The following is a 54993-nucleotide window of genomic DNA, read 5'->3' as shown; positions in this document are numbered from 1 at the left end:
GTTCTCCAGATCATAGGGTGCAAAGCCGGACATCGCGCCCATGTCGACGGGCGATCCCGGATAGGCCCCGCCCTGATAGCGCAACTCGGCGAACCCGGCGGTGATCTTGCCGACTTTGGTCATGCCGATTTTCACATCAATCGAGGTCGAAGACGTCGGCCCGGTAGCGCGCAGCACTTCGGAGCGACTCATCACCATCTTGACCGGACGGCCCGATTTCTTGGCCAGCATCAGCGCTACCGGCTCCAGAAACACCACCGTCTTGCCGCCGAACCCACCACCGATTTCCGATGCGGTGACGCGCAGCTGCCCCTGCTCCATCCCGAGGATCGCGGCACAGGTGTTGCGCACCATGTAGTGCCCTTGGGTGCAAACCCACAGATCGGCCTTGCCGTCCGGCCCCATGGTGGCAAGACACGCATGCGGCTCGATATAGCCCTGATGGGTGGCCGCCGTCCGGTAGGTGCGCTTGACCACGCGGTCGGCCTGTTTCAGCCCCGCCTCGATATCGCCATGCCCGAATTCCGAGCGCGCGATCACGTTGGCGGACATGCCCCCGGGCACGGTTTCCTGCTGCCGCCCCTCGTGCAGCACAGGCGCGTCGGGCTTGATCGCCTCGTCCACGTCCGTGACGTGCGGCAGCACCTCGTATTCCACCTCGATCAATTTCAGCGCCTTGCGCGCCACCGCCGGGCTGCTTGCCGCCACGGCGGCCACAGCGTGGCCGTCATAGAGAGCCTTGTCGCCCGCCATGCAATTATCCATGACGTCGGCCACGTCCGCGGGCACCTCGCCGAAATCGGCACGGGTGACCACGGCCTTGACGCCTGAGAGCGCTTCGGCCTTCGACGTGTCGATCCGCTTGATCCGCGCATGGGCATGCGGGCTTCGCAGAATGCGCCCCGTCAGCATGCCCGGCAGGACCATGTCGGCGCCGAACCGCGCGCGCCCCGTCACCTTGTCGATCCCGTCGGGGCGGTCGGGGCGCGTGCCCACGACCTTGAAGTCCCGGGTTTTCTTGGTGTCATCCAGTGCCATTACGACGCCCTCCGCATGTCCGCTGCCGTTTCCATCACGGCGCGGATGATCTTGTCATAGCCGGTGCAGCGGCACAGGTTGCCCGCCAGCCAATAGCGCACCTCCTCCTCGCTCGGGTCGGGGTTGCGCTCCAAGAGCGACTGCGCCGCCACGAGGATTCCCGGCGTGCAGATGCCGCATTGCAGCGCGGCCATCTCGATGAATTTACGCTGCAACGGGTGCAACTGATCGCCCTTGGCCATACCCTCGATGGTGGCGACCTCGCGCCCCTCGGCCTCGGCCCCCAGCATCAGGCAAGAGCAGACGAGACGGCCATCCACGGCCACCGAACAGGCCCCGCAATCGCCGGTGCCGCAGCCCTCCTTGGTGCCGGTCAGCCCCAGCCGGTCGCGCAGCACGTCGAGCAGCGTGTCCTCGGGTTCGCAGAGGAACTCGGTCTCATCGCCGTTGATCTTTGTGGTGACGTGTATCTGGCTCATGCCGTATCTCCTTTCGCGCGGTTTGCCGCGATCACCGCCGCGCGTCGGGCCAGTACACCCGCCACGTGCCTGCGGAAATCCACCGTGCCGCGCTTGTCGTCTATGGGTGTTGCCGCCTTCGAGCAGGCCGCCGCCAGGTCATCCAGCGCCGCCTCGTCGAGCACGCGGCGCTTGATCGCCTCTGCCGCTTTCTCGACCAGCATCACCTTGGGACCGACCGCGCCAAGCGAGACCCGCGCCGCTGTTACCCGATCCTCCTCGTCAAGGCTAAGCGAGATGCCGCAACCCACCACCGCGATATCCATCTCCGTGCGTGGGATGAAGCGCAGATAGGCATCGCCCGACCGCTGCCCGCGCGCGGGCAGCAGGATCGACGCGATGAACTCGCCCGGCTCCAGCGCCGTCTTGCCCGGCCCCTGCGGCACGTCGATCACGGCCAGGTCGCGTGTGCCGTTCGGCCCGACGATCCGCGCCACCGCCCCGGCGGCCACCATCGCCGGCACCGAATCGGCAGCCGGCGAGGCATTGCACAGGTTGCCCGCCAGCGTCGCGCGCCCCTGCACCTGCGTCGAGCCGATGAGTCCTGCTGCCTCGACCACGCCGGGCCAGTCGGCGACAAGCGCCTCGTGCTCGGACATCTCGGCCCCCGATACGGCCGCCCCGATACGCCAGCCGCCCTCTTCGGCGCGGATGTCCTTCATGCCGTCGATGCGCTTGATATCGACGATCATCTCCGGCTCGATCATCTCCGAGCGCAGCTTCACCAGCAGGTCGGTGCCGCCCGCCAGAACATGCGCGCCCGACTGCCCGGCAAGGGCAGCGACCGCGTCCTCCACGCTCAAAGGCGCCTCGTATCGCATGGCTTCATCCTTTCGCTCTGCTTTCCGCGCGGCGACTCCGCACAGACGATTTCGTCCGCGACTATCCCGCAAATGCGGACCGGGTGCAAACCGGTTCACGCCACGATCCTGCCCGCAAACGGCAACGGAAAATCCATCTTTCCGCGGTATCACCCCACCGACAAAGCACCGGAGACTGCATTTGCCAGGACCGCCCGCCAGCCAGGTCACACCCCGGCGCCACGCGCGCCTGTTCGAGCTGTTGCGCCAGCAGGAGCAGGCCCGCGCCGTCGCTGCCCGCCTCGCCGCGCGCCCGACGGCAAATGACGCGGCGATCACCCCCCTCGCCCGGTTGAACGGCCACAGCCTCATGGGCAGCGCGGCTCCGCATGGCTGAGGCGGTCTGGGGCAAGACCTGCGCGACTAGCCCGGAGTTGCCATTCGGTTCTTGGACCCGGCGCGGAATTCGACGGCGAAGCCCGCCCCCGCGATCCCGCCGGTTCTCTGCGCCCCTCAGCCGCGAAACCCGGTCGCGACCACGAATTTCTCGGAACTGTCGGCGCGCGAGGCGGGGGGCTTGACGTTCGCGACCTTGGTGAATCGCTGCTTGAGCACCTTCTGAAGATCGCCCTCGGCCCCGCCCGCCAGTACCTTCGACACGAACGTGCCGCCCTCCGCCAACACGTCGAAGGCCAGATAGGCCGCCGCCTCGCACAGCGCGATGATACGCAGATGGTCGGTCTGCTTGTGCCCCGAGCTTGACGCCGCCATGTCCGACATCACCACGTCGGCGCCCCCCCCGAGCCACGCCTTCACCTGCGCGTCGGCGCCCTCCTCCATGAAATCGAGCTGATGAATCTCGGCGCCGGGGATCGCCTCCACCTCCTGAAGGTCGATGCCGATGATCCGGCCCTGCCGCTTGCCAGACCGGTCGCCCAGCGCGTTGATGCGCGGCACCGCCACCTGCAACCAGCCGCCCGGCGCGCAGCCCAGATCGACCACCCGCGCGCCCGGCACGAGAAAGCGAAACTTGTCATCGAGCTCCATGATCTTGTAGGCCGCGCGGCCCCGGTAACCCTCGGCCTGCGCGCGCTTTACGTAGGGGTCGTTGAGCTGCCGCTGCAGCCACCGCGTCGAGGACGAGCGCCGCCCCCTCGCGGTCTTGACCTTCACGGTCAGGTCGCGCTGCCCGCGCCCCGATGTGTTCTTGCCGTCCGGCCCTTTCGCCATCAGTCGTCTCCGTCCTCGAGCACGCCATCGGCGGCCATTTGCGCATAAAGCATCCCCTCGCGCAGCCCCCGGTCGGCCACGCTGAGCCGGTCCGTTGGCCAGCACCGCAGCAACGCCTGAAGGATCGCCGCGCCCGACATGATGAGCGTCTGCCGGTCCTGCCCGATACGCGGGTCGCGCCGCCGTCCGGCGGGGCCGAGCGCGAGGTAGGAGCGGATCACGCGGTCGATCTCGTCGCTGGTCATGGTGAGCCCGTCCACCTTGTTGCGGTCATAGCGGCGTAGGCCCAGGTGACTCGCCGCCACCGTGGTGATGGTGCCGCTCGTCCCCACGATCTGGAATCCGTCCCGGCTCTGCTCGTCCTTGTAAGGGGCGAACTCGGCGAGGTTCTCCTCGAAATACCAGCTCATCAGCGCGAACCGCGCGGCATCGTCCTCGACATCGCGGAACTGCTCGCGCAGCGTGGCCACCCCGAGCGGCACGCTGATCCAGTCCACCACCCGCGCGGCGGGTCCCTCGCCGCTGTGCTGGAATCCCATATGCATCCGCATGATGGCACGCTTGCGCTCGGGCTCGGGCACGCCGCGCAGGTCGATCCAGACAAGCTCGGTCGAGCCGCCGCCGATATCCACCACCAGAAGCTGCTCGGTGCGCGCGCTCACCAGCGGCGCGCAGGAAATCACCGCCAGCCGCGCCTCTTCCTCGGTCGGGATCACGTCGAGCGTCAGGCCCGTCTCGCGCTCCACCCGGGCCATGAATTCGGCGCCGTTCACCGCGCGGCGGCACGCCTCCGTCGCCACCAGCCGCATCCTCGTGACCTTGTGGCGGCGCAGCTTCTGCCGGCACACGCGCAGCGCCTGTATCGTGCGGTAGATCGCGGCGCGCGACAAACGTCCCGACCGCTCCAGCCCGGCCCCGAGCTGAACCGATTTCGAGAAACTGTCGACCACGCGAAACGTCCTGCCCTCGGGGCGGGCGATCAGCATGCGACAACTGTTGGTGCCAAGATCGAGCGCCGCGTAGAGCGGCGTCCGATCCGGCAGGCTCGGCGCGGGGCTCTCGACCGGTTCCGGGATAGCGCCCGCACCAATCGGACGCTTGGGCGCCATGACAACACGCCCTCCATTTCAAGTTACCCCGAGAGTAGGCGCATCCGCGCCCCCGCGCAAGGGCTCGCGCCGCAGTGCCGCACCCGGCGGTCAGCGAAAAATCCGCTCGCCCTGCTCGTCGATGACCTGTTTCGCCTTGCGCAGCGATACCGCCGCCGCCTCGTCGCGATCGCGCAGCACATCGGCGCGCAGGAAATGATGCACCTTCACCTCACCGTCCAGCTCCTTCTCGATCCGCGCCCCCACACGATAGCCGTCGCTTTCTTCCTGCGGGGCGGGCGTGATGAGATATCCGTGGTAGTCTTCGACAGGAGCCTCGGCCGCTTCGCGCTTTGCGCCACCGCCTCCGCCGCCGAACAGTCTTGACAGGATGGACATCAGAGCCTCCTTTCGATCCGGGCATAGGGTGGGTGAAACCCGCCACAAGCGCAAACGGAATTTCCTCAAGGTGGGGTGGCGCCCACCCTGCGCTGGCTGGAATCATGCCAAGATCACCGGGGGAGAGTAGCTCAGTATTCCACTACTTCCCCGTTTTGCTCGTCTTGGAAACCGGTTTCTTGTCCACCCTACTGATCCAGGAAACTCCGCAGCTTCCTTGACCGCGACGGATGCTTCAGCTTCCTGAGCGCCTTGGCCTCGATCTGCCGGATCCGCTCGCGCGTTACCGAGAACTGTTGCCCCACCTCTTCCAGCGTGTGATCCGTGTTCATCCCGATGCCGAAGCGCATGCGCAGCACGCGCTCCTCGCGCGGGGTGAGCGAGGCCAGCACCCGCGTCGTCGTCTCGCGCAGGTTGTCCTGAATCGCCGAATCCAGCGGCAGGATCACGTTCTTGTCCTCGATGAAATCGCCAAGCTGGCTGTCTTCCTCGTCACCGATGGGCGTCTCGAGGGAAATCGGCTCCTTGGCGATCTTCATCACCTTACGGACCTTCTCCAGCGGCATCTGCAGCTTCTCGGCCAGCTCCTCCGGGGTCGGCTCGCGGCCGATCTCGTGGAGCATCTGGCGCCCCGTGCGCACCAGCTTGTTGATCGTCTCTATCATGTGCACGGGGATGCGGATGGTGCGCGCCTGGTCGGCGATGCTGCGGGTGATCGCCTGCCGGATCCACCATGTCGCGTAGGTCGAGAACTTGTAGCCGCGGCGATACTCGAACTTGTCCACCGCCTTCATCAGGCCGATATTGCCTTCCTGAATGAGATCAAGGAACTGCAACCCGCGGTTGGTGTATTTCTTGGCAATCGAGATCACCAGACGCAGGTTGGCCTCGACCATCTCCTTCTTGGCCTGGCGCGCCTCCTTCTCGCCCTTCTGGACCTGTCCGACGATGCGGCGGAACTCGCTGATGTCGAGGCCCACATACTGGCCCACCTGCGCCATGTCGGCGCGCTGTTCTGCGACCTTGTCGGCAAAGCGCTCGATGAACATCTGCCAGCCGCGCCCGGGCTTTTGCGCCATGTCTTCGAGCCACACGGGATCAAGCTCGCGCCCGCGGTATTCCTCGATGAACTCGCGGCGGTTGATGCGCGCCTGGTCGGCCAGCTTCACCATCGCGCCGTCGATCTGCATGATCCGGCGGTTGATGCCGTAAAGCTGGTCGATCAGCGCCTCGATGCGGTTGTTGTGCAGGTGGAGCGAGTTGACCAGCTCGACGATCTCGGCGCGCAGCTTCTGGTATTTCGCCTCCTGCGCCTCGGAGAAAGAGCTGTCCTCGTTGAGCGTGGCAGAGATGCGGTTGTCCTGCATCTCGCTTAGTTGCGTGAAATCCTCGGCGATGCGGTCGAGCGTCTCGAGCACCCGCGGCTTGAGCGCGGCCTCCATCGCGGCGAGGCTCATGTTGGCCTGCTCGTCCTCCTCCTCGTCGTCCTCGGTATTGCGGATCGGGTTGCCGTCGGCGTCGAGCTCCTCGCCCTTGTCCTCGCGCGTCCCCTTGTCCTCGCGCGTCTCCTGCCCCGGCGGGGTGGGCACGTTGGCGGCGACCACGGGCTCCTCGCCCTCCTCGCCCGGCTGGTTGCCGAACGTGGTCTCGAGGTCGATCACGTCCCGCAGGAGGATGTCCTCACCCAAAAGCTCGTCGCGCCAGATGGTGATCGCCTGGAACGTCAGCGGGCTCTCGCACAGCCCGGCGATCATCGTGTTGCGGCCCGCCTCGATGCGCTTGGCGATGGCAATCTCGCCCTCGCGGCTCAAAAGCTCGACCGAGCCCATCTCGCGCAGGTACATGCGCACCGGATCGTCGGTGCGGTCGAGCTTTTCCTCCTTGCCCGACCCGAGGGTGATCTCGCCCTTCTTGCCGATCTCGGCGACGGCGGTGGTCTTGCCGTCGTCTTCCTCGCCCTCTTCTTCCTCGATGATGTTGATGCCCATTTCCGACAGCATCGACATGACGTCCTCGATCTGTTCGGACGACACTTGGTCGGGCGGCAGCACCTGGTTGAGCTGGTCGTAGGTGATGAAGCCCTTCTCGCGGGCCGCCGATATCATTCGCTTCACCGCGGCCTGCGACATGTCGAGCGAAACTTCCTGCTCCTGCTCCTCGGGCTTCTGCTCGTCGGTGTCCTTGGCGGCCATGCGCATCTCCTCGGCGGTTTCGGGCATGTGATTCGTTGACCCGAATCAATAGCGCGATCATCTGATTCGCACACCCGTTTACTGTTTATTTCTTGCCTCTTCCGCATCGAATTGCGATTCGGTCACGGTTCGGCTCCCTAATGCCCCGGCTTGGGGCGGTCCAGTTGCCTGAGCAGCTTCGCAAATGCCTCGCGCTCCTCGCGGTCGAGGCGCAGGCCATTCTCGCCCAGGTCATAAACGGTGCGGTCCTCCTGTTCGCTGCGCTGCGCGCGGTTGCGCGCCTCCGCAGCCTGCGCCACGCGCCATGTCAGCGTCTCGTCGGCCAGGCCGCCGATATCCTCGACCGCCTCGCGCAATTCCGCCTCCATGCCGGCACGCGCCGCCAGCTTGGCGAATTCCTCGCGCAGGGTGAGCGTCGCGCGCTCGCGATCACCCGCGTGGCGTACCGACGGGGCGATCGCGACATGGGGCAGCGCCAGAAGCTTTTCAAGGGTATCCGCGCCAATCTGCGCGCGCAGCGTCTCGGCCCCTGCCCCTGCATGGCGCAGGATCGCCGCACGCAGCCCGGCAAGATCGGGGTCGCGACAGCGCAGCCGCTCGATCTCGGCCTCGAACTCCTCGGCTACCTCCGGGCAACAGACCAGCGTCGCGAGGATCACCTCCTCGCGCAGGCGGACCGCCTGTTCGGCGTTTCCCGACACCAGGGCAGAGTTGCGCGTCTCCGCGCGCGCAGTTTCGGGCGGCGGGGTCCACTTTCCCTTGCCGCTACCACCGCGTCCGCGCGCGGCCTGCGGGGCCTGCCTACGCGGATTGAAGAGCTGCCAGCGCAGGTCTTTCAACTCGCGTTCGTAATAGCCGCGCAGCGACGGGTCACGGATCAGCGCGGCCTTTTCGCGGCAGGTGCGCTCCAGCGCCGCCTTGCGTTCGGGCGTGTCGAAATCGCGCCCCTCTGTCTCGCGCTGCCACATCAGCCGCACCAAGGGCAGCGCCGCGTCGATCCGCGCCTGCACAGCACCCGGGCCTTCGGCGCGCAGCAGGTCGTCGGGGTCCTTGCCCTCGGGCATGAGGGCAAAGCGCAGCGTGCGCCCCGCCTCCAGCAGCGGCAGTGCCATGTCGATCACCCGGTAGGCCGCGCCCAGCCCGGCGCGGTCGCCGTCGAGCATGATGATCGGCTCGTCCGCCATCCGCCACAAGAGCTGCAACTGATGCTCGGTCACCGCCGTGCCCAGCGGGGCCACCGCCGCCTCGAATCCGGCGGACACCAGCGCGATCACATCCATATAGCCTTCGGCAACGATCAGCGGGTGGCCTTTTCCAGTGGCCTCGCGCGCGGGGCCGTGATGGTAGAGCGTACGCGACTTGTCGAATATCTCGGTCTCGGGAGAGTTGAGATACTTGGCGTTGTCGTTCGGGTCCATCGCCCGCCCGCCAAAGGCGATGCAGCGCCCGCGCGCTTCGCGGATCGGGAACATGATGCGGTTGCGGAACACGTCGTAGGGCCGTCCGCCCTTGTCGCTCTCGCGCGCCAGCCCGCAGGCGAGGATCATCTCGGGGGCCACGCCCTTGCCAGTCAGGTGATCCCACAACCCCTGCCAGCCCTCGGGGGCAAAGCCGATCCCGAAACGGTCCTGAACCTGCAGGTTCAGGCCGCGAGCCGTGAGGTAGTCGCGCGCCGCGGCACCGGCCCCGCTGCGCAACTGCATCCCGAAGAAGCGCGCCGCCTGCTCCATCACCTCGGTCAGTTGCCCGCGCCGGTCGGCCTTTTCCTGCGCCTGCGGGTCGCGCTCGGGCATCTGCATCCCGGCCTCGGCGGCGAGGATGCGCACCGCCTCGATGAAATCGACGTTCTCGGTCTCGCGGACAAAGCTGATCGCGTCTCCCTTGGCGTGACAGCCGAAGCAGTAGTAGAATCCCTTGCGGTCATCGACGTGAAACGACGCGGTCTTTTCCTGGTGGAACGGGCACGGGGCCCACATGTCGCCCTTGGCCTGGTTGGATTTGCGGTTGTCCCACATCACCTTGCGGCCCACGACCTGTGACAGCGACAGGTGCGAGCGTAATTCATCTAGAAATCCCGGGGGCAGGCTCATGCCCCATATATCGGGCCGGTCGGGCCGTCTGTCCAGAGGCTCACTGTGTCTTGCACTGCGTGACCCATGCCCCGGCCACGTCCTTTTGCAGGTCTTGCTCGGGCAGGTCGTAGACCCAATCGACCAGGAGTTGCACAGCGGGCGCATACCCCTCCTGCGACGCATCCAGCCCGTTGCTGATCCCCGACTTCGCCGCCTCGGCCGACTGTCCATCCCGCCGCGCCTCCACCGCCGCGGCGACGATCTCGCCGGTGGGTTCGCAGATCGAGTTCTGCGCGGTGGCGGCAAACGGCAACAGCGCACACAGCGTCACAAGGCCCAAGGATATCATCCGCATCGGTCCGGTCTCCCTTCACAAACGGGGCGCAGGCTAGGCGATTCCAACGCGCTACGCCAGCAGGTTACAACACACCGCTTGGCGCACGCGGCAGGCGGTCGGACACGGCTGGGCCGGCCCATCAGGCATTGCCCGCCTCATGTCCCGCGCCGGTCGGGCGGCATGCCCGCCCGCACCGCCGCCTCGCAGGCGGCGGCCAGCGCCTTGCGCCCCCCGGCCCCGTCGAGTGGGATCGGCGCATGGCACACCACGCGCACCCGTCCCTGCCGCACAGCCCCCAGAACCGCCAGCAGGTGGCCAGCGAACTCCATGTCGCCCCACCAGCCGTAGAGCCGCGGATCAGCACCCTCGGGGGCCTCGTAGACCAGCGTCACCGGCTGCACTCGCGCGCCCTCCAGCCCGGCGCCGGGCTCGCAGAGCGCCTCGAACAGGGTCGATTTGAACGGGCGCACACGCTTCCCGTCGGTGCTCGTGCCCTCGGGAAAGAAAAGCAGCCGCTGCCCGGCGGCCAGCCGGTCCCGCAAGAGCGCCGTATGCGCCCGCGCCGCGCGCGGGTCGCGCGATATGAAAACAGTGCCGACAAGCCGCGCCAGAAAGCCGATGCCGGGCCAGCCAGCCACTTCGGACTTGGACACGAAATACACACGCTTGCGCGCGTTGAGCGCGAAGATGTCGAGCCACGAGACATGGTTGGCCACCACCGCACCGGGGCCCGGCATGGGCGTGCCCTCCACCACATGCACGATCCCGAGGATCGCGAGGGTCCGGCGGCATACCCAGATGGTGATCGGCTGCGTCCACGGCCGCGCCACCCCGTGCAATAGCCGCTCTGCCAGCCGCAGCAGCAGCGTGGCCAATACGCCCGCCCCGATCACCAGCGCGATGCGCCCGCCGCGCCAGATCACCCGCCGCCAGTGGCCCGGCGCGCGCCCGATGTCGGGCGGTGGCGTGGGCGATTGCCAGGTGACGCTCATCCGGTGCCTCCGCGGGTGTAGATCGCGCGCTGCCGTTCACTCAGAAGTGCCGTATCCATCACCAGGCACACATCTGTCGTGTTGAAGGCGTGATCGACATAGGCCCCCTCACCCACGCAGCCGCCCAGCCGCAGATATGCCTTGATGAGCGCTGGCACCGCGCGCATCGCGCCGGTGCGGTCGATCTCCGCCTCCGGCACCAGATCCATCGGCTGAAAGCACTCGGGCCGCGCCCGCACCCGCAACGCGGGCGGCGCGAGATGCCGATGATGCAACAGCGACAACGGCTGCGCCAGTGCCTCGACGTCGGTGCCATGAAAGCTCGCCACGCCGAACAGCACCTCGATCCCGTGGCGTTCGACATAGTGCGCCAGCCCTTGCCACAGGTGGTAGAGCGCCTCGCCGCCGCGATAGGGCCGTGCCACGCAGGAGCGGCCCAGCTCCAGCAACCGCCGGCCGCTCGCGCGTAACGGCGCAAGGTCGTATTCGTCTTCGGAATAGAACTGCCCGGCGCGCGCCGCCCCCTCTTTGCGCAGCAGCCGGTAGACGCCCACCACCTCGCCGCCCCGGCGCAGGTCGCGCAAAAGCATGTGATCGAAGACCGGATCGAAACGGTCGCGCTCCAGCCGCGCGGCGTGATCGACCAGCGGGCCGTCGCCGCCGAGTTCCTCGACAAAGACCTCGTAGCGCAGCCGCTGTGCGGCCTCGATACCGGCGGCGTCATGCGCAAGCTCGACACGGAATCGGGGGGCGGGTGTGGTCATCGGCCTCGTCTCTGCTGCGACTGCAAGGCTTCTACGCAGCCGCGCCTTCGGTTGCAACGTGACGCTGGCCCGCGCCCGGCGACCATGCTACCAAAGGTTGTTAACCCTTTGCTAACCGCAATCAGTGATCAAGGACCGGCAGCAGCGTCACGCGGTTGCCGTCGATCACAACCTTGCCCTCCTCGCGAAAGTTCACCGTGATGCGCCCGCCGATATTGGATTGCACCTGCCCCACTCCCCAATCGGGGCGCGCGGGGTTCTCCACCAGCATTCCCGGCTCCAGCAGCGCGTTCAGTTCTGTCATTTCCTGCCCCGATCCCGGCTGCCGCCATGCCACAGGATGATCCCGACTTCGCGGCCCTGACAGGCTCGCGCATCTGTCACGATCTCGCAAGCCCCGTCGGCGCGGCGCTCACCGGACTGGAGTTCCTGTCAGGCGCCTCGGGTGGGGCAAACCCGGACGAGATGGCGCTCTTGCGAGACAGCCTGACAGGCGCGCGCGCCACGCTTGAGATGCTGCGCCTCGCCTTCGGACACGCGGGCACGGGCGCGGGACTCGACGCCGCCACGCTCGGCACCACGGTGCGCGGCCACCTTGCCACGCGACCGCGACTGCGGCTCGACTGGGCGCTCGACGGCCCGCTCGGGCGGACGGCGGCACAGCACGTGGCGCTGGCGATCTTGTGCGCGGTCCACGCGCTGCCGCGCGGTGGCACACTGACGGCGGCACTCGCCGGTGCGGGCAGCTTTGGCATCACCGCGACCGGCGAGGGCGATATCGCCGCCGAGTCCGCGCTCTGGGACGGGCTGGCGGGGCGCGCGACACTGCCCGCCCCCGATCCGCGACGGGTCGAATTCCACCTGCTGGCCGCCCGGATCGCGCGCGGCGATGCCCGGATCGACGTCACCCACGCCGCGCAAAGTGTCATGATCGTGCTCTTCCAGCCCGCGCTAGATTGATCTTCCCCGGTTTTTCCCGGTATTGAGGGGAAACCGCGAGATCATTCGAAAAGCGAGCGCCCGCCGACGTGACCAATCCCCGCCCCATCCGGACCGAGACGCAGGATTTCCAGCGTATCCGAACCGCCGCGCAACTCATCATGGCGTTTGCCGTGGTGCTGTTTCTGCTGGTGCAGGCTCGGTTCCTGCTGATCTCGCTCGCCACCGCGATCATCCTGTTCAGCATCACCTCCGACGCGATCAACTCCATCGCGCGCATGCGCATCGGCCCGGCGCGCATCCCCAACTGGCTGGCAAGCATCACGGCGCTGGTGCTGATCTCCTCGGCGCTGCTAAGCCTGTCTGCAATCATCCTGTCGCAGGCCAACACGGTGCTCTCCACCACCATCGCCTATGCCGACCGCGCGCCCGAGGCGATTGCCGCCGCGGTGGCGTGGCTCGGGCCGCAGGCGGAAACGGCGGTGCGGCAGGCGGTGGCCACGTTCGACGTCGCGGGCTATCTGCGGACCATCGCGGGCCAGGCGGGCAGCCTGATGCAGGGCACGGTGCTTGTGATCCTCTTCGTGGGCTTCCTCTTCGCCGAGCGGGTGTGGTTCGATACCAAGCTCGAAAGCCTCCTGGGCGACAAGGCGCAGGCGGAGCGCACCGGGCGGATCATCGGCTCGATCATCCACCGGGTGAACCACTACCTGCTGGTCAAGACGCTGGTGAGCGCGGTGACCGGGCTGATGGCCTACGGTGTGGCGCGCTTTTTCGAGCTCGATCTCGCGGGGGCGCTCGGCATCCTGACCTTCGTGCTCAACTACATCCCCGCCATCGGCTCGATCGTGGCCACGGTGCTGGTGGCGCTGGTGGCCTTCGTGCAGTTGGGTGATGGCACCACGACGCTGGGCATATTCGCCATTATCGGCGCGATCCAGTTCCTCAACGGCAACGTGATCGACCCGATGCTGATGGGCCGCGCGCTCAGGGTGTCATCCTTTGGCATCATCATCAGCCTCGCCTTCTGGGGGGCGGTCTGGGGGATTCCGGGGATGTTCCTCGCGGTGCCGATCATGGTGGGCGCGATGATCGTGTTCAGCCACGTGCCGGGGCTGCGCCCGATCGCGGTGCTTTTGTCGCGCGAGGGCCTGCCCGAGACCGAGGAAGAGCTCGACACCACCCGTCCCGCCGCCTGAGCGGGGGGCCTGACGCAAGCTTTCGGAGTTTGCTCCCGGCGCGGATCCAAGGGCGAAGCCTGCCGTGCCTCACCCGTCGAGGTGCAGGTAGACCCGCCGGTTCTGGCGGCCCTTCTTCTCGATCTTGCCCAGCCGCAGCGCCCCGATCTCGCCGGTGCGGGCCACGTGGGTGCCGCCGCAGGGCTGCAGATCGACCCGGTCCTCGCCCACGCCAATCCCGATCAGCCGCACACGCCCGGCCCCGCGCGGCGGCGCGGCGGACATGGTCTTTACCAGGCCGGGGTTGGCGTCGAGTTCGGCATCGGTGATCCAGTCCTCGGTCACCGCCAGATCGCGATCCACCAGCATCGCCAGGTGCGCCTCCAGCGTCTCGCGGTCCTGCGGAGCCTCGGGCATATCGAAATCGAGCCGCGAGCGCGTCTCGCCCACCTGCCCGCCGGTCACCGGCAGCGGGATCACCACCGACAGCAAGTGCAGGGCAGTGTGCATCCGCATGTGCCGGTGCCGCCGCTCCCAATCGAGCACCTGCGACACCTGCGCACCCACCGGCGGCAGCGGCTGCGGCGCGCCGGGCACCAGCGCGATCACGTCCCCATCGGCCTTGACGGTCGTGGCCACCGGCAGGCTGCCGCCGTCCCAGTCGAGCCGCCCGCTGTCGCCGGGCTGTCCGCCGCCCGCAGGGTAGAACACCGTTTGGTCGAGCACCACGCCCCCCTCCGGCGTGTGCGCCACCACCCGCGCGACCGCCTCGGTCGCATAGGGATCGGTTCGAAACAGCATCCCGGTCATCGCCCGCCTCCGTCGCCGTCACCGCCCTCGAAATCGGCCTCGGTCAACTGCACCGGCGCGCTGCTCGGCGGCTGGGACGCGGCGGCCTCAGGCTCGCCCCCTGCCCCGCCCGCGGGCATGCCGTTGCGAAACCACACATCCTGCTGCGGGAAGGGAATCTCGATCCCCGCCTCGACAAAGCGCCGCGCGATCTCGTGGTTCATGTCGGAATGCACATTCATCACCCAGTTCACATCGCGCAAGATGGCGCGGATCTCGAAATCGAGCGAGCTCGCCCCGAAGCCGCGGAACACGATATTCGGCGCCGGGTTCATCAGCACCATGGGGTGATCTTCGGCCACCTCCTGCAGGATCTTCTCGACCTTGCGGGTATCGGAGCCATAGGCCACGCCCACCGGCACGATCACCCGGCCCACGGTGTTGCCGCGGGTATAGTTGGTGACCGTGCCGCTGACGAAATCGGCATTGGGCACGATCACGTCGGTGCGGTCGAAGGTCTCGATCCGGGTGGAGCGCACCGAGATCGATTTGACATAGCCGTGCTTACCGCCCACCTCGATCCAGTCACCCTCGGAAATCGGCCGCTCGATCAGCAGGATGATCCCGGAGACGAAATTCGACACGATATTCTGAAGGCCGAAACCGATCCCCACCGACAGCGCCCCGGCGACGATGGCGAGCGAGCTGAGGTCGATCCCCGCGCTGGTGATCGCGATCACCGCGGCGAGGAAAATCCCGACATAGCCCACCCCCGACACGATCGCGTTGCGCCCGCCGGTATCGAGCTTGGTCTTGGGCAAGATCGTGTTCCTGAGCGCCCCCTGCAACAGCCGCGTTACCACGTATCCCACCGCGAAGACGGCGGCGAAGGTCAGAAAAACCGTTGGCGATATCTGCACGCCGCCCAGGCTCATCCCCTGCGTGAACCGCGTCCAGAACTCCATGAGCTGCGCCGTGCGCGCGCCCCAGATCAGCGCGAATCCCGGCACCGAGACGATCACCAGCGCAAAACCCGCCAGCACCGGCACCAGCGAGTCGGCAGCGCCGTCGCGATTGCCCGTCACCATCACGTAAAGCTCGGTCAAGAGCCGCTGCACGATCACCAGAGCCGCCAACAGCAGGAGCGACAGCGCCGTTGGCAACATCAGCGCCTGCGCCGCCTTGACATAGCCCACCGTCGCCAGCAGCGGCCCAATCACCGCCACCGCCAGCAGTACGCGGCCAATGAGCCGCGTCACCCGGCCAGAGAACCCGGCCTCGCCGTCGTTCTCGTCGGCACAGGCGCGGCTGTGTAGAGCCAGCAACGCGGCCAGCCGCCACAGCAGGAGCCCGGTCAGCACCTGTACCGGGAAGATCACCACATTGGTGGCCGCCTCGCTCCAGTCAGCGCCCTCGGCCACCGTCTGCAAAAAGTAGAAGGCCGCCACCACCAGCCCCAGCATCGCCCCATAGAGCCGCCCCGAATAGCGGCAACGGTCGTCGAGCTGCAGCACCGGGCCGCGTGGTTCGTGGCGCGGGAACACCCGCTGTGCCAGCCAGCGCGCCAGCAGCAGGATCAAGGCTGCGGGCAAGAGTGCGTCGAGCAGCATTTCGCCGCGTACGCCCACCATCCCCGAGACCAAAGCCGCACGCACCAGCGCGTAAACGCCGGCATAAGGCAGCAACCACTCGCCCAGCGACGCGCCGAAACTCGCAATCCAGTGCCCCGCGCTGGGGTTCTCGCCCACCAGTCGCTGCATCAACCGCACGGACCAGCGCCGCCCCCGCGCCAACAGCACCAACCCGGCCAGCACGAGAACAAGGATTATCGGCAGGTTGTCCTTGAGGATCGTGCGCTCGATCGGGCTCCGCCACGAACGGAGCACCTCGCCGCTCACGTCGCCCGCCAGCCGGTAGAGCGCGCGCAGCGCATCGGGCCAGTGCAGCGGGTTCACGGGCATCGGCCCGATACGCAACAATTCCGCCGTCTCGCGCTCGCGGATGGTCTGGTCAATCCCGGTGATGAGCCCGTCGGCCCGGCTTCGGGCCAGTTCTGCCGTGCGTACCGGCGCCTCGAGCCGCGCCAAGCGCCGATCCAGTTCTTCGCGCTGCGCGGCGATCTCGTTGGGCTCGTCGCCGTCCTCGGGCGGCGGTCCGAGCGCATCGAGCTGGTCGCGCACGGTCTTGATCGCGGTGGCGTTGGCGTCCTGCGCCTCGGTGAATTGCTGGCGAAAATCGGCGACCTGCGCGCGCAAATCCTCCAGCACGGGGGTGGCCACCTCGCCGCCGTCGAGCGCCTCTTCGACCCGCGCGGCAAGCTCCTCCCATGCCGCGAAATCCGGCCCGCTCAACACCTGCTGTGCCTGCGCAGTGGCGGCCAGCGGCGCTGGCCCCGAAAGACCCATCAGCGCCGTGCCCAGCGCCACCCAGAGCGCGACGAGAAGCGTCCTCATTCGACGAACACACCCGGGATCGAGCGCGGTGCCTCGGTCAGCCAGCCGGGCACCGGCAGGCCCTTGCCGCGCAGGAACTCGGGGTTGTAGAGCTTGGATTGATAGCGGTTGCCGAAGTCGCACAACACGGTGACGATGGTATGCCCCGGCCCCATCTCGCGCGCCATGTGCATGGCCCCGGCGATGTTCACGCCGGTCGAGCCGCCCATGCACAGCCCCTCCTCCGCCAGCAGGTCAAAGACGATGGGCAGCGCCTCGGCGTCCGGAACCCGGCAGGTGAAATCGGGGGTAAATCCTTCGAGGTTGGCGGTGATCCGCCCTTGTCCGATCCCCTCGGTGATCGAGTCGCCGGGGTTCTCCTCGCCGGTGTAGATCTTGTAGAGGCCCGCGCCCTCCGGGTCGGCGAGGCCGATCTTGACGCCCTTGCCCTGCAGCGCCTCGGCCACCCCCGCCAGCGTGCCACCCGAGCCCACCGCGCAGATGAAGCCATCGACGCGGCCGCCGGTCTGCTCCCATATCTCGGGGCCGGTAGTCTCGGCATGCGCCTGCCGGTTGGCCACGTTGTCGAACTGGTTGGCCCAGACCGCGCCTTTGGCCTCGGTTTGCGCAAGTTCCTCGGCCAGACGGCCCGAATAGCGCACGTAGTTGTTGGGGTTCTTGTAGGGGGCGGCGGGCACCTGCACCAGCTCGGCCCCGGCAAGGCGCAGCATGTCCTTCTTTTCCTGACTCTGCGTCTCTGGGATCACGATGACGGTGCGAAACCCCATCGACGCGCCAACCAGCGCGAGGCCGATGCCGGTATTGCCCGCCGTGCCCTCGACGATGGTGCCGCCCGGCGCGAGCGCGCCGCGCGCCACCGCGTCGCGGATGATGTAGAGCGCGGCGCGATCCTTGACCGATTGTCCGGGATTGAGAAATTCGCACTTGCCCCAGATCTCGCACCCGGTCTCTTCGCTCGCGCGCCTGAGCCGGATGAGAGGGGTATTGCCGACCGCCTCGGCGAGGTTGCGTGCCATGCGCATCCCGATCGCTCCTGTCCTGATGTCCCGCGTCTCAGGTGTAGGGCCTGCGCGGGGGGAACTCAACCCGCCGCCCGCAGGCGTGCACGCTCCCGCTCAAGCCACAGAAGGCTCAAGACCAGCGGCCCGTTATTGGCCTCGCCGCTCTCCACCAGACCCATCGCGCGGTCGAATCCGATGACGTGGGTGCGGATGTCCTCGTTCTCTGTGGCCAGCCCGCCGCGCCCCTGCCGCGCCTCGGGCAGATCGCAAAGGCCGACGAAAAGGTGAAAGAATTCCGTGGAATATCCGGGGGTGCAGTAATGGCTGGAAATTCGCTCCAGCCCGCGCAGCTCCAGTCCTGCCTCCTCGATGCATTCGCGCCGGGCGGTCTCTTCGGGGGTTTCGCCGCCATCCACGCGGCCCGCCACCGGCTCGAGCATCCACGGCAGCGGATCGCCGCGCCCGTAAGGGCCCATGCGGAACTGCTCGACCAACAGCACCCGGTCGCGCGCCGGATCGTAGGGCAGCACCAGCGCCGCGTCGGTCGCCACGAAAACGTCGCGCGACACCTGCGGGCTCTGGCCTCCGTCAAAACGCGGATGCCGCAGGCCGTAACGGCGGGTAAGAAAGAACCCGTCATGCGTGGTCTCGACGCTTTCCTCCGCGACAGCATCGCGCGGCATGTCGCTGCGCAGACCCGCTGGCGCAGGGGCCGCCCGCGCCGCCATCCGCGCCCAGGCCCGCGAGAGGATCATCGCGCGGCGCGCGGCCATCTCTTCTGCCGGGACACCGCGATCGTGACCGCGCTTCACCTCCGGCTCGGCCTCGTGCCGCAGCGCCGAAGGCACGTCCGGGCCCAGCACCGCCGCGATATACCCTTCCCGCGTCTGCGTATCGCTCACGCCCACCGCCGCTCGGCCCATTCCGCGATGGCCCCGGTAAGGAACCCGCCCGCGAGAAGCACGCCGATCAGCGTGCCGTCGAGCATCACCAGCCCGTATTCCGTGGCAAGCTCGAACATCTCGGTGAGCCCATTCATGAACCCTGTAATGCGCCCGTCGAGCGCAAGCCGCAGCATCTCGTTGAAACTTTGGACAAACAACGCCCAGAACACCAGGGCGGCCATGCCCGTTAGCCCGGCGCTGATGCCGGTAGCATAGCCGAATCCCAGTCGCCGCCCGGTCACCCGCCAACCGCAGAGAAGGCCAAGCACCACGTTGACATAATTGAACCAGCCGAAATCGGTGCCCTCTTCCATCAGCGGGCGAAACAGCTCGGACCCGATCCAGCCCAGCGCCCCCAGCCCGAACGCGGCCATCAGCTTGCCAGAGGTGGGCATGGTGTCGGTAACGGGCATTCAGCCGGGCCTTGCGAGGGTTATCTGCGTAACATCGCAACTACCGCCTTTGAACGCGGCCGCGCAAGAGGCAAGGTAGAACTCCCACATCCGACGGAACCGCGCGTCAAAGCCCTGCGCCGCGATCTCTGGCCAGTGCGCGTCGAACCGCGCGTGCCAGCGCCGGAGCGTCTCGGAGTAGCTCTGGCCAAACTCGCGCGATCCCAGCACTCTGAGCCCCGCGCGCCGAACCTGCTCGCGCAGCACCGCGGGCCCCGGTAGCATCCCGCCGGGAAAGATATACTTCTGGATGAAATCCACCTCGCGGCGATAGCTTTCAAAGCGGCGGTCCTCGACGGTGATGATCTGGAGCGCGGCGCGCGCGCGCGGCTTGAGCCGGTCGCGCAGGGTGTCGAAGAACACCGGCCAGTAGCGCTCGCCCACCGCCTCGAACATCTCGATGCTGGCGACACCGTCAAAGCGGCCCCGCTCGTCGCGATAGTCCTGGAGCTTCAGCTCCACCCGGTCCGCGAGCCCCGCCCGCGCCATCCGCTCGCGCGCATGGGCAAGCTGCGCCGGGCTGATCGTCAGCCCGGTCACCCGCAGCCCCCGCTCTGCGGCGGCATATTCGGCGAATCCCCCCCAGCCGCAGCCGATCTCCAGCACGTGATCGCCGGGCTTCACGCCCATTGCATCGACGAGCGCGCGATACTTGGCGGTCTGCGCCCCCTCCAGGCTGTCGGCGCCGGTCTCGAACAGCGCGCTCGAATAGGTCATCGTCCCGTCGAGCCACTGCGCGTAGAACTCATTGCCCAAATCGTAGTGATACTCGATGTTGCGCCGCGCCTGGCTCTTCGAATTGCGTTTGAACCAGAAGCGGATGCGCTCGTAGATCTGCGCAAGCTTCTGCCCCGGATAGCCGTCGTAGATGCCGTCATTGTCGTCGTTGAGCAGATCAAGAAAGGCCTGCAGGTCCGGCGTCGACCACGCGCCGTCGAGATAGGCCTCGCAAAAGCCCAGATAACCCTCGCGCACCAGACGCGCGAACACCTCGCGGTCGTGGATGTCGATGCGCGCCTCGATGCCCGGCTCCGCGCCCTCGGCGCGAAACAGCCGCCCGTCGGGCAGGCCGATATCCAGCCGCCCGGCGCGCATTCCCTGTGCCACGCCGAAACAGCGCGCGAAATAGCGCGGTAGCCGCATTTCGCCCGCGGTCGTGCGGCGCGGCGTGTCGTCCGGCACTAGCCTTGCTTCGTTCGCCATGTCCCTCATCATTAAAACTCCCTTGCCTCGTAGGCCGCAAGCGCCGATTTGCGCCCCTCGGCCAGACCGATCAGCGGGGCGGGGTATGGATCACCGGGGGCGAGCCCCCAGCGTCGTGGAATCGCGTCGAAATAGCTCAACGCCGTGGTCGGCGGCCGTGCCTGCCCCTCGGCGATCCAGGCCCGGGCATAGCCGCCCTCGGGGTCGAATTTCGCCAGTTGCGTCTCGGGGTTGAAGATGCGGAAATAGGGCGCGGCGTCCGGCCCGCAACCGGCAGTCCATTGCCAGCCCATCGCGTTCGACGCCGGGTCCCAGTCCGTCAGGCACTCGGCGAACCAGTCCATCCCCACCCGCCAGTGCACCATCATGTGCTTGGTCAGATACGAAGCCACGTTCATCCGCGCGCGGTTGTGCATCCGGCCCGTCACATACATCTCGCGCATAGCCGCATCGACAAAGGGGATGCCGGTGCGCCCCTGCTTCCAGCGCAGCACGTCCGCCGCGCGCCCCTCGGTCCACGGAAACGCGTCCCAGCCCTCGCGCCAGTTGCGGCTCAGGATCTGCGGCGTGTGATACATCAGGTGATAGGCAAACTCGCGCCAGACCAGCTCCTTTAGCCAGTGCTCGGCCCCGCGCTTGCCCTCGTGCAGCGCCCGCAGCCCGGCGTGCCAGCACTGCCGGGGCGAGATTTCGCCATAGGTCAGGTTCTCCGACAGGTTCGAGGTACCAGAAACGGCGGGGTTGTTGCGCGTGTCCTTGTAGGGGCCGATGACCTCGGCCACGAAGCCACCGAGACGCCCCTGCGCCGCCTGCTCGCCCACGCATTGATGGGGCAGGCAGACCTCCGCGCCACGATCCATCGCGGCCCCCATCCGCCAGTCCGCCAGCGCATCGCTTGCGGGCCACGCCGCGGGCGCGGGAATGCGCGCGGGCGCAGGTGCAGGCTCGGGCACCTCGCGATCCTTCACCGCGCGCCACATCGGGCTGTAGACCTTGTAGAAACCGCCGGTGCCTGTCTCGACCGTCCACGGCTCGAACAGCAGGTGGGAATTGTGGCTCTGCGCGTCGATGCCGCGCGCCTTCAGCATCGCCTTGATCGCGCCGTCGCGCGCGATGGAAACGGGATCGTAGAGCCGCGACCAGTGCACCGCACCCGCCCCGGTCTCCGCCACCAGCGCGACGATCACCTCGGCTGCATCGCCGCGCCGCAGGATCAGCCGGCTGCCGCGCGCCTCCAGGTCGCGCGCCAGCGATGCCACCGACAGGCCCAACCGCCATTTCGGCGCGGCCCCCAATGAGGCCACGCTGTCGTCATGGATGAAAACGGGTATCACCGGCCCGCCAGCCGCGCAGGCGGCGCGCAGCGCGGGATTGTCCGAAAGCCGCAGATCGCGCCGCAGCCACACTATTACCGGTCTTTGATCGGACATCCCCTGCCTCGTGTTTTCGTTATGTTACGCAACGAGCTGGGGAGCGGATCAAAGAATGTCGTCGAGCGCGGTCATCAGCCGCTCCACCTCGTCGCCGCTCGTGTAATGCACGAAACTCAGCCGGAGGACGCCGTGGGCGGGGTCGATGCCCATCGCCTCGAGCGGGCGATGCGCGTAGAAATCCCCACCCCCCGCCATGATGCCACGTTGGGCCAGATCGGCGGCGGCCTCGGCGCCGGGCCGTTCGAGCGCCAGCGCCACCGTCGGCGCGCGCGCGGTGGCGTCGGAGGGGCCGATCAGGCGCACGCGGTTGCGGTCCTTCAGGTGATCCAGCAGCGGCTGCAACAGCGTGGTCTCGTGGGTGCGCATCGCCTGGTGTACACCCGCGTTGCGCGCCGCCGGATCGCCCGCGATGCCGTGATGGGTGGCCAGCGAGTCGATATAGTCCGCGATGCCCGCACAGGCCGCCACCTGCGCGTGGTCGGGGCCCGCCGGCGTAAACCGTTTGTAGAGCGTGTCGGCGTTGAAATGATGCGCCTGGTTGGGCAGCATCCGCGCCAGCTCTTGGCGAATGACCATGATACCCTGGTGCGGCCCGTAGGTCTTGTAGGCCGAGAAGAGATAGATATCGGGGCCCAACCGTCCCACTTCGGGCAGGCCATGAGGTGCATAGCTCACGCCGTCCACGCAAACGAACGCGCCCGCCGCATGCGCCAGCGCGGTGATCTCCACCACCGGGTTCACTGCGCCCACCACGTTCGAGCAATGCGGGAAACACACCAGCCGCACGCGCTCGTCCAGCAGCGCATCGAGATCGGCGGGGTCGAGCAGCCCGGTGCCGGGGTCGATCTTCCACTCGCGAACCTCGATCCCCTCGTCGGCCAGCCGCCGCCAGGGGCCGGAATTGGCCTCGTGGTCCTGATCGGTAACGACGATCGCCTCGCCGGGGCGCATCCACTGCCGGAACGCCTGCGCGAGGACATAGGTGTTCTGCGTGGTCGAGGGACCGAAACTCACCTCGTCCGTGGCCACACCCATCATCGCGGCCAGCCTCTGCCTCGCCTCGTCCATTTCCTCACCGGCCAGACGGCTCGCCTCGTAGGGGCCGTAGGGCTGGACCTTGCGTTGCCGGTAATAGCGCTCCAGCCGCGCGATGACCGGCGCGCAGGTATAGGAACCGCCCGCGTTCTCGAAAAACGCCTGCCCGGCCAGCGTCGGTTCGGCAAAGGCCGGGAACTGCGCGCGCACGAAATCGTTGTCCAGTATCACTGGCCATCTCCCCCTTGGTTTTTCCCATCATTTGCGGGCACCAAACAGCAAAGCCCCCCGGCGCGCAAGCACCGGGGGGCCTCTGGTTTTAAGATCCGGGTCGCGCTCAGCGCTTCTCGGCGGCAAGCCCTTTCCAGATCATCACGCAAATTGCGAGCAGAATGATCGTGAACGGCAGGCCTGTGGATATCACCATCGCCTGCAGCGATGTCAAACCACCGCCGAGCAGCAGCGCAATCGCCACCAGCCCTTCGAAAGTGCACCAGAACACACGCTGTGACACCGGCGCGTCGACCTTGCCGCCCGCCGTGATCGTGTCGATCACGAGCGAGCCACTATCCGACGAGGTGACGAAGAACACGATCACCAGTACGATGCCGATGGTCGAGGTGATCGCCGCCAGCGGCAGCGACTCGAGCATGGCAAAGAGTGACAGCGGCGGGTTGTAGCTGTCAATCACCTGTGCCTTGACGGCACTGGTTTCGGGGTTGGCGATGATGTCGTTGATCGCGGCCCCGCCGAACACGGCCATCCAGAACACGCAAACCACCGAAGGGATGATGAGCACGCAGGTGATGAACTCGCGCACCGTGCGACCACGGCTAACGCGCGCGATGAACATGCCGACGAAGGGCGACCAGGAAATCCACCACGCCCAGTAGAACGCGGTCCAGCCCTGCATGTAGCCAGTGTCCTCGCGCCCGAACGGGTTCGAAAGCGGGATGACCTCCTTGAAATAGGCGCCGATACCCTTGAAGAACTCGGTCATGATGCTGGCCGCACCGGCGGCGAACACCACGAAGACCAGCAGTGCCAGGGCGATCACCATGTTGATTTCCGACAGCACCTTGACGCCGCCGTCGAGCCCGCGCAGCACCGAGATGAGCGCGATCGCCGTGATGCCGATGATCAGGATCACCTGCGTCGTCACCCCTTCGGGGATGCCATAGACATAGTTTAGCCCGGCATTGGCCTGCTGCGCGCCCAGACCCAGCGATGTGGCAAGGCCAAAGAGCGTGGCAAACACCGCCAGCGTGTCGATGATGTGGCCGGTCCAGCCCCAGACCCGGTCGCCCAGGATCGGGTAGAAGGCCGAGCGGATGGTGAGCGGCAGGCCCTTGTTATAGCTGAACAGCGCCAGCGCCAGCGCCACCACGGCATAGATCGCCCAAGGGTGCAGCGCCCAGTGATAGGAGGTGGCGGCCAGCGCCATGCGCCGCGCCTCGGCGATGTTCTCCTCGATGAGCACGCCGTCCTCGGTGAATGGCCGCACCGCGCCCAGCGGCTCGTCGCCCCAGGGCGTGCCGAAGTAATAGGCGGGTTCCAGAACGCCGAAGAACATCAGCCCGATGCCCATACCGGCGGCAAACAGCATCGCGAACCAGCCCAGATAGCCGTAATCCGGCGTCGCCTCTGTGCCGCCGAGACGGACCGAGCCATAGGGCGTCACGATCAGCAGCAGGCAGAAGATGACGAAGATATTGGCCGCCGACAGGAAGAACCAGTCGAAGGTCGTGGTCAGCGCCGGGCGCAGCCAGCCAAAGAAATCCGCCGCTTGCTGCGGCGCGATCAGCGCGTAGGCGACGAAGGCGATGACAACCAGCCCGGAGATCACGAAGACCGGATTGTGAATGTCCAGGCCGAATGGCCCGATCTTCGTCTGAATGTTGTCCTGACCGATCTTGTAATCGGTATCGATGATATCCGATGCGCCCTCCGGCGCGGGTATACCCTGAATATCGGAGTCGTCTGACATCCGTGTCCCTCCTGTTTTGCCGACGGCATTCGGGGCACCTTTGCGGGGCCTCACCCTTGCCCGGTGCCGCCGGGTTTTCCCTGTTCCAGCGGCAACGAGACTGCCGCCGCCGGACATTTCCGCCGCCCGAAAAGACGGTCCACGCGTGGCATCAGGGTAACGCGGCATTTACGCGGCCTTCAACCGGGTGCGGTGAGAATCATTCCGAAAACGACATGCGCGCTCAGCGATGACGGTTTTGAACCGCCTCTGCCCGCGCCCTGAAATGCGCCAGCACGTGCAGCCGGATCGCCGAGGCAAGCCCGGTTCCGGGGTCGCGGGCGGCGTCTATCTCGGCTGCGAGCGCGTTGAGCGCGCGGCCCTCGGCGCGCGCGATCTCGCGGAACGCCTGCCAGAATGGCTCTTCCAGCGACACGCTCGTGCGGTGCCCCTGGAGCGTGAGCGATCGCTTGACGGGGCGCGCGCTCATCGGGCGTGGGGGATAGGGGCGCCGCCCCCGTCGCGCCTCCGCGCGACTCCCCCAGGATATTTGAGCCAGGATGAAGCGCGCATCACTCTTCCTCGCGCCTGTGCAGGTCCAGCACGTGGCGGGCCTTCTCGGCCTCGGCCTCTTCGCGCGCCTTCTGCGCCTTGGTGCGCCCGAAACGCGCCGCGTTCTCGTCGGCACGGGCCTTTTTCGCCGCCCGCGCCTTATGCTTGCGTATCCGGTTGAGGTTGACCGGGGTGTCGCTCATCTCGGGCCGATCATGTCCTCGGGGCGCACCACGCGGTCGAAGGTCTCGCCATCGACGAAGCCAAGATTGATCGCCTCTTCCCTGAGCGTCGTGCCGTTGCGGTGCGCGGTCTTGGCCACCTTGGTGGCGTTGTCATAGCCGATGGTGGGTGCCAGTGCCGTGACCAGCATGAGCGATTCCTTCATCAGCTTCTCGATGCGGTCCTCGTTGGCCGCGATGCCGGTGAGCATCCGCTCGGTGAAGCTCGCCGTGGCGTCACCCAGAAGCTGGATGGACTGCAACAGGTTGTAGGCCATCATCGGGTTGTAGACGTTCAATTCGAAATGGCCCTGCGATCCGGCGAACTTGATCGCCGCGTCGTTGCCCATCACGTGTGCCGCCACCTGCGTCAGTGCCTCTGCCTGCGTCGGGTTGACCTTGCCGGGCATGATGCTGCTGCCCGGCTCGTTCTCCGGCAGGATCAATTCGCCCAGACCCGAGCGCGGGCCGCTCCCGAGAAAACGGATATCGTTCGCGATCTTGTAGCACGACCCCGCCACCGTCGTGAGCGCGCCCGACAGGAACACCATCGCGTCATGGGCCGCCAGAGCCTCGAACTTGTTGGGCGCGGTGACGAAAGGCAGGCCGGTGATCTCCGCCATGTTGGCCGCAACCGTCTCGCCCCAGCCGGGCGCGGTGTTGAGCCCGGTGCCCACGGCGGTGCCGCCCTGCGCCAGCTCGTATATGCCGGGAAGGCAGGCCTTGACGCGAGAGATGCCCATCCGGACCTGATGCGCGTAGCCCGAGAATTCCTGCCCCAGCGTCAGCGGCGTGGCGTCCTGCGTATGGGTGCGGCCGATCTTGATGATGTCGCGGAACTCGTGGGATTTCGCCTCGAGCCCCGCCGCCAGCGCCTCCAGCCCCGGCAACGCGACGTCGCGCACGCTCATCGCGGCGGCGATATGCATGGCCGTGGGAAAGGTGTCGTTGGAGGACTGCCCCATGTTGCAGTGATCGTTGGGGTGCACCGGGTCCTTCGATCCGATCTCGCCGCCGAGAATCTCGATGGCGCGGTTGGCGATCACCTCGTTTGCGTTCATGTTGGATTGCGTGCCAGAGCCGGTCTGCCAGACGACCAGCGGGAAATGATCGTCGAGATCGCCCGAGATCACCTCGCCCGCCGCCGCGATGATCGCGTCGGCGATCCGCGGGTCGAGCTTGCCGGATGCCTTGTTGGCCTGTGCGCAGGCTTTCTTGATGACGCCCAGCGCGCGCACGATGGCCACCGGCTGCCGCTCCCAGCCGATCGGGAAATTCATCAGGCTGCGCTGCGTCTGCGCGCCCCAATACTTGTCGGTGGGCACCTCAAGCGGGCCGAAACTGTCGGATTCGGTGCGGGTGGCGGTCATGGCGGGCCTCCTTGGCGGTTTCTCCCGTTCATACCGCAGGTGCCGGAAAGATCAATGCTGTATACGACGGGATACCAAGGCCCGCCCCGCTCGTGACCCGCTACTTGCGGAACTTGTCGAGGCTCACGACCTCGCCGGTCTCCTCCTGCGCGCCGCCCGCACCGTCCATCTCTTCGAAGGGGGCGCCGTCGTCCTCGTCCTCGTCATCGTCGCTGTCCTGCGTCTCGAACCGCAGGCCGAACTCGACCGACGGGTCAACGAAGGTGCGGATCGCCTCGTAAGGCACATAAAGCCGCTCGGGCGCTTCGCCGAAATTGAGCGTCACGCCGAAGCCGTCGTCGCTGACCTCGAGCGCCTCGAACCAGTGCTGCATGACCACCGTCATCTCTGACGGGTAGCGCTCGCGCAGCCAGTCGGCCAGCTCGGCATCGGGATGTGTGGTGTCGAAGGTGATGAAGAAATGGTGCGCCCCCGGCAGCCCATTCTCGGCCACGTCCGTCAGAACCTCCTGGATGAGGCCACGCATCGCGCGATGCATCAGGGTTCCATAATCGATGGAGCGGGTCATTCCTTACCTCGAACAAGATCGACACCGTCAGCATAGGGGATTCGGATCGAAACGAAAGAGCCTGCGAGCAAGCCTCAGATCAAAACATGTCCCGCCGCCGCGAGCGCCGCCATCAGCGCCAGGACGCGGCCCATCGGCACCCGCACCCACAGAAGCAGCACCGCCGCCAGTACCGTCAGCCCCAAGCCAGTCCAGGACACGGTCCCCCAGACCGGCACCGGACCGACCGGGCTCTCTCGCAATTTCCCGAACACCACGTGCAATGCGAACCACAGCGACAGGTTGAGGATCACCCCAACCACGGCCGCCGATATTCCCGCCAGCGCCCCTTTGAGCCGGGGCCGCGCGAGGATCGCCTCGACATAAGGCGCACCGGTGAAAATCCACAGGAAACAGGGCACGAAGGTCACCCACAGGGTGAGCAGCGCGGCCACCAGCGCGAGCCCTGCCCCCCCGGCCTGCCAGCCTGCCAGAAGGCCCACGAACTCGGTCACCAGGATCAGCGGGCCGGGCGTGGTCTCGGCGAGGCCAAGCGCGTCGATCATCTGCGCGGCGGTGATCCAGCCCTTGGCGCTCACCACCGTGTCGGCCATGTAAGCCAGCACCGCGTAGGCCCCGCCGAAGGTGACCACCGCCAGTTTCGAGAAGAACAGCGCCAGATCGATGAGGAACGCAGCCCCCGCGCCCCAGGCCACCAGCACCGGCGCCGCCCAGAGCGCGCCCCATATGAGCGCCGTGCACAGCGTGTCTGCGGGCCGCACCGCCGTCCCCACGGGCGCGGGCGCGGGCGGCGTGTTGCGGCTCTGCCAATACCCCCAGAGCGCCGCCGCCGCGATGATCGCCGGGAACGGCACGCCAAGCGTGAACATCGCGACGAATGCCAGCCCCGCCACAACCCAGTGGCCGGGCGTGGCCAGCGCCTTGCGCGCGATCCGTAAGAGCGCCTGCACCACGATCGCCACCACCGCCGCCTTGACGCCGAGGAAGGCCGCCTGCACCAGCGGCACGCCACCCCAGATGGCATAGCCATAGCCGAGACCAAGAATTACCGCCGCGCCGGGCAGCACGAAGAGCAGCCCGGCGATCAGCCCGCCCGGCACGCCCCTCTGTCGCCAGCCCGCATAGGTGGCAAGTTGCATCGCCTCGGGCCCCGGCAACAGCATGCAAAAGGACAGCGCGCCGAGAAACTGGTTTTCCGACATCCAGCCGCGCCGCGTCACCAACTCGTCATGCATCACCGAGATCTGCGCCGCCGGCCCGCCGAAACTCAGCAGGCCGATCCGCGCGAAGCTGCGAAACAGATCGGGAAAGGTTGGCGCGCCCATGCGTCCTTGTGGCGCGCGACGCGCATCGGGACAAGCGACATTTGAATGAAAGTGCAGGCTTTCGCCTCATTCGGAGTTTCTGGCGGAAGATCAGAGACATGCGTTTTTCAGCGATGGCCGGAACATCTGCAAACATGCTGAGAACGAACGGGCATCTTGTAAAGCGCATTATCGCCTTGCTGAACAGGAGCGCGCGGCATGAGAACAAGATCGACCATCACCAGAGCACCCTTAACTGAAAACGCGCCGTTCGTTCTTAGTGAGCTGCAGTCCAATGTGATGTCTTATCGGCTGGATCATCCGCCAGAATTGGAGGCGGCGGCTTATGAGGCGGCAAGAGTGGTCGAGTCTTTTGCGCGGGTTGCCTTGTTGCGCCAACTCATAAGGATCATGGTTATCGACCCCGTACTGAGCTCAACCACCCTTCTGCCGATAGGCCCTGTTTCGCAAGATGAGGTGCCAGTCGTGAGTTTCGACGGAGAGCGTTACTCGGATTTCGATTTTAGGGGCGGTGACCGTCCCTACATCGTTTGGCGAGGTGACTTTTCGGAAATGTCCGCGAGTCGCATGATGATTACATACAAGGCTGGGTTCGGGGAAACCGCATACGATATACCGCCAGACCTCGCGCGCGCGGTGATTGACGAGACGGCGCTAATTCTCGCTCAACAGCGTTTCGGGGACAGCCACGGCAAAGTGGCTTCTTCATACACGCCTCGTATCGGTGCCAGGTGCCGTGACGGGCAGATATGAAAGATCCGTTCGATGAGGTGAAGCCGCTGGAGGTCAAACCAAAGCGCCTTTCGGCCATTGCTGAGAAGTTCCTGTCACGCATCGAATTCGCCAATGAGGTGCGGCCGGTAATTGAGCGCGATTACTGCATAAAGGGGTGGATTGATCGTGGCACGATCTCCAGCGTCTACGGGGATGCAAACGTGGGCAAGACATTCTGGGTAATCGACCTGGCCAAGCACGTTCACCAGGGGCTGCCCTGGAACGGGGCGCGAGTCCGGCCTGGTAATGTGCTGTACCTCGCAGCCGAGGGCGGCGCCATGTTCGACAATCGACTTTCCGCGGCGAACGCCAGTTTCATGGTCATGAAGGGTGCCATCACCCTTGCAGGCCGCAACCACGATGCAAGCCCAATCTGTGAGGTGCTGAGCCACCTTTCCCGGGCTCAGGGCGTGCCATTTTCCCTCGTCGTGATTGATACGCTGGCTCGGGCAATGGGTGGGGCCGATGAGAATGCCGCATCCGATATCAACTCACTCATCCGAAGCGCGGAGATGATCCGAGATGCTACCGGCGCGCACATCATGTTCATTCACCACTCCGGCAAAGATGTAGCACGTGGCGCGCGCGGGCATTCCAGCCTGCGCGCGGCCGTCGATACCGAGATCGAGCTCACCCAGGACGAGGATGGCGTTCGCCTGGCGCGCACCACCAAGCAGCGCGACATGCCCGGTGGCCGGGAGCACAGGTTCACCCTGGAGCAAGTCGACCTGGGGCGGGATAGCGACGGCGACACCGTGACGTCCTGCATTGTCAAAACCAAGGGAGGTAAGGATCAGGCAAGTCTAGGTCTTTAAACGAATATCCCGGTCGCGCGGCCCGCGCCGCCCACCTGTATGCCCACCGCAAGACATGCTCTGCCGTTGGGACGATCTTCGTGCAGAGACCTTCGAGGGAACGAACATGCCACGGGAAGCGATGGCCACGCGATCCCACGAGCAACGCAGATTCTGCGAACGGTCCCGGTATGCCTGAGCAAATTTTTGCGATGAAATCATCGGAAATCACCTCGAACAAAGGCCCCAACGGTCCAGACAGGGAACCCCCCTAAAGGGGGTTTCCCTGACCTGTGGAGAGGCCGTTGGCCTAACGTGCAATCTAAGCGAAGAAAGGAAGTATCTTGAGAAAGCAGAACGCCCCCCTAAATCCAGGTCGGTTCGATGCCCTGGTTGAAGGCTCGGAGAAACTTTGGGGCCTCACCACCATCGCCGCTGTTCTTGGCGTTTCGGTCGACAAGGCGCGCAGGCTCGCAAAGATTGAGTCGACCCCGATCTATCGGCCTGATGGGCGAAGCTATTTCGCCTTTCGGTCAGAGCTCCGGGATTGGTTGAGAAGTAAATGAGTTGCGCGATGCGTACGATCTGGCGGGTCGCGTGTTGAATGTTGCCGGGGGGGGTGGTCCTGAACTTTCCGCCCTTACTGGGGACCGGCGCGCGGAGGCTCGCGCAACATTTGCCGAAAATGGTGTTTGGGGCTTACGAAAACCCATGAAAACCAATGTTATACCGCGTCACGCTATCTTCCGGGTGCTGCAAATAGAGGCCAGTCTGATGGCATGTGGCCGTTTAACAAAACCAAGACCGTCGAGGTCGAGCAAAAGAGCACCCTTTCCGACCCGGAAAGCTGGTTGCTGGAAATGTTCGGCAGCACGCCAACGCAGGCGGGCGTGAGTGTCAGCCCCGTCACGGCGCTCCGCGTGCCCGCCGTGTCAAGCGCGATCCGGGTGATTTCCGAAGCGGCGATGACGCTGACGCCGCAGATCAAGACGATCAACCCTGACGGCACCGAAACAATCGACACCTCGCATCCGGCCTTGCCGCTGCTGACAACCGAGGCGAACGATTACACGACCGCACCGCAGTTGATGCGCGACTTGGTGATCGACGGTCTGACACTGGATCAGGGCGGGCTTGCCTGGATCAACCGGGTGAACGGACGCCCGGTCGAGATCATTCACTACACCCGTGGCAGCATCACGGTCGAGTATGACACTCTCACCCGCGAGCCGTCCTATCGCCTGCAGGGACGCCCGCTTGCGGCGTCTGACGTGATCCACCTTCGCAGCCCCTTCTCGCGCAGTCCGCTGTCGCTGGCGCGTGAGGCAATCGGGCTTGCAATCGTGATGGAACGGCACGCCGCGCGGCTGTTCGGTCGCGGGGCAAAGCCGTCTGGCGCGCTGTCGTTTCCGAAGGGAATGGGCGAGGAAGCGGTCAAGAAGATGCGCGCCGCTTGGCGGTCAACTCACGAGGGCGAGGATCCCGGCGGGCGCACGGCAATCCTTTACGACGGTGCCGAGTTTACGCCCTTTCAGCTTACATCAACCGACGCGCAGTTCCTCGAAAACCGCAAGTTCGCGATCACGGAGATCGCGCGCGCGTTCCGCGTTCCGCCTTCCATGCTGTTCGACATGGACCGCATGACCTGGAGCAACACGGAGCTGCTGGGCAAGGAATTCCTCACCTACACGCTGGAGCCTTGGCTGGTCGCGCTGGAGGGGGCGTTGCGGCAATCGCTGTTCGAACCCGAGGAGCGCCCGTTCACGCGCGTGCATTTCGACCGCGACGACCTGACCCGTGCCGACCTGACAACCCGCGCCACGGCGATCAACAGCCTGATCGCAAGCCGCGTCCTGAACCCGAACGAGGGCCGCGCATGGCTCGACCTTCCCCCGCGCGATGGTGGTGAGGTTTTTGCCAACCCGAACACGGGCGGAAATCAACCAGAGCGAACAGGGGGTGCCGATGATGGACTTTGACACGATCACCGCGAACGTGGCCGATCAGGAAAAGGGCCAATGGTTCGACCTGCTGGACCCGGTGCACGGCGAGCCGACCGGCATCCGCTTCAACGTCGCGGGGCCGGATAGCGCGACGCAGCGCAAGGCCGAACTGCGCCTTGCCGACGAGCTTGCCGAGATCGCCGATATTGATGGCCGCGTGACTGCCGAACAGCGCGAGAAGGCCCGGATCGCGGCGCTGGCGGCGTGCGTGCTCGATTGGGAGATCGAACAGGACGGCGCGGCCATTCCATTCAACACCGCGAACGTGATCCGCGTGCTGCGCGCGGCCAAGTGGATCGAGACGCAGGTTGACGGGTTCGCTTCGCACAGGAGGCCGCTGGCATGACGGATCGTATCGAGGTCAAGGCGCAGCTCACCGCGTCCGAGGATGGCACAATCGAGGGCGTGGCATGGCCTTATGCGACGCCGGATCGCACTGGCGACGTGATCACCAAGGGTGCGCTGAACACCCCCGAAACCCTTCCCATGCTGTTCGGGCACGACCAGGGGCAGGTGGTCGGGGTTTGGGATCAGATCGCCGAGACCGATGACGGGCTGACCGTCAAGGGGCGGCTGCTGATCGACGACGTGGCCCGCGCCCGCGAGGTCCGGGCAATGGTCACGTCCAAGGCTGTCACCGGTCTTTCCATCGGGTTCATCACGAAAGCCGCAACACCCCAGCGCCGGGGGCGGCAGATCACCAAGGCCGACGTGCTGGAGATCAGCGTCGTGGCCGTTCCTGCGCATCCCGGCGCGCGCATCACTTCCGCGAAATCTCAAACACTGGAGAATGACATGAGCGAAGAAACTGAAACCCTTGAGCAGGACACTGCCGAGATCGAGAAGAAAATGGGCGAGATCGAAGGTGCGCTGGAAAGCCTGCCCAAGATCGCGGCGCGGCTCGACAAGCTGGAGGCCAAGGCCAACCGCCCCAGCGATACCGAGACCCGCCCCAAGGATGAGCCGACCGAGGAACGCAAGGCGTTCACCGCATATCTGCGGTATGGGCAGCAAGCCCCCGCCGATGAGTTGAAGAACCTGATCGTCAGTAACGACGAACAGGGCGGCTATCTGGCACCCGCCGAAATGTCGCAGGAATTCATCCGCGACCTGGTGGAGTTCTCGCCCCTTCGGCAGTTCGCCAGCGTGCGCGCGATCACCTCGCCGTCTGTGAAATATCCCAAGCGCACCGGCATCACGAATGCGCAGTGGGAAGGCGAGGCGGACGAGGCGCAGGAATCGAGCATGACCTTCGGTCAGCTTGAGGTGCCCTCACGCAAGCTGATGACCTTCGTCGATATTTCCAACGAACTACTGGCCGATAGCGGCGGCACCGCCGATGCAGAGGTTCGCCTGGCACTCGCCGAGGACTTTGGCCAGAAGGAAGCTGTCGGCTTCGTCAACGGCACCGGCGTCGGTCAGCCCGAAGGGCTGATGACCAACCCGGACATTGACCACGTAGTCAACGGGCACGCGACAAACCTTAGCCCCGACAAGATGGTCGATATGGTCTACGGTCTGCCCGCCGCCTATCGCCGCCGTGGTGCCTGGATGATGAACGGCAAGACGCTGGGCGAAGTTCGCAAGCTGAAGGATGGCGATGGCCGGTTCCTCTGGCAGGCGTCGTTCCAGGCGGGCGAACCGGAACGCATCCTCGGATATCCCGTGGTTGAAGCGGTGGACATGCCCGATATCGGCGATGGGAATTTCCCGATCATCTTCGGCGATTTCAGCGCCTACCGCATTGTTGACCGGCTGGCCCTGTCCATCCTGGTGAACCCTTACATTCTGGCCACCAAGGGCATGACACGCATTCACGCAACCCGCCGTGTCGGGGGCCGCGTGCTGCAGGCCGCCCGCTTCCGCAAGCTGAAAACCGCGACCAGCTAATCGCCACAGAATGAGGATTGAGACATGAAACGCGACCTTACCAACAACATCGGGATTGAGCAGGGCCTTGCCCCGGCGGTCAAGAGCAGCGCGTCCGAAACGGGCGATCCTGTCGATCTGCGCGGTTTCGAATCTGCGACCGTGGTCATCAACACCGGCGCGATTGCTGGCGCTGGCGACTTCTCCGTCAAGGTTCAGCACAGCGACACGACCACGGGCGGTGATTTCGAGGACGTGCCAGCGGCCAAGCTGATCGGCGAGTTCCCCGCGACGCTCGAAGCGGACAGCACCTATCGGCAGGGATACATCGGAATGAAGCGATACATCCGCCTTGTTCTGACCCGCGCCTCGGGCACGTCAATTGCGCTGGGGGCTACGGTCATCAAGGGCCACCCCGCCGACATGCCGGTTGCAGCCTGATGACGCCGCTGGCCACCATAGGAGGTGACACATGCCCCGCAAGCCCCCGAGGCTCTGCGCGTGCGGTCACCGCGTGGCCAGCGGTGCCCGGTGCCCGTGCGAGCGCAAGCGCGACGCGGAGCGCAAGGCCCGGTTCGACCGCACCCGCCCGAACAGTTCGCAGCGCGGATACTCCGGCACATGGGAAAAGGCCCGCGCGGCGTTCCTTCGCAGGCATCCGCTCTGCGTCATGTGCGGTGCAAGGGCAACCGTCGTCGATCACAAGACCCCGCACAAAGGCGACACGGCTTTGTTCTGGGATCGTGAGAACTGGCAACCCCTTTGCGGGCCTTGCCACAACCGAACCAAACAGCGGCTTGAGCGCCGCACTCATCACTAAGGAGGATCAGCCATGATCTTTGCAACCGCAGGCGCTAAGCTGTTCATCGGCGGCGTGAAAGACACCCAATCGACCGATTTTGTAGAAAGCGATTTCTCCACCGAGACGTGGACCGAGATCAAGGAACTCGAAAGCCTTGGCTCTTTCGGCGACACGTCCGAGGAAATCTCTTTCACCTCTATTGGGGATTCCCGCACCCGGCGGCTCAAGGGAAGCCGGAACGCGGGCAGCATGGAAGTGGTCATGGGGATCGACTATGCCGACGCCGGTCAGATCGCCTTGATCGCCGCCGAGAAGACGATCTTCAACTATGCGTTCAAGGTCGAGTTCAACGACGCCCCCGAGGGTGGCACCCCGAGCGAACGCCTGTTCGTCGCCGCCGTGGGCAGCGCATCCGAGGCGCTCGATACCGCCGACAACGTGATGAAGCTGAACGCCAGCCTTTGGGTGAACAGCAACGTCGTGCGCGTTGACGCGGCGGCGGGACCGTAATCCATGGCTATCGTGCAGCTATCCGATCTTGAGGCCCAGTTGGGCCTTGAGGGCGTGCAGGGCCACGCCGTGACCCTGAGCCAGAAGATCGAGGCGGCGCAGGCCCATGTCGAGCGGCTGCTGGGGTTCAAGATCGAGGAACAGTTCGGCGGCGTTGACCAGGAGCCTATCCCCGCGCCGCTGAAAGAGGCGGTGCTGCAGTTGGCCGCGTGGTGGTTCGAACAGCGTGAAGCGGGGATCGTCGGGCAAGGCGTCACCACCCCGCCTCATAGCCTGCCTGAGATCGTGGCCGAGTATCGCGATTGGAGTTTCTAGTGACGGGGATCAAGGGCTTTCAACGCAAGATGCGAGCCATGCCGATTTCGGCGCGCAGGGCTTTGGCGTCCGCGACCGAGAAGGGGGCGGATGAAATCGCGCGGATGGCCGAGACGCTCGCCCCCGAGGATACCGGCGATCTGGTGGGCAGCATCGCAGTGACGGTCGGGCCGAAGAACACCCCCGCGCACAGTCACCCAGGCGGCACGCGAACCGTGCCCGAGGGCGCAGCGGCGGTGACCGCAGGAAACGGCGATGTTCGTTATGCCCACCTTGTCGAGTTCGGAACGCGAAAGGCCCCGGCGCAACCTTTCTTCTGGCCCGCGTTCAGGGTGCTGCGAAAACGGTCTGAGACCAGGATCAAGCGCGCCATGACGAAGGCGATCAAGGAGGAATGGAACAAGTGAGCGCAGCACTGGCACTGCAAAAGGCGATCCGCGCGCGGCTGGTGGCGACACCTGCCGTGACCGACCTTGTGCCAGCGACCGCGATCCTTGATCGTAATCAGCGGCCCGCACCAAGCCCATCAATCATCCTCGGAGAGGCCCAGGAGGTTGATGAGGGCGATAGCCTGTCCCGCAAGCGCACCCGCATTTTCCACACGATCCATGTCTGGAAACAGGAGGCGAGCCTTGCCGGTGCGACCGCGATCAACGGCGCGATCCGCGCGGCCCTGCATGAGCGCCCGACACTCGGGCCGGCCTTTCACCTGGCCGATCTGAAAATCGCCTCTGCCCGCGCCGTGCGCGACCCGGACGGCGCAACGTCTCATGGGATCGTGACGGTCGAAGCCCTTGTTCTGGAGTATGGGCCATGAGGTCGGGAAAGCTGCGCTATCATATCGAAATCCAGAAGGCGACGACGACGGTCGATGAGCTCGGCACGCCTCTGGCGTCGTGGCAGACCCTCGCATTTCTGCGCGCGGAGCTCGTGCAGCAATCGACCGAGGAATTCATGAGGAACCAAGGGGCGAGCGACGAAGACACCGTGGTGTTCCGCACGCGCTTTGTTGAGGGCATTACCAACGCCGAGCGCGTCCTGTTCGATGGCGTCGTGCATAACATCCGCGAGATCGTATCGGATCCGATGCGGCGGCATCTGGAAATCCGCACCGCAACCGTGAGGGCTGAGCCGTGAAGGGAAGAAAGCCGCAACTGAAGCCAGACGACAACACGGTCGAAGAGGTCTCTTCGGCGCCTGACTGGATGACGGCTCAGGCAAAAGCTGAATGGCACCGGATTATGCCGCTACTCGTGGAGAGGCGAATTCTGACCGAAGCGGACATGGGCAGCGTCGAGAATTACTGCATGGCCATAAGCACTGCACGCGAGGCCGATAGTGTTTTGCAAGAGCGCGGCCACGTCTATGAGGACCTTCATGGAAACTTGCGACGCAATCCAGCTTCGCTCGTTCTGAAGGACGCCATGCAGACGGCAAGACAGCTTGCCGCAGAGCTCGGTCTTACGCCGGTCAGCCGTTCCAGGCCGAGCATCAGGGAAGACGATGATCCCGAAGACGACTTGTTGCAAACCTCATGGTTATGACTCCGGCCTGGATAAACAGCCCTGAGGCTGTCGATGACCCGCTGCAGCGGGGGGAGCGGGCTGTTCAATGGCTGCGGCGCTTGAAGCACCCCAAGAATCCGGAACTAGGGCACCCTTTCAAGCTGGATCCGTGGCAAGAGCAGGTCATCCGGCGGATATATGGTCCGCGTCATGAAGATGGGAGCCGTGTCGTGCGGCGTGTCGTGCTGCTGCTGCCCAGGGGTAACCGCAAGACCAGCCTGGCGGCCGCGATCAATCTGTTGCACCTGATCGGCCCTGAGCGCCAGCCCGGCAACCTGATCGTCAGCGCCGCGGCCGCACGTGAACAGGCGATGGAGCTCTTCAACGAAACCGCGCTCATTATCGAGAATGACAAGCGCCTGATGAAGCACATGCAGGTTCGCGAGTACACGAGCACCATCCGATTTCCCGCTCACAGGTCCCGCTACATTGCCGTGGCGAGCGACGGCAAGGTTCAACACGGCAAGACCCCGAACGTCGTGATCGCGGACGAGCTGCACGCATGGCACGGCGCGGCGGGGCAGCGCCAATGGGAGGCGCTCGACTCCGCGCTGGTGAAGGTGCCCGGCACGCTGATGATCGTGGCCAGTACGTCGGGGCGCGGGCAGGAAAACCTCGCCTGGCAAACCGTGGATTACGCGATGAAGGTGCAGAAGGGCGAGATCGACGATCCGGCCACCCTGCCCGTGATCTTCATGGCTGAGCCCGAAGACGATTATCAGGACGAGTCGGTTTGGTTCGCCACCAATCCGGGGCTTGAGTTCGGCTATCCCGACATTGCGGGCTTTCGAGACAAGGCGCGCAAGGCGCGGCACAGCCCATTCGAGCTCGACTCGTTCCTGCAATACAATCTCAACCGATGGCTGGACCAATCGACGAGCCCGTTCGTCGAGATGCACACCTATGACCAGGGCGATCACCCGGTCGACCTCGAGGAGCTCGACATGGTGCAGGCCCCGGCATGGCTGGGCGTTGACCTGTCGAAGAACGAAGACCTGACGTGCGTGGTCGCGGCCTGGAGGGACGGCGATGACGGCTATCAGGTTCATCCTTGGTTTTTCTGCCCCGAGGACAACCTTCGCGACCGTGGCGGCCGTCACGGCGTCAACTATGTGGCATGGGCCGAACAGGGCCATATCATCCCGACGCCTGGCAACACGGTCGATCTGCGCGCGGTCGAGGCCCATATCCGCGAACTCTGCGCCCGCTTCAACGTGCGCGAAGTCGCGTTCGATCCGACCTATGGCCGCACGATGATGGCCGATCTGGATCAGGACGGAATCCCGGTGACAGAGTTTCGGCAGGGCTGGGTGACGATGGCCCCTGCCGTGAAGGAACTGGAACGCGCGATCCTTGGCGGGCGGTTCAAACACGGTGGCCACCCGGTGCTGCGCTGGAACTTCGAGAATATCCAGCTTCACGTCGATCCGGCCGGCAACCGGTCATTTCACAAGGGCAAGAGCGGCAACAAGATCGACGGCGCTGTCGCAACTGCGATGGCCGTGGCCCGTGCCGCTGCTGGCGAGACGCAATTCATAACTGAGGCACCTTGGTTCGAAGACGACATGTTCCTGGCATAGGAGGCCGCAATGGCAGACGATACCGAGCGCCTTTTCGTTCAGCTTGAGGGGCGGATTTCAGATTTTGAGAAGAAGATGAAACAGGCCGAGCGTCGCGGGACGCGGACCTACAACAAGCTGCAGCGGGACTCGCGCAGCGCAACCCGCCGCATGGAACGCGACATGTCCCGTGCATCGGGCCGGATCAATCTGGCGATGGCTAGCACCTCAACTGCAATTGGCACGGTCAGCCGCGCCATGCGGCTTTTCACGCCGCTGCTGGCCACGGCGGGCTTCGCGGGCTTTTCCTCGGGGGTGCGCAGCGCGGTCTCGGAACTGTCAGCCCTGGGCAAATCCGCGCGCGACGTGAGCGTCGATGTGGAGTTCCTGCAGGCCGTCCAGCGCGGCTTTGCCCGCTCTGCCAATGTCAGCCAACAGGAGGTGACGGCATCGCTGGAGAGGTTCAACCGCCGAGTTGGTGAGGCGGCGAACGAAACCGGCGAGTTGAACCGGTTCGTCGAGAGATACGGCATTCAGCTTCACGACGCCAACGGCGAGTTGCGCACACAGGAGGAACTTCTGCGCGACGTGGCCGACGTGATCCGCCGCGCCAGTTCGGATCAGGAGCGGGCCGCTATCGCCCAGGCCGCGTTCGGCGACACGGGCCGCAGGCTCGCCTCTACCCTGGCGCGCGGGGCGGATGAGATCGACCGCATGGTTCGCGCCGCCGAAGACGCCGGGCAGGTGATCGACCGTGACCTGATCGACCGCGCCGAGGAACTCGACGACCGGTTCGACGATCTGACCCGCACCCTGTCCGCCGGGTTGAAACGGATCGCGGTCGATTCAGCGGATGCGTTCGAACCAGTGCTCGACGCGGCTCGCGACCTGATGGATCAGCGCAGCGACCTGTCGGATATCTTCGGCAGTGATGAGGCCGCGCGGGGGCTGCTGGGCGATGACCTGTTCAACCGGTTGAGCGGGAACCTGTCACTGATCGGCGAGTCGCTTCGCGAACTGCGCGATCTGTCCGGTGCGGTCGATGGCATCGAGGGCCAGACACGCGGCGCGCTGGAGGCTTTCAGCAACCTGTTGCGCCAACTGCGCGCCACGGGCGAGACCGAGGCGGCGGCAGAAATGCGGCAAATCGCAATCGACATTGCCAGCGCATCCTCGGAGTTCAAGAACGGCGAGATTTCCGCCGCTGACTTTTCGCAGCGCCTTGTCGATCTTGATCGCCGCGCAGATGAGGCGGTCGAGGGGATCGACGGGCTGGACAGATCTAGCCTGGACGGGATCAAATCGCAGTTCGGCGGGCTGATTTCTCTGGTGGAGTTGCTGGTCGCACGCGTGCGGGACGTGAAGAACGAGGCGAGCGAGACGCCCGAACGACGACCCCAGGATATCGAGAACGAGCGCCGCGCCCAAGGTGCAGCGCGGGCGCAGGCCGAGCGGGAAGCCGCGCAGGCGTTCATCGAAGAACAGGAGCGACGCCGCAACCTGACCGTCGAACAGATCGCCGTCGAGCAGGAGGCCGCGCGCCTGCGCCGTGAGGCCGCGAACGAGGATGTTCAACTCACCGAAGACCAGATCAACGCGCAGGCCCGGCTAAATGTCGCGCGGCGAGCGGAGATGCGCGGCGGGAGTAGTGGCGGTGGTGTTGCCCGCACAGACGATTTCAGCCGCGCCGTGGAGGCGATCCGCGAGCGCACGGCGGAACTGGAGGCCGAGGCGGCGGCGCTTGTCCTGGCGGCGAACTCGGGCCGGGAGTATGGCAGCGCAATCGACTTCGCGATGCAGCGCGCCCGGCTGTTGAACGCCGCGCAGCGGGCCGGGCTGGAGATCACGCCGGAACTGGAAGCGGCGGTGGACAGCCTTGCCGACGCCTACACCCGATCCGCTGACCAGGCGAGCGCGGCCGCTGACCGGATGCGCGAGACGGAGATCGCATCCGAGCGTGGCGCGGCGGCACTGTCTCAGATGTTCGGCGGCATTCTGAACGGGGCTTCCGACGCGAAAGACGCGATGGGGCAGCTGCTGCAGCGAATTGCGCAGGTGCAGCTCGAGGCTGCGATCACTGGCCTTTCCAAGGCTGGCGGGATCGGCAAGGTCATCGGCGGGCTTCTTGGGTTCTCAGAAGGCGGATTCACTGGCCCGGGCGACAAGGATCAGCCCGCCGGGGTGGTGCACGCCGGTGAGTTCGTATTCAGCAAGAAGGCGACGCAGGCCATTGGAGTCGGTAGACTGCAGGCGATGCATAGCGCGGCGAAAGGTTTCGCAAACGGCGGGCTGGTGGGGCCAGCACCGCAATGTGAAGCTGGCCCGGAGACGATCATGGAAAGGAAATCTGATGAGCGTTCTTACAGTGGCGGTAAGGCCCCAAGAATTCGCGTTGCTGGCGGCTGATGGTGTGTCTACCGACCCGAGGACAGGTGCCGTTCACCAGTATCTCGAAAAGATAAAAATCTACCCTTCGCTTAGCTGCGCAATCGGTGTCACCGGCATGGGCAAGCTTGATACGATGATAGACCTGTTTATGCCGGAATCTGTCCAAGAGTTCGATCACCTGGTCGAGTTCCTTCCCGGAATGGTCCGGTATGCTCAAAACCAGATGATCGAGAGCGGACGCCTTATGTGCGATGACATTCGCAGCAACGTCGTCGCGGCTGGGTGGTCGAGCCGCGCGCAAGAGTTCAAGGCATACCGCGTTTTAACCTATCCGAAGGGAAGCCAGAATGCCGAAACCGGGGAGACCGTCACTTTGGAGCCCTGGGTGGCACACGAAATGCAGCCTTACGGCACATGGACAAGCTCCGCGCCGCACCCCGAGGCATGGGAATCCTGCGGGTTGGACCAGGAACGTGACGGCGAAGACGAGGGCGCTACTCTGACTCGCATTGTTTGCGCGGGGCGCCAGTCCAGCGGGAAGATTTTTCAAGACGAAGCGGATTATCCGTATAATGCGGGCGGTTTCGTTCAGCTCGCCTTGGTGAACCAAGGCCACTGCCGCACCTGGATAACTCACCGATGGCCCGAAGATGTGATCGGTGAGCCGATAGACCCGACCCGCGGAGTGATCCTTCCAGCGCACCTGACCGAAGATGAGGGATGAGCTCTACACAACGCAGCTATGCGAGGCCGTTGCCAGCAAGCTGCAGGGTAAGGAGCCGCGCCTTCCGGCCGGCAGTGCTATCCTGTGGCGGGCCTTCGCCGATCTGTCCCGCGCCCGGACTTGGAACAGCTTCGGCCCGACCCCGATCAGCTTCTCGGAGATCGAGGCATGGTGCCGCCTCACCCGAACCCCACTGGCCCGACGCCATGTGCAAATTATCGAGGCGATGGATGGGGCGTTGCTTGAGCACTACTCGCGTAGCAAGGCGGACAATCACCCCGACGGGGTGAAGACGATCCAACGTGGATCCCGGCACGCGCTATCACCGGCGCTGTTCGACGCGGTAATGGGCTGACTTGGTGCGCGAGCAAACCGAATAGGGCAGGTTGCGCCCTGGGCCTTGCATACCGGCCCTATGCAACCCCGTAAGTCGTGAGTGGGTAAACCGCGACAGCGCGCGGCCCGACAGCCTGCCGGGCGCGGCGCGCGATTCTATGAGCTGTCCAACCTTTCGTTCACACGTTCATGAAGCGGCTTCATGGCGCTGTGAAAGAGAGGGGACGAAAGGTTCAGAATCTTGCCGCTCTGGAATTCAACCAGGTTGCCATCGACTGCCACAACCGTTTCAGTAATGCGATCCCGATCATATCCTTGATCAGAAAGGATTAATTCGCAGATTTCGTATGATTTTCCAACTTCAAACATTGCTCCCCTCCTTTTTTAGGCGTACTCCTGCGCCCCCGCCATTCTCGGCAATGAACTCGATCCCAGCCCCCTCAAGGGCGGCGCGGATCGCGGCCTTTGCGCTATCCGATGCAGACAATGTGCCCGCACCTTCAGCCCTCTTAACCGTCGGGACAGATAACCCGGAAGCATTCGCGACCTGAGCCTGTGACCATCCGAGAAGAGATCGCGCCGCGCGCAGCTGATTTCCAGTCATGACCCCTCTTGATCCCAAAGGATCAATGTGCATATTGATCCATACGGATCATTACCCAAAGATAGGAGAAAAGACAATGCCACAGGTGCCGACCCATGTTCGGGAGAATCACGAGAAAACCGCCCACCTTCTATTCCAGGCGCGCGCAACGCTGAACGCTGTTGAAAGGATCGCTGAAGATGTATCGAGTAATTCAACGCCCAGCAGCGAGAGTTTGCATGTTCTGATCGACCTCTTGCGGGACAAGCTGAACCAGGCTGATCGAGCTCACGAGCTCGAATGGGTGGGTGTGGGCGGCATCTGTCCCGACATGACGCCTGAAGACATTGCCCGCGCGCGCGGTGAGCTCGGAGGGCTCTCCTGATGGCCGGTAAAACGCTTTCCGACATTTCGGTCGATGCAATTTCACTTGCCGGCATGGTTGAGGGCATGGACGTACTATACACCGCTGCGCAAGGTGGGCGCGATTGCCCCGAAGCAAGGCGCGCTCGCAATGCGATGATGCCCTTGATCGAGGTAGCCATTCAAAAGGCTTGGGAACTGAACGCGGCGATAGAGGAGGCCGAACGCGCCGGTCGCGCCTGACGCCTTCACCAGATCGACAAGGGCGGGGCGCGCCCCGCCCGGCCCTTAGTCAGATTTGATCTGATAGGGGTTGCGAATTAGAAATTTTCTGATAACGTGCTGACATGAGCAAAGCCCCAAAGCCTCTCTATCGCACACAGATGGCCAAGATGGCAGGCATAACGCCTGTACAGCTTGATTACCTTGTGCGCTTAGGTGTCGTTGCGCCAGATGTCGGCGGCCACAGAAAGCATTACTCAGAATTTGAAATGCGCTTGGCGGTTATTGCGGGTGAGATGCTGCAATTCTGCAGGGATGCGAAGACCCTGAAAGGGTCGATTGACCATCTGCGGAGTATCGTTACTTGGCCCGATTCCGAAAAGCCTTCGTCTCTTGATGAAATGCACGCTCATAGAATTTTGGAGCTTTTTAAAAAGTTAAGAGATATCGGGGCGCCCGAGGTCCGGCAGAGAGAGCTTTTGGATCGTTCGCGTGAATTGTTCAGTCGTCTTGGGTGTCCGGTTGATTTTGATGAGCTCGCTGCTTCGGATCGGCGTTGGACTCAAGAGCAATTGGATAGGGCGCACGCCGCATGTTTTTTCGAGGGCGCTGCATTAGGGATACATGACTGCTTCCTTGGAACGGACATCAATAGTTTTCCTTGGCGTTGGGAGCTTGATTCTGAGCCTTCAGTGATAATTGGCGCGCGAACGACTCTCTCGATCAGCGTTCGTATTTTATTTAATCGCGCCCGTGAAAGGGTGGAAAATTCTCCTGCTTCGACAAGTGCCGACGATGGCTAACCGCCCTGCCCCGCTCACTGGCAATCGCCCCCCAGCCTTCCCGTCAAAGGCAACTTTGGCGGCGGAGTTGGATATCAGCGAGAGCACGGTTGACGAGTGGGTCCGGCGTGGCTTCCTGCCAAAGCCGATCAGGCGCGGCGGGTCTGTTCGCTGGTGCTGGGAAGATGTAATCGCGTCCCTGAGGCCTCAGATGGATAGCGATACTGACCAATTCATGGCGAGGCTGAACGATGTCTAAGGTATCTCTGCCGCGCCATGTGCACCGCGTCGTGTCCCGAGGACGTGAGTACTTCTACTATCAGGAAGGCAGGGGTACTCCGCACGCTGGCGAACGCATCCGTCTGCCCGACGATCCGCAGACACCCGAGTTTTGGCAGGCGGTGAGGCAGGCACAGGGCACGTTTGGGCCGACCCCGACCGATACCATCGGCGCCCTCATTGACGCTTTCGAGGTATCTTGGGAAACACGTCAAAGGAAAATCAGCAGGGGCACGCAGGCGCATTATCGGCGTAACCTGCAACCCGCCCGCAAAGCTTGGGGCGATCTGCCCGCAAGAGAACTGCGCCCACGCCATGTGGACGCGCTCGTTCGCAAGATCGGGGCCGAAAAGCCCGGCGCGGCAAATAATGTCTTGGACGCGCTCAGGGCCCTGGTGGCCTGGGCAACCGGGCCGGCTGACCGGCTATCCCATGATCCTACTCAAGGAGTCGAGCGGTTCGCTAAGGGCGAAGGACACCGCCCTTGGACGCAAGAGCAACTCGACTACGCGGAAAAGCATTTCACGGGCATGGTGCGGCGCTTCTACTTCCTGAGCCGCTACACCGGCCAGCGGATCAGTGACGTTGTGCGCCTCAATCCTAACGATGAGGATGAAGGCGGTTTCAGCCTTTCTCAGAAGAAAACGGGCGTGAAGCCGTGGTGCCCGATCTTCCCCGAGCTTGAAGCCGAAATGGCGACATGGGAGCGCCGTCCAGGCCCATATCTTTTGCAGGAGCATGGCAAGAGCATAGGCAAGCCGTTCAGCACGAATCAGATGTGGAAGGCGTTCGATCGCGAGCGAAAGAAGCATCCGATCCTAGAGGGGGCTGTGCCGCACGGGCTGAGGGCCAATGCGGTCATTCGTCTGAGGGGCGAGGGATACACCGCCATGCTGATCTCAGACATGGTGGGGATGTCTGTCGAGATGGTCGAGCACTACTGCCGCCATGCTGACCGCAAGGCCAGTGGGCAGGCTGTTTTGAGAGGGTTACGCGAACAAACCGACGACACAATTGTAAAACGTTGGAAAAGTGGAAAGCAGAAATGAAGACAATACAGGCACTTACCGGACAGGAATTAGAGTGCAGGCTTCTGTTGCCAGGTGCCTGCGAACCCCGCCTTACCTTGCTAGAGGCAAGGGCTTAAGTTTCGGTTTGGTTACTGCTTACGCAGCAACGGCCACCGGAGCACGGTTGTCATTTGCAACTGTACGTTTCGGACCGATAACGGTGGTACCTCACCGGGACAAAGCATAACCCCTTTAGACGTTCGTCGATCCTGTTTCGGCCCCATGATCCCCAAATGAAGGATTATTGGTGGAGCCGCCGGGTACCGCCCCCGGGTCCGATCCGCTTATTACGAGCGCGTTTATGTCCATAGTCCCCGTTGCCGGGAACACCCTGAATATAGGAGCTGTACGAGCGTTTGCCTAGGGGGGTGGCACCTGCCTCCCGCGATTTGTACGCGACAGGGCCGGGCGGGGGCTTGGCCGACGGCGGTGAAAGCGTTTTTCAGCAGCCGGTCTAGGTGTCGCGCACCGCGCCGGTGGCCAGAACGTCGCCTGTGGGTGTGCCGGTGGGCGATCCGCCCGGGGGCTCGTCTGACACCGCGAGGACGGCACCGGGCAGGCGCGGGCGCAGGGCGTCGGGCACCGGGATCGACCCGCGCCGGTCCTCGGGCAGAACCCCGAGCGAGACCGGCGCCGCCTCTCCGGCAATGAGCCACAGTTCCAGCGCGCGGCCCGGCGCTGGCGCACCCGCCGCACGGTCGATCAAAAGGGTGCCGGTCGCGGCGTCATAGACGGCATCGACCACCAGGCTGCGATCCTCCGCGGCCACCTCGGCGCGGTAGAGCGCCTCGGCGGGCGCTTGCGGCGGCGCACCCCAGTCGCCGCCGGTAACGAGCGCCAGGACCAGCACCGCCGCGGCCGCAAGGCCGCCGCCCCAGAGCGCCAGCCGCCGCATCCAGCCGGCGCGGGGCCGGGCGTGAGGGAACAGCCCCGCCTCGATCCGCTGCCAGACATGGGCGGGCGGGGTCTGCGGCGCGATCTCGTCGGTCATGTCGGCGAAATCCGTGGCCCATTGCGCGTAGGCGGCGCGCAGGTCCGGGTCGCGCACCATGCGCGCCTCGAACGCCGCCGCCTCCTCTGCCGAAAGCAGGCCGAGCGCGTATTCGCCCGCGAGGATGTGGTCCTCGTCCCGGTCTGGCTGGTCCTGATCGCTCATCGCGACAGACACTCCTTCAGCTTCAAGAGGCTGCGGCGCAGCCATGTTCGCATCGTGTTGAGCGGCACGTCGAACCGCGCCGCGAGATCGGCATAGGTCTCGCCGTCGAGATAGGCACGGCGCACGGCCTCGGCACGCGGCGCGGCCAACTCCTCCATGCACGCGTCGAGCCGCCGCCGCTCGGAGGCGGCGATGGCCTGCGTCTCGGGCCCTGCCCCGGTGTCGGCGATCCGGTCTTCGAGCACGTCGGTCGTCCCGGCCCGGCGCAGCTTGCGCAGGCGGTCGACGGCGCTGTTGCGCGCGATCGTTATCAGCCAGGTCATGGGGCTCAGCCCGTTGACATTGTAACGCGCGGCATTGTGCCAGATCTTGACGTAGATTTCCTGCAACACATCCTCGGCCTCCGCGCGGTCATTCAACACACGCAGGGCAACGCCCAGGAGTTTCGCCGACGTGGCGTCATAGAGTGCCTTGAACGCCGCCCGGTCCCCTTGCGCGGCGCGCAGGATATACCGTTCTATGTCGTCGCGCGTCGCCATATGCTCGCCACTGTCCCGTTCGCACCCCATCCTAGCACGACAGGCCGGTATGACCAGTGCGGACGAACCATGAGGCCAACCCGATCTTGCCCCTTCCCCTTGCCCTTCCACGCGATATGTTGCACCACGACTCCAACGAAACAGCGACCCTATCGAAGGACCGGCGAATTGGCTGACGGCACGATTGACATCAACGCGAAACCGACCGAGGAAATCGCCGTGCGCGAGGTTTTCGGCATCGACACAGACATGATCGTGAAGGGCTTTGCCCAGCGCAGCGAACGGGTGCCGGAGTTCGATTCGACCTACAAATTCGATCCCGATACGACGCTGGCGATCCTCGCGGGGTTCTCGCACAATCGCCGGGTGATGATCCAAGGCTACCACGGCACCGGCAAATCGACCCATATCGAGCAGGTCGCGGCCCGGCTCAACTGGCCCTGCGTGCGGGTCAACCTCGACAGCCATATCAGCCGGATCGACCTCATCGGCAAGGACGCGATCAAGCTGCGCGACGGGGTGCAGGTGACCGAGTTTCACGAGGGCATCCTGCCCTGGGCGCTGCGCAACCCCACGGCCATCGTGTTCGACGAATACGACGCCGGGCGCGCGGACGTGATGTTCGTGATCCAGCGGGTGCTGGAGGCGGATGGCAAGCTGACGCTGCTCGACCAGAACGAGGTGATCACGCCCAACCCGTATTTCCGCCTGTTCGCCACGGCCAACACTGTTGGCCTCGGTGACACCACGGGGCTTTACCACGGCACGCAGCAGATCAACCAGGGCCAGATGGACCGCTGGAACCTGGTGGCCACGCTCAACTACCTGAGCCACGACGCAGAGACGGCGATCGTGCTGGCCAAGAACCCGATCTTCAACACCGCCGAGGGGCGCCAGACCGTCAGCCGCATGGTTACGGTGGCGGACCTGTCGCGCACCGCCTTCATGAATGGCGAGCTGTCGACCGTGATGAGCCCCCGCACCGTGATATCCTGGGCGCAGAACGCCACCATCTTCCGCAACGTGGGCTATGCGTTCCGGCTCACCTTCCTCAACAAGTGCGACGAATTGGAGCGCCAGACCGTGGCGGAATTCTACCAGCGCTGCTTCGACGAGGAACTTCCCGAGAGCGCGGCGAATGTGAGCGTACAGTAATGTCGGCTGCCGGTGGCCTCCATATCGGCCTGATCGGCGGCATCGGCGTAGCGGCGACGGTCGTTTATTATCAACGCCTCACGACCGCCGTTGCGCGGCTTGGCGGACGGCTTGAACTGACAATCGTCCACGCGGACGTGCAGGATCTTATTCGCAACAACCTCGCCGACCGTCGCGAAGAGCAGGCGGAAATCTACCTCTCCCTGATCGACCGTTTGAAAGCAGCGGGCGCAGATTGTGCAGCGATCACCTCGCTCGGCGGGCATTTCTGCTTCGACGAGACGGCGCAGCGGTCGCCACTGCCACTCGTCTCGGCGGTAGCCCCTCTTGACGATCATTTCGTGGAAACCGGCATCCGTCGGGTCGGTCTTCTGGGCACCCGCGTCGTCATGCGCACCCGACTTTATGGCCAGTTGCACAAGACCGAGGCCGTCGCCATCGACGACGAGATCGAGACGCTGGGACAGAGCTATCAGGACATGGCGGTCGCCGGGCGATGCACCGAAACGCAACGCGCGCTCTTTCTTGATGCCGGACGACGGATGGTAGCTGAACAAGGGGCCGAAGCGGTCCTCCTGGCCGGCACAGACCTCAACCTGGCTTTTGACGGTCAGGATACGGGCTATAAAGTGATCGATGCGCTCGACGTGCATGTGTCGGTTCTGGCCGACCTCGCGACCGGGCGGCGCAGTCTTGAAGAAACGGCGGCGATGCCATGACAAAACCCTCCGACAACCCCGCCGACCCGTTCAAGAAGGCGCTGGCCAATGCCACCAAGGTGATGGCCGACGACACCGACCTGACGGTGAGCTACTCGGTCGATCCGGCGGGGATTTCGGGCGATGCGATGCGCCTGCCGCAGGTGAGCCGCCGGATGACCCGCGAGGAGGTTTTGCTGGCGCGTGGCACCGCGGATGCGCTGGCGCTGCGACACAAGTTCCACGATGACGCGCTGCATGCGCGCTACGCGCCGCCGGGCGACATGGCGCGCGACCTCTACGAGGCGATGGAGACCGCGCGGTGCGAGGCCGTGGGCGCGCGCGATATGCCCGGCACCGCCACCAATATCGACGCGCGTATCGCGCAAGAGGCCGGGCGGCTCGGCTTTGACCGCGTCACCTCGACCGACGACGCCCCGCTGCCCGCCGCCGCCGGATATCTCATCCGCCACCTCGCCACGGGGCGCGACCTGCCACCGGGCGCGCAGAACGTGATGGAGCTGTGGCGCGGCTTCATCGAGGAGCAGGCGGGCGGCACGCTGGAGAACTTGCAGGAGACGCTCGCCGATCAGACCGCCTTTGCCAAATTCGCCCGCCGGATCATCGAGGATCTGGGCTATGGCGACCAGTTGGGCGACGACCCCGACAGCCCCGATGACGACCAGGAAGACGAGGCAGAAGAGACCGGCGAAGAGGACGACCCCGAGAGCCAGGGCGAGGACCAGAGCGACGAGGACGAAGCCGACGCCGATCCCGAGCGCAGCCAGGACGAACAGCAGGACGCACAACAGGCCCAGGTCAGCCTCGACGAGATGGCCGACCAGGACATGGACGACGAGACGGAATTGCCCGAGGGCGAGGCGCCGCTCGACCCGCCACCGCCGCCGCCCGCCTCCGAGGCGGATCCGGGCTACATGATCTATGACGCCAGCCATGACGAGGAAATCCGCGCCGAGGAACTCGCCGACCCGGTCGAGCTCGAACGCCTGCGCGCCTATCTCGACCAGCAACTCGACCCGCTGAAGGGTGCGGTCGGGCGGCTCGCCAACAAGCTGCAACGACGCCTTCAGGCGCAGCAGAGCCGTAGCTGGGAGTTCGACCGCGAGGAGGGCATCCTCGATGCGGGCCGCCTTGCCCGCGTGGTGGCCAATCCCACCACGCCGCTCAGCTTCAAGGTGGAAAAGGATACCGAGTTCCGCGACACGGTGGTGACGCTTCTGCTCGACAATTCCGGCTCGATGCGCGGGCGGCCCATCTCCATCGCCGCCATTTGCGCAGACGTGCTGGCCCGAACGCTGGAGCGGTGTTCGGTCAAGGTCGAGGTTCTGGGCTTTACCACCCGCGCGTGGAAAGGCGGGCAGAGCCGCGAGAAATGGCTCGCAGAGGGCCGCCCGCAGCTGCCCGGTCGCCTGAACGACCTGCGCCACATCATCTACAAATCCGCCGACGCGCCGATGCGGCGGACGCGCGACAATCTCGGGTTGATGATGAAAGAGGGCCTGCTCAAGGAGAATATCGACGGCGAGGCGCTGGAATGGGCGCACCGGCGGATCGTGGCGCGCAAGGAAGCGCGCAAGATCCTGATGGTGATTTCCGATGGTGCCCCGGTGGATGACAGCACGCTGAGCGTCAACCCCGCGAACTACCTCGAAAAGCACCTGCGCGACGTGATCGCCATGGTAGAACGCCGCAAACAGGTGGAACTGTTGGCCATCGGTATCGGCCATGACGTCACCCGCTATTACGATCGCGCGGTGACCATCACCGACGCCGATCAGCTTGCCGGTGCGATGACTGAGCAACTCGCCGCGCTCTTTGACAGCGACCCGCGCGCGCGGGCCCGCGTCATGGGCATACGGCGGGCAAGCTGAGCGTGCCGGTCACGCTCGACAGTCTTGGCGATCTCGGCACCCTGCCCTTCGATCAGGTCATCGACGTGCGCTCTCCGGCGGAATACGCCGAGGATCACGTCCCCGGCGCGATCAGCCTGCCGGTGCTGTCGGACGCTGAACGCGCCCGCGTCGGCACGATCTACGTCCAAGAGGATCGGTTCCTCGCCCGCAAGATCGGTGCGGCGCTGGTCGCGCGCAATGCCGCCGCACATATCGAGGGGCCACTGGCGGATCGCGATGGTGGCTGGCGGCCGCTGGTCTATTGCTGGCGCGGCGGGCAGAGGTCGGGCTCGTTCACCTCTATCCTGCAACAGATCGGCTGGCGCGCAGACACTATCGCTGGCGGCTATCGCAGCTATCGCAGGCTGGTGGTGGCGGCGCTCTACGACAGCCCCTTTCCCTGCCCCGTCCTGCTCATTGACGGGGGCACCGGCACGGCCAAGACGCGGCTACTGGCGCATCTTGGCGCCGCGGGTGCGCAGGTCATCGACCTCGAGGCGCTGGCCGGGCATCGCGGCTCGCTCTTTGGCCTCATCGGCACGGAGCAACCCTCGCAAAAGGCGTTCGAGAGCGCGCTCGCCATGCGCGTGGCTGCGCTCGATCGCGCGCGCCCCGTCTTCCTTGAGGCCGAGAGCGCGCGGATCGGGGGCATCACCCTTCCGCCCGCGTTCGCCGTGGCGATGAAATCGGCGCCCGGCATCCGGGTTGACGCGCCGATGGCGGCGCGGGTGGGGCATATCCTCGCCGAATACGAGGACATGATCGCCGATCCCGCCCGGCTCGACGCGGTCCTCGAACGCCTCGTGCGCTATCACGGGCACGAGAAGGTTGCCACATGGCGGGCATGGGCGGCGGCAGGAGAGTTCGCACCACTGGTCGAGGACCTCATCCGCACCCATTACGACCCGCGCTATCGGCGGGTGAGCAAGGCAGAAGCCACACCGTTCGCCCTGCCCGACCTGTCGGACGCCACACTCAGCGTGGCCGCACGCCGCCTCGCCGACCGCCACGGCTGAGCGCTCAGGCCGCCATCTGCACCACTTGCTCCAGCGCCGCCTCGACAAGCTCCGGCCCGGCACCGGGGCGCGTGGCCCCCTCCGACAACATCCGCCGCCAGCCGCGCGCCCCCGGGCGGCCCGCGAAGAAGCCCAGCATGTGCCGCGTGACCTGGTTGAGCTTGCCACCGGCGCTCAGATGCGCCTCGATATAGGGCAGCATGGCGCGCACCGCGCCCTCGGGCGTGCTGTCCGGACCGGGAACGCCAAAGATGCGCCGGTCGGCGGCGCACAGGATATCGGCCGGCTGATGATAGGCCGCGCGCCCCACCATCACCCCGTCGAGGCCCTGATCCAGCAGCGCCTGCGCTTCGTCCAGAGAGGTAATGCCGCCGTTGACCGAGATGTGCAGATCGGCAAAGCGCGCCTTCATCCGCAGCACCAGATCGTGATCCAGCGGCGGGATGTCACGGTTTTCCCTGGGACTGAGGCCATCGAGCCACGCCTTGCGCGCATGGATGATGACCCGCCGCACGCCCGCCTCCTGAAGCCGCGACAGGAAGTCGGGCAGCACCGTCTCGGGATCCTGCTCATCCACGCCGATGCGGCACTTGACGGTGACCTCGCGCGACTGCGCGGCGATCATCGCGGCACAGCATTCGGCCACAAGGCGCGGCTCACGCATCAGCACCGCGCCGAACGTGCCCGACTGCACCCGGTCCGAGGGGCAGCCGCAATTGAGGTTTATCTCGTCATAGCCCGCCTCCGCCCCGAGCCGCGCCGCCCGCGCCAGCTCAATCGGATCCGACCCGCCCAGTTGCAGCGCGACCGGGTGCTCCTGCGGGGAATGGTCAAGCAGATGCAGCGCCCCGCCCCTGACAAGGGCCGGCGCCGTGACCATTTCCGTGTAGAGCAGCGCATGACGACTCAGCAGCCGGTGAAGATACCGGCAATGGCGGTCCGTCCAGTCCATCATAGGGGCAACGGCAAGTCTATGTGCTTGATATTTCGTCATTTTGCTATTATCATCAACTCGTCGCGCGGCGGCGTGTGCACTCCATTCTACGACCAAATACGCCACGTTTCGATCGCGCACTGCACACATAGAGCACACGAAATGGCGACCATCAAAGCTTCCTTCGGGCTCCTGGCGAGTCCAGGTCAGACGCAAAGGAAACTACGTCAGCGAGTCCTTCCTGCGTCGCGGCGACGCGGAGCTTTGGGCACGGACCATTGAGGGCAAGATCGATCGCGGCGAACCTATACACGCTGGCGGGGCCACGGCCAAGACATTTGGGAACCTCATCGATCTTCACAGAAAGATTTGGCGGAGGTCGGTAAGGAGCTGGGTAGGTCGAAAGCCGCAAGTCTGGATCTTTTGGCGCTACGCCTCGGGAATTTGAAGCCGGCCGAGTTGAGCCGCGAAAAGCTCATCGAATTCGGCCGCCAGCGCGCGAAGGAAGGTGCTGGCCCCGTAACGGTCGGTATCGACCTTGGCTACATCAAGACGATCCGCCCCCATGCGGCGGCCGTTCACGGCATCATCGCCCCGACAGAAGGGGGTGATCTCGCGCGGATCACACTCTCCCGGCTCGGCCTGGTTGGCAAGGGAAATGAACGGGACCGTCGTCCAAGCGAGGACGAGATTGACGCCATCCTCAATGCACTTGAGAGCAATCCGAGGCAGTACATTCCCGTGGCACGTGTTGTTCGCTTCGCGATCGCGACCGCCATGCGACAAGATGAGATCTGCCGGGTTCGGTGGGGAGACTACAATCCTCGCACAAGGATGCTCCTCATCCGGGATCGAAAGGATCCACGCCGCAAGACGGGAAACGACCAGCGCATTCCCCTGCTTTCCGTCTCTGGGTACGACCCATGCGCGCTGATCGAAGAGCAACGGGCAGTCCCGGGCGGTCGCCGCAGAATTTTCCCTTACAATGGTCGTTCGGGCGGAACGGCCTTTCGACGAGTCTGCCGTGCGCCCCTGGCGATCAGCGCGGGCCTCGGCGTCAAGTTTGTTCACGATATCCACGACATTGAAGAAACGCCCCCGTTTGCCGCGCCGGAGGCAGGCCCGGGCGATGCTCACGGCAAGGTGGGACTTGCCGGTCCCGGTGCCGCCGATGAGGACGACGTTGCGCTGATGCTCAAGGAACTCCCCGGAGGTCAGATCGCCCACCAGCGTCTCGTTGACCGGCGTGTCTTCGAAGCTGAACTCGTCGACCTCTTTCGCCAGAGGCAGCTTGGCGATCGTCATCTGGTATTTGATCGAGCGCGCCTGCTTCTCGCTGATCTCGGCGTTCAGCAGGTCGCCTACGATCTGTTGCGGTTCATGCTGCCGCTTTACCGCCGTGGTGATGATCTCATCGTAGGCGGCCTTCATGCTGTAGAGCTTTAGCTGGCTCATCGCGTCCAGCGCCTGTGATCTTTCCATGGTTGGGTCTCCTGAGGCTGTGGTAACGTTTGCAATCGGCCACCGGCTCGCAGACCAGCCGTAGCCCATCCGGTGCCGCGATGTTCAGCGGCGGCGTTGGCTCGCGATACCTGATCCTGCCCTGAAAAAGTGGACGGGGTCAGGCCGCCATGCGCTCCATGTCGGCCGGTGATCTGTAGCCTATCGCGGAATGCAGGCGGCGTGAATTGTAGAATCCTTCGATGTAGGCGAAGAGATCCCGGCGCGCTTCGTCCCGTGTGGCGTACACGCGGTGATGAACCCGTTCGACCTTGAGCGTGTGGA

The 54993-nt window shown here is 65.1% G+C and carries 59 protein-coding genes, 1 other RNA gene and 3 pseudogenes (1 of these 63 only partly in view); 29 read left to right on the top strand and 34 right to left on the bottom strand.

The annotated features are described in order from the left end of the window. The 3 genes in view from C6W92_RS06290 to C6W92_RS06280 are tightly spaced (each overlapping or abutting the next) and all read right to left on the bottom strand, a layout consistent with a single transcriptional unit that may run on beyond the window. Positions 1 to 1038: the beginning of a xanthine dehydrogenase family protein molybdopterin-binding subunit gene (locus C6W92_RS06290; protein WP_129432160.1), read on the bottom strand. Its footprint begins 1212 nt before the window's first position; only the first 1038 of its 2250 coding nucleotides appear in the window; its start codon is at positions 1036 to 1038; its stop codon lies off the left edge, out of view. Then, positions 1038 to 1517: a (2Fe-2S)-binding protein gene (locus C6W92_RS06285; protein WP_104017303.1), complete on the bottom strand. Its 480-nt coding sequence runs from the start codon at positions 1515 to 1517 to the stop codon at positions 1038 to 1040. Before C6W92_RS06285 ends, C6W92_RS06290 begins: the two co-directional genes overlap by 1 nt. Further along, entirely contained in the window at positions 1514 to 2377 is an 864-nt protein-coding gene (locus tag C6W92_RS06280) for a xanthine dehydrogenase family protein subunit M (RefSeq protein WP_129432159.1), read from the bottom strand. Before C6W92_RS06280 ends, C6W92_RS06285 begins: the two co-directional genes overlap by 4 nt. Positions 2378 to 2558: 181 nt before the next feature. On the opposite strand from C6W92_RS06280, the gene C6W92_RS06275 reads away from it, so the two are divergent. Beyond that, positions 2559 to 2753, top strand: a complete 195-nt coding sequence (locus tag C6W92_RS06275) for a hypothetical protein (protein WP_129432158.1) — start codon at positions 2559 to 2561, stop codon at positions 2751 to 2753. A 116-nt stretch (positions 2754 to 2869) separates the two neighbouring features. Here C6W92_RS06275 and C6W92_RS06270 read toward each other — a convergent pair whose 3' ends face one another. From C6W92_RS06270 to C6W92_RS06230, 9 genes are all read right to left on the bottom strand, one after another. Beyond that, positions 2870 to 3586, bottom strand: a complete 717-nt coding sequence (locus tag C6W92_RS06270) for an RlmE family RNA methyltransferase (protein WP_129432157.1) — start codon at positions 3584 to 3586, stop codon at positions 2870 to 2872. After that, positions 3586 to 4695, bottom strand: a complete 1110-nt coding sequence (locus tag C6W92_RS06265; protein WP_129432156.1) for a Ppx/GppA phosphatase family protein — start codon at positions 4693 to 4695, stop codon at positions 3586 to 3588. Before C6W92_RS06265 ends, C6W92_RS06270 begins: the two co-directional genes overlap by 1 nt. Positions 4696 to 4785: 90 nt before the next feature. Next, positions 4786 to 5073, bottom strand: a complete 288-nt coding sequence (locus C6W92_RS06260; protein ID WP_129432155.1) for an HlyU family transcriptional regulator — start codon at positions 5071 to 5073, stop codon at positions 4786 to 4788. Positions 5074 to 5261: 188 nt separating this feature from the next. Continuing rightward, positions 5262 to 7265, bottom strand: a complete 2004-nt coding sequence (rpoD, locus tag C6W92_RS06255) for an RNA polymerase sigma factor RpoD (protein WP_129432154.1) — start codon at positions 7263 to 7265, stop codon at positions 5262 to 5264. A gap of 137 nt (positions 7266 to 7402) precedes the next feature. Continuing rightward, positions 7403 to 9355: a DNA primase gene (gene dnaG / locus C6W92_RS06250; RefSeq protein WP_129432153.1), complete on the bottom strand. Its 1953-nt coding sequence runs from the start codon at positions 9353 to 9355 to the stop codon at positions 7403 to 7405. Positions 9356 to 9395: 40 nt separating this feature from the next. Continuing rightward, the gene (locus C6W92_RS06245; RefSeq protein ID WP_129432152.1) at positions 9396 to 9692 is read right to left on the bottom strand and encodes a DNA primase; all 297 of its coding nucleotides are present in this window, start codon (positions 9690 to 9692) and stop codon (positions 9396 to 9398) included. Positions 9693 to 9829: 137 nt separating this feature from the next. Further along, a complete protein-coding gene (locus C6W92_RS06240) occupies positions 9830 to 10666 on the bottom strand; it encodes a lysophospholipid acyltransferase family protein (protein ID WP_129432151.1) in 837 nt (278 codons plus the stop codon). Next, positions 10663 to 11430: a GNAT family N-acyltransferase gene (locus C6W92_RS06235; protein ID WP_129432150.1), complete on the bottom strand. Its 768-nt coding sequence runs from the start codon at positions 11428 to 11430 to the stop codon at positions 10663 to 10665. Before C6W92_RS06235 ends, C6W92_RS06240 begins: the two co-directional genes overlap by 4 nt. A 121-nt stretch (positions 11431 to 11551) precedes the next feature. Next, positions 11552 to 11734 carry a DUF3553 domain-containing protein gene (locus C6W92_RS06230; protein ID WP_104017291.1) on the bottom strand — a complete coding sequence of 61 codons (183 nt, stop codon included), beginning with the start codon at positions 11732 to 11734 and terminating at the stop codon, positions 11552 to 11554. A 26-nt stretch (positions 11735 to 11760) separates the two neighbouring features. On the opposite strand from C6W92_RS06230, the gene C6W92_RS06225 reads away from it, so the two are divergent. Together C6W92_RS06225 and C6W92_RS06220 are read left to right on the top strand one after the other, a co-directional pair. Then, positions 11761 to 12390 (top strand): histidine phosphotransferase family protein, encoded by a 630-nt coding sequence (locus tag C6W92_RS06225; protein WP_129432149.1) that lies wholly within the window; start codon positions 11761 to 11763, stop codon positions 12388 to 12390. A 140-nt stretch (positions 12391 to 12530) separates the two neighbouring features. After that, positions 12531 to 13568, top strand: a complete 1038-nt coding sequence (locus C6W92_RS06220) for an AI-2E family transporter (protein ID WP_129432216.1) — start codon at positions 12531 to 12533, stop codon at positions 13566 to 13568. 69 nt (positions 13569 to 13637) lie between these two features. Here the strand turns inward: C6W92_RS06220 and C6W92_RS06215 are convergent, their stop codons facing one another. The 14 genes from C6W92_RS06215 to chrA form a co-directional block, all read right to left on the bottom strand. Then, positions 13638 to 14357 (bottom strand): alanyl-tRNA editing protein, encoded by a 720-nt coding sequence (locus C6W92_RS06215; RefSeq protein ID WP_129432148.1) that lies wholly within the window; start codon positions 14355 to 14357, stop codon positions 13638 to 13640. Beyond that, complete coding sequence (locus C6W92_RS06210) at positions 14354 to 16789, bottom strand: DUF3772 domain-containing protein (protein WP_129432147.1); 2436 nt, start codon at positions 16787 to 16789, stop codon at positions 14354 to 14356. The genes C6W92_RS06215 and C6W92_RS06210 overlap by 4 nt, the downstream gene beginning before the upstream one ends. Further along, positions 16786 to 17811 (bottom strand): cysteine synthase A, encoded by a 1026-nt coding sequence (locus C6W92_RS06205; protein WP_129432146.1) that lies wholly within the window; start codon positions 17809 to 17811, stop codon positions 16786 to 16788. The genes C6W92_RS06210 and C6W92_RS06205 overlap by 4 nt, the downstream gene beginning before the upstream one ends. Positions 17812 to 17870: 59 nt before the next feature. Beyond that, entirely contained in the window at positions 17871 to 18692 is an 822-nt protein-coding gene (locus C6W92_RS06200; RefSeq protein ID WP_241691085.1) for an NUDIX domain-containing protein, read from the bottom strand. Further along, positions 18689 to 19147 carry a TrgA family protein gene (locus C6W92_RS06195; RefSeq protein WP_129432144.1) on the bottom strand — a complete coding sequence of 153 codons (459 nt, stop codon included), beginning with the start codon at positions 19145 to 19147 and terminating at the stop codon, positions 18689 to 18691. The genes C6W92_RS06200 and C6W92_RS06195 overlap by 4 nt, the downstream gene beginning before the upstream one ends. Next, positions 19148 to 20389, bottom strand: coding sequence for a cyclopropane-fatty-acyl-phospholipid synthase family protein (locus tag C6W92_RS06190; protein ID WP_129432215.1), 1242 nt, complete (start codon positions 20387 to 20389; stop codon positions 19148 to 19150). Positions 20390 to 20400: 11 nt separating this feature from the next. Next, a complete protein-coding gene (locus C6W92_RS06185; protein ID WP_129432143.1) occupies positions 20401 to 21819 on the bottom strand; it encodes a deoxyribodipyrimidine photo-lyase in 1419 nt (472 codons plus the stop codon). Between the two features lie 48 nt (positions 21820 to 21867). Next, entirely contained in the window at positions 21868 to 23088 is a 1221-nt protein-coding gene (locus C6W92_RS06180) for an aminotransferase class V-fold PLP-dependent enzyme (protein ID WP_129432142.1), read from the bottom strand. Positions 23089 to 23194: 106 nt separating this feature from the next. Continuing rightward, positions 23195 to 24844, bottom strand: a complete 1650-nt coding sequence (locus C6W92_RS06175; protein WP_129432141.1) for a BCCT family transporter — start codon at positions 24842 to 24844, stop codon at positions 23195 to 23197. Positions 24845 to 25067: 223 nt separating this feature from the next. Continuing rightward, positions 25068 to 25313 (bottom strand): ribbon-helix-helix domain-containing protein, encoded by a 246-nt coding sequence (locus C6W92_RS06170; protein WP_104017281.1) that lies wholly within the window; start codon positions 25311 to 25313, stop codon positions 25068 to 25070. A gap of 82 nt (positions 25314 to 25395) precedes the next feature. Beyond that, entirely contained in the window at positions 25396 to 25578 is a 183-nt protein-coding gene (locus C6W92_RS06165) for a DUF4169 family protein (protein ID WP_104017280.1), read from the bottom strand. Continuing rightward, a complete protein-coding gene (gene fumC, locus C6W92_RS06160) occupies positions 25575 to 26966 on the bottom strand; it encodes a class II fumarate hydratase (protein ID WP_129432140.1) in 1392 nt (463 codons plus the stop codon). Before fumC ends, C6W92_RS06165 begins: the two co-directional genes overlap by 4 nt. 100 nt (positions 26967 to 27066) lie before the next feature. Continuing rightward, positions 27067 to 27534: a ClpXP protease specificity-enhancing factor SspB gene (locus C6W92_RS06155; protein WP_129432139.1), complete on the bottom strand. Its 468-nt coding sequence runs from the start codon at positions 27532 to 27534 to the stop codon at positions 27067 to 27069. Between the two features lie 74 nt (positions 27535 to 27608). Further along, complete coding sequence (gene chrA / locus C6W92_RS06150) at positions 27609 to 28859, bottom strand: chromate efflux transporter (protein ID WP_129432138.1); 1251 nt, start codon at positions 28857 to 28859, stop codon at positions 27609 to 27611. Positions 28860 to 29057: 198 nt separating this feature from the next. Between chrA and C6W92_RS06145 the strand changes: the two genes are divergently transcribed. The 17 genes from C6W92_RS06145 to C6W92_RS06060 all read left to right on the top strand — a co-directional run bounded on the left by C6W92_RS06145 (position 29058) and on the right by C6W92_RS06060 (position 42517). Further along, positions 29058 to 29612 carry a hypothetical protein gene (locus C6W92_RS06145; RefSeq protein ID WP_129432137.1) on the top strand — a complete coding sequence of 185 codons (555 nt, stop codon included), beginning with the start codon at positions 29058 to 29060 and terminating at the stop codon, positions 29610 to 29612. Further along, entirely contained in the window at positions 29609 to 30448 is an 840-nt protein-coding gene (locus tag C6W92_RS06140; protein ID WP_129432136.1) for an AAA family ATPase, read from the top strand. The genes C6W92_RS06145 and C6W92_RS06140 overlap by 4 nt, the downstream gene beginning before the upstream one ends. A 758-nt stretch (positions 30449 to 31206) precedes the next feature. Next, positions 31207 to 32406, top strand: a complete 1200-nt coding sequence (locus tag C6W92_RS06130) for a phage portal protein (protein WP_129432134.1) — start codon at positions 31207 to 31209, stop codon at positions 32404 to 32406. Then, the gene (locus C6W92_RS06125) at positions 32393 to 32776 is read left to right on the top strand and encodes a hypothetical protein (RefSeq protein WP_241691084.1); all 384 of its coding nucleotides are present in this window, start codon (positions 32393 to 32395) and stop codon (positions 32774 to 32776) included. Before C6W92_RS06130 ends, C6W92_RS06125 begins: the two co-directional genes overlap by 14 nt. Beyond that, positions 32773 to 34320 carry a phage major capsid protein gene (locus C6W92_RS06120; protein WP_129432133.1) on the top strand — a complete coding sequence of 516 codons (1548 nt, stop codon included), beginning with the start codon at positions 32773 to 32775 and terminating at the stop codon, positions 34318 to 34320. The genes C6W92_RS06125 and C6W92_RS06120 overlap by 4 nt, the downstream gene beginning before the upstream one ends. Positions 34321 to 34344: 24 nt before the next feature. After that, a complete protein-coding gene (locus C6W92_RS06115) occupies positions 34345 to 34740 on the top strand; it encodes a hypothetical protein (protein WP_129432132.1) in 396 nt (131 codons plus the stop codon). 31 nt (positions 34741 to 34771) lie between these two features. Continuing rightward, positions 34772 to 35119 (top strand): HNH endonuclease, encoded by a 348-nt coding sequence (locus C6W92_RS06110; protein WP_129432131.1) that lies wholly within the window; start codon positions 34772 to 34774, stop codon positions 35117 to 35119. Positions 35120 to 35131: 12 nt separating this feature from the next. Next, complete coding sequence (locus tag C6W92_RS06105; protein WP_129432130.1) at positions 35132 to 35611, top strand: hypothetical protein; 480 nt, start codon at positions 35132 to 35134, stop codon at positions 35609 to 35611. A gap of 3 nt (positions 35612 to 35614) precedes the next feature. Continuing rightward, positions 35615 to 35926 carry a head-tail connector protein gene (locus C6W92_RS06100; RefSeq protein WP_129432129.1) on the top strand — a complete coding sequence of 104 codons (312 nt, stop codon included), beginning with the start codon at positions 35615 to 35617 and terminating at the stop codon, positions 35924 to 35926. Then, positions 35926 to 36333, top strand: a complete 408-nt coding sequence (locus C6W92_RS06095; protein WP_277815885.1) for an HK97-gp10 family putative phage morphogenesis protein — start codon at positions 35926 to 35928, stop codon at positions 36331 to 36333. Before C6W92_RS06100 ends, C6W92_RS06095 begins: the two co-directional genes overlap by 1 nt. Further along, on the top strand, positions 36321 to 36743 hold the full coding sequence (locus C6W92_RS06090; protein WP_241691082.1) for a DUF3168 domain-containing protein: 423 nt from the start codon (positions 36321 to 36323) through the stop codon (positions 36741 to 36743). Before C6W92_RS06095 ends, C6W92_RS06090 begins: the two co-directional genes overlap by 13 nt. Next, the gene (locus tag C6W92_RS06085; RefSeq protein WP_129432128.1) at positions 36740 to 37063 is read left to right on the top strand and encodes a phage head closure protein; all 324 of its coding nucleotides are present in this window, start codon (positions 36740 to 36742) and stop codon (positions 37061 to 37063) included. Before C6W92_RS06090 ends, C6W92_RS06085 begins: the two co-directional genes overlap by 4 nt. Continuing rightward, positions 37060 to 37470: a phage terminase small subunit P27 family gene (locus C6W92_RS06080; protein ID WP_129432127.1), complete on the top strand. Its 411-nt coding sequence runs from the start codon at positions 37060 to 37062 to the stop codon at positions 37468 to 37470. Before C6W92_RS06085 ends, C6W92_RS06080 begins: the two co-directional genes overlap by 4 nt. Beyond that, entirely contained in the window at positions 37461 to 39071 is a 1611-nt protein-coding gene (locus tag C6W92_RS06075) for a terminase TerL endonuclease subunit (protein ID WP_241691081.1), read from the top strand. The genes C6W92_RS06080 and C6W92_RS06075 overlap by 10 nt, the downstream gene beginning before the upstream one ends. A 9-nt stretch (positions 39072 to 39080) precedes the next feature. Then, complete coding sequence (locus tag C6W92_RS06070) at positions 39081 to 41456, top strand: hypothetical protein (RefSeq protein WP_129432126.1); 2376 nt, start codon at positions 39081 to 39083, stop codon at positions 41454 to 41456. Next, on the top strand, positions 41401 to 42162 hold the full coding sequence (locus tag C6W92_RS06065) for a hypothetical protein (protein WP_129432125.1): 762 nt from the start codon (positions 41401 to 41403) through the stop codon (positions 42160 to 42162). The genes C6W92_RS06070 and C6W92_RS06065 overlap by 56 nt, the downstream gene beginning before the upstream one ends. Then, a complete protein-coding gene (locus tag C6W92_RS06060; protein WP_129432124.1) occupies positions 42152 to 42517 on the top strand; it encodes a hypothetical protein in 366 nt (121 codons plus the stop codon). The genes C6W92_RS06065 and C6W92_RS06060 overlap by 11 nt, the downstream gene beginning before the upstream one ends. A gap of 137 nt (positions 42518 to 42654) precedes the next feature. Here C6W92_RS06060 and C6W92_RS06055 read toward each other — a convergent pair whose 3' ends face one another. Further along, a complete protein-coding gene (locus C6W92_RS06055) occupies positions 42655 to 42867 on the bottom strand; it encodes a hypothetical protein (protein WP_129432123.1) in 213 nt (70 codons plus the stop codon). A gap of 311 nt (positions 42868 to 43178) precedes the next feature. Here C6W92_RS06055 and C6W92_RS06045 point away from each other — a divergent pair, with 311 nt between their 5' ends. The 4 genes from C6W92_RS06045 (at position 43179) to C6W92_RS06025 (ending at position 45776) form a co-directional block, all read left to right on the top strand. Next, entirely contained in the window at positions 43179 to 43466 is a 288-nt protein-coding gene (locus tag C6W92_RS06045; RefSeq protein WP_129432121.1) for a hypothetical protein, read from the top strand. Then, complete coding sequence (locus tag C6W92_RS06040; RefSeq protein ID WP_129432120.1) at positions 43466 to 43687, top strand: hypothetical protein; 222 nt, start codon at positions 43466 to 43468, stop codon at positions 43685 to 43687. The genes C6W92_RS06045 and C6W92_RS06040 overlap by 1 nt, the downstream gene beginning before the upstream one ends. A gap of 140 nt (positions 43688 to 43827) precedes the next feature. Then, the gene (locus C6W92_RS06035; RefSeq protein WP_129432119.1) at positions 43828 to 44469 is read left to right on the top strand and encodes a hypothetical protein; all 642 of its coding nucleotides are present in this window, start codon (positions 43828 to 43830) and stop codon (positions 44467 to 44469) included. 230 nt (positions 44470 to 44699) lie between these two features. Beyond that, positions 44700 to 45776 carry a tyrosine-type recombinase/integrase gene (locus C6W92_RS06025; RefSeq protein WP_129432117.1) on the top strand — a complete coding sequence of 359 codons (1077 nt, stop codon included), beginning with the start codon at positions 44700 to 44702 and terminating at the stop codon, positions 45774 to 45776. A gap of 33 nt (positions 45777 to 45809) precedes the next feature. Here the strand turns inward: C6W92_RS06025 and ssrA are convergent. The 3 genes from ssrA to C6W92_RS06010 all read right to left on the bottom strand — a co-directional run bounded on the left by ssrA (position 45810) and on the right by C6W92_RS06010 (position 47492). Continuing rightward, positions 45810 to 46164, bottom strand: a transfer-messenger RNA (tmRNA) gene (gene ssrA / locus C6W92_RS06020). 87 nt (positions 46165 to 46251) lie between these two features. Beyond that, positions 46252 to 46953, bottom strand: coding sequence for an anti-sigma factor (locus tag C6W92_RS06015; RefSeq protein WP_164989181.1), 702 nt, complete (start codon positions 46951 to 46953; stop codon positions 46252 to 46254). After that, positions 46950 to 47492, bottom strand: coding sequence for a sigma-70 family RNA polymerase sigma factor (locus C6W92_RS06010; protein WP_129432210.1), 543 nt, complete (start codon positions 47490 to 47492; stop codon positions 46950 to 46952). The genes C6W92_RS06015 and C6W92_RS06010 overlap by 4 nt, the downstream gene beginning before the upstream one ends. A 168-nt stretch (positions 47493 to 47660) precedes the next feature. Here C6W92_RS06010 and cobS point away from each other — a divergent pair, with 168 nt between their 5' ends. Genes cobS through mnmH form a run of 4 tightly spaced genes read left to right on the top strand, consistent with a single transcriptional unit; the run spans position 47661 to position 52274 of the window. Then, positions 47661 to 48647 carry a cobaltochelatase subunit CobS gene (gene cobS / locus C6W92_RS06005; protein WP_129432115.1) on the top strand — a complete coding sequence of 329 codons (987 nt, stop codon included), beginning with the start codon at positions 47661 to 47663 and terminating at the stop codon, positions 48645 to 48647. Next, positions 48647 to 49366: an aspartate/glutamate racemase family protein gene (locus C6W92_RS06000; RefSeq protein ID WP_129432114.1), complete on the top strand. Its 720-nt coding sequence runs from the start codon at positions 48647 to 48649 to the stop codon at positions 49364 to 49366. Before cobS ends, C6W92_RS06000 begins: the two co-directional genes overlap by 1 nt. After that, a complete protein-coding gene (gene cobT, locus C6W92_RS05995) occupies positions 49363 to 51237 on the top strand; it encodes a cobaltochelatase subunit CobT (protein WP_129432113.1) in 1875 nt (624 codons plus the stop codon). Before C6W92_RS06000 ends, cobT begins: the two co-directional genes overlap by 4 nt. Before the next feature lie 2 nt (positions 51238 to 51239). Next, a complete protein-coding gene (gene mnmH / locus C6W92_RS05990; protein WP_129432112.1) occupies positions 51240 to 52274 on the top strand; it encodes a tRNA 2-selenouridine(34) synthase MnmH in 1035 nt (344 codons plus the stop codon). 4 nt (positions 52275 to 52278) lie between these two features. Here mnmH and dusA read toward each other — a convergent pair whose 3' ends face one another. Continuing rightward, positions 52279 to 53268, bottom strand: a complete 990-nt coding sequence (gene dusA, locus C6W92_RS05985; RefSeq protein WP_129432111.1) for a tRNA dihydrouridine(20/20a) synthase DusA — start codon at positions 53266 to 53268, stop codon at positions 52279 to 52281. 309 nt (positions 53269 to 53577) lie between these two features. On the opposite strand from dusA, the pseudogene C6W92_RS18185 reads away from it, so the two are divergent. Then, a pseudogene (locus C6W92_RS18185) lies at positions 53578 to 54051 on the top strand (site-specific integrase); the annotation flags it as partial. 174 nt (positions 54052 to 54225) lie between these two features. Here the strand turns inward: C6W92_RS18185 and C6W92_RS05975 are convergent. The 3 genes and pseudogenes from C6W92_RS05975 to C6W92_RS05965 all read right to left on the bottom strand — a co-directional run. Continuing rightward, positions 54226 to 54690, bottom strand: a pseudogene (locus C6W92_RS05975) (ATP-binding protein); the annotation flags it as partial. Beyond that, positions 54620 to 54802, bottom strand: a pseudogene (locus C6W92_RS05970) (IS21 family transposase); the annotation flags it as partial. The pseudogenes C6W92_RS05975 and C6W92_RS05970, both read right to left, overlap by 71 nt. A 27-nt stretch (positions 54803 to 54829) precedes the next feature. Continuing rightward, positions 54830 to 54993 (bottom strand): IS3 family transposase (locus tag C6W92_RS05965; RefSeq protein ID WP_164989180.1); only part of this gene is annotated, 164 nt, incomplete at its 5' end.

This window comes from Roseovarius sp. A46, assembly GCF_004126395.1.
Lineage (GTDB): Bacteria > Pseudomonadota > Alphaproteobacteria > Rhodobacterales > Rhodobacteraceae > Roseovarius > Roseovarius nitratireducens.
This window is presented reverse-complemented; position numbering and strand designations above follow the sequence as displayed.

Excerpts from the sequence above, each read along its gene's own strand:
- C6W92_RS06130 (WP_129432134.1), top strand. The coding sequence starts at position 31,207 with ATGTGGCCGTTTAACAAAACCAAGACCGTCGAGGTCGAGCAAAAGAGC.
- C6W92_RS06145 (WP_129432137.1), top strand. The coding sequence starts at position 29,058 with ATGAGAACAAGATCGACCATCACCAGAGCACCCTTAACTGAAAACGCG.
- C6W92_RS06070 (WP_129432126.1), top strand. The coding sequence starts at position 39,081 with ATGGCAGACGATACCGAGCGCCTTTTCGTTCAGCTTGAGGGGCGGATT.
- C6W92_RS06000 (WP_129432114.1), top strand. The coding sequence starts at position 48,647 with ATGTCGGCTGCCGGTGGCCTCCATATCGGCCTGATCGGCGGCATCGGC.
- C6W92_RS06175 (WP_129432141.1), bottom strand. The coding sequence starts at position 24,844 with ATGTCAGACGACTCCGATATTCAGGGTATACCCGCGCCGGAGGGCGCA.
- C6W92_RS06105 (WP_129432130.1), top strand. The coding sequence starts at position 35,132 with ATGATCTTTGCAACCGCAGGCGCTAAGCTGTTCATCGGCGGCGTGAAA.
- C6W92_RS06065 (WP_129432125.1), top strand. The coding sequence starts at position 41,401 with ATGAGCGTTCTTACAGTGGCGGTAAGGCCCCAAGAATTCGCGTTGCTG.
- dnaG (WP_129432153.1), bottom strand. The coding sequence starts at position 9,355 with ATGAGCCTGCCCCCGGGATTTCTAGATGAATTACGCTCGCACCTGTCG.
- C6W92_RS06075 (WP_241691081.1), top strand. The coding sequence starts at position 37,461 with ATGGTTATGACTCCGGCCTGGATAAACAGCCCTGAGGCTGTCGATGAC.
- C6W92_RS06245 (WP_129432152.1), bottom strand. The coding sequence starts at position 9,692 with ATGCGGATGATATCCTTGGGCCTTGTGACGCTGTGTGCGCTGTTGCCG.
- C6W92_RS06045 (WP_129432121.1), top strand. The coding sequence starts at position 43,179 with ATGCCACAGGTGCCGACCCATGTTCGGGAGAATCACGAGAAAACCGCC.
- C6W92_RS06025 (WP_129432117.1), top strand. The coding sequence starts at position 44,700 with ATGTCTAAGGTATCTCTGCCGCGCCATGTGCACCGCGTCGTGTCCCGA.
- C6W92_RS06140 (WP_129432136.1), top strand. The coding sequence starts at position 29,609 with ATGAAAGATCCGTTCGATGAGGTGAAGCCGCTGGAGGTCAAACCAAAG.
- C6W92_RS06060 (WP_129432124.1), top strand. The coding sequence starts at position 42,152 with ATGAGGGATGAGCTCTACACAACGCAGCTATGCGAGGCCGTTGCCAGC.
- C6W92_RS06085 (WP_129432128.1), top strand. The coding sequence starts at position 36,740 with ATGAGGTCGGGAAAGCTGCGCTATCATATCGAAATCCAGAAGGCGACG.
- C6W92_RS06220 (WP_129432216.1), top strand. The coding sequence starts at position 12,531 with ATGGCGTTTGCCGTGGTGCTGTTTCTGCTGGTGCAGGCTCGGTTCCTG.
- C6W92_RS06155 (WP_129432139.1), bottom strand. The coding sequence starts at position 27,534 with ATGACCCGCTCCATCGATTATGGAACCCTGATGCATCGCGCGATGCGT.
- C6W92_RS06210 (WP_129432147.1), bottom strand. The coding sequence starts at position 16,789 with ATGAGGACGCTTCTCGTCGCGCTCTGGGTGGCGCTGGGCACGGCGCTG.
- C6W92_RS06280 (WP_129432159.1), bottom strand. The coding sequence starts at position 2,377 with ATGCGATACGAGGCGCCTTTGAGCGTGGAGGACGCGGTCGCTGCCCTT.
- C6W92_RS06270 (WP_129432157.1), bottom strand. The coding sequence starts at position 3,586 with ATGGCGAAAGGGCCGGACGGCAAGAACACATCGGGGCGCGGGCAGCGC.
- C6W92_RS06265 (WP_129432156.1), bottom strand. The coding sequence starts at position 4,695 with ATGGCGCCCAAGCGTCCGATTGGTGCGGGCGCTATCCCGGAACCGGTC.
- C6W92_RS06015 (WP_164989181.1), bottom strand. The coding sequence starts at position 46,953 with ATGAGCGATCAGGACCAGCCAGACCGGGACGAGGACCACATCCTCGCG.
- C6W92_RS06040 (WP_129432120.1), top strand. The coding sequence starts at position 43,466 with ATGGCCGGTAAAACGCTTTCCGACATTTCGGTCGATGCAATTTCACTT.
- C6W92_RS06215 (WP_129432148.1), bottom strand. The coding sequence starts at position 14,357 with ATGACCGGGATGCTGTTTCGAACCGATCCCTATGCGACCGAGGCGGTC.
- C6W92_RS06185 (WP_129432143.1), bottom strand. The coding sequence starts at position 21,819 with ATGTCCGATCAAAGACCGGTAATAGTGTGGCTGCGGCGCGATCTGCGG.
- C6W92_RS06195 (WP_129432144.1), bottom strand. The coding sequence starts at position 19,147 with ATGCCCGTTACCGACACCATGCCCACCTCTGGCAAGCTGATGGCCGCG.
- C6W92_RS06100 (WP_129432129.1), top strand. The coding sequence starts at position 35,615 with ATGGCTATCGTGCAGCTATCCGATCTTGAGGCCCAGTTGGGCCTTGAG.
- C6W92_RS06190 (WP_129432215.1), bottom strand. The coding sequence starts at position 20,389 with ATGGCGAACGAAGCAAGGCTAGTGCCGGACGACACGCCGCGCCGCACG.
- C6W92_RS06170 (WP_104017281.1), bottom strand. The coding sequence starts at position 25,313 with ATGAGCGCGCGCCCCGTCAAGCGATCGCTCACGCTCCAGGGGCACCGC.
- C6W92_RS06010 (WP_129432210.1), bottom strand. The coding sequence starts at position 47,492 with ATGGCGACGCGCGACGACATAGAACGGTATATCCTGCGCGCCGCGCAA.
- dusA (WP_129432111.1), bottom strand. The coding sequence starts at position 53,268 with ATGACGAAATATCAAGCACATAGACTTGCCGTTGCCCCTATGATGGAC.
- C6W92_RS06240 (WP_129432151.1), bottom strand. The coding sequence starts at position 10,666 with ATGAGCGTCACCTGGCAATCGCCCACGCCACCGCCCGACATCGGGCGC.
- C6W92_RS06235 (WP_129432150.1), bottom strand. The coding sequence starts at position 11,430 with ATGACCACACCCGCCCCCCGATTCCGTGTCGAGCTTGCGCATGACGCC.
- C6W92_RS06120 (WP_129432133.1), top strand. The coding sequence starts at position 32,773 with ATGACGGATCGTATCGAGGTCAAGGCGCAGCTCACCGCGTCCGAGGAT.
- C6W92_RS06230 (WP_104017291.1), bottom strand. The coding sequence starts at position 11,734 with ATGACAGAACTGAACGCGCTGCTGGAGCCGGGAATGCTGGTGGAGAAC.
- C6W92_RS06115 (WP_129432132.1), top strand. The coding sequence starts at position 34,345 with ATGAAACGCGACCTTACCAACAACATCGGGATTGAGCAGGGCCTTGCC.
- C6W92_RS06205 (WP_129432146.1), bottom strand. The coding sequence starts at position 17,811 with ATGCGCATGGCACGCAACCTCGCCGAGGCGGTCGGCAATACCCCTCTC.
- rpoD (WP_129432154.1), bottom strand. The coding sequence starts at position 7,265 with ATGGCCGCCAAGGACACCGACGAGCAGAAGCCCGAGGAGCAGGAGCAG.
- C6W92_RS06055 (WP_129432123.1), bottom strand. The coding sequence starts at position 42,867 with ATGTTTGAAGTTGGAAAATCATACGAAATCTGCGAATTAATCCTTTCT.
- C6W92_RS06260 (WP_129432155.1), bottom strand. The coding sequence starts at position 5,073 with ATGTCCATCCTGTCAAGACTGTTCGGCGGCGGAGGCGGTGGCGCAAAG.
- C6W92_RS06165 (WP_104017280.1), bottom strand. The coding sequence starts at position 25,578 with ATGAGCGACACCCCGGTCAACCTCAACCGGATACGCAAGCATAAGGCG.
- C6W92_RS06125 (WP_241691084.1), top strand. The coding sequence starts at position 32,393 with ATGATGGACTTTGACACGATCACCGCGAACGTGGCCGATCAGGAAAAG.
- chrA (WP_129432138.1), bottom strand. The coding sequence starts at position 28,859 with ATGGGCGCGCCAACCTTTCCCGATCTGTTTCGCAGCTTCGCGCGGATC.
- C6W92_RS06225 (WP_129432149.1), top strand. The coding sequence starts at position 11,761 with ATGCCACAGGATGATCCCGACTTCGCGGCCCTGACAGGCTCGCGCATC.
- fumC (WP_129432140.1), bottom strand. The coding sequence starts at position 26,966 with ATGACCGCCACCCGCACCGAATCCGACAGTTTCGGCCCGCTTGAGGTG.
- C6W92_RS06090 (WP_241691082.1), top strand. The coding sequence starts at position 36,321 with ATGGAACAAGTGAGCGCAGCACTGGCACTGCAAAAGGCGATCCGCGCG.
- cobT (WP_129432113.1), top strand. The coding sequence starts at position 49,363 with ATGACAAAACCCTCCGACAACCCCGCCGACCCGTTCAAGAAGGCGCTG.
- C6W92_RS06285 (WP_104017303.1), bottom strand. The coding sequence starts at position 1,517 with ATGAGCCAGATACACGTCACCACAAAGATCAACGGCGATGAGACCGAG.
- C6W92_RS06035 (WP_129432119.1), top strand. The coding sequence starts at position 43,828 with ATGGCCAAGATGGCAGGCATAACGCCTGTACAGCTTGATTACCTTGTG.
- C6W92_RS06110 (WP_129432131.1), top strand. The coding sequence starts at position 34,772 with ATGCCCCGCAAGCCCCCGAGGCTCTGCGCGTGCGGTCACCGCGTGGCC.